Annotated in this window: 49 protein-coding genes and 1 pseudogene (1 of these 50 running past the window's edge); 30 read left to right on the plus strand and 20 right to left on the minus strand. The window is 59.7% G+C overall.

Translation table 11 applies throughout. From position 1 onward, the window contains the following. The coding region (locus tag M2103_RS09490) for an autotransporter outer membrane beta-barrel domain-containing protein (protein ID WP_277510218.1) at positions 1-285 on the plus strand (285 nt) is incomplete at its 5' end. An 82-nt stretch (positions 286-367) separates the two neighbouring features. On the opposite strand, the gene M2103_RS09495 is transcribed toward M2103_RS09490, so the two are convergent. The 8 genes from M2103_RS09495 to M2103_RS09530 all read right to left on the minus strand — a co-directional run bounded on the left by M2103_RS09495 (position 368) and on the right by M2103_RS09530 (position 7930). Then, a complete protein-coding gene (locus tag M2103_RS09495) occupies positions 368-1720 on the minus strand; it encodes a Gfo/Idh/MocA family oxidoreductase (protein ID WP_277510220.1) in 1353 nt (450 codons plus the stop codon). A gap of 42 nt (positions 1721-1762) precedes the next feature. Continuing rightward, positions 1763-3844: a DUF1080 domain-containing protein gene (locus M2103_RS09500; protein ID WP_277510221.1), complete on the minus strand. Its 2082-nt coding sequence runs from the start codon at positions 3842-3844 to the stop codon at positions 1763-1765. A 345-nt stretch (positions 3845-4189) separates the two neighbouring features. After that, on the minus strand, positions 4190-5260 hold the full coding sequence (locus M2103_RS09505; RefSeq protein ID WP_277510222.1) for a uroporphyrinogen decarboxylase family protein: 1071 nt from the start codon (positions 5258-5260) through the stop codon (positions 4190-4192). A gap of 117 nt (positions 5261-5377) precedes the next feature. Beyond that, a complete protein-coding gene (locus tag M2103_RS09510) occupies positions 5378-6022 on the minus strand; it encodes a corrinoid protein (RefSeq protein WP_277510223.1) in 645 nt (214 codons plus the stop codon). Between the two features lie 158 nt (positions 6023-6180). Next, positions 6181-6645 carry a type II secretion system protein GspG gene (locus M2103_RS09515; RefSeq protein WP_277510224.1) on the minus strand — a complete coding sequence of 155 codons (465 nt, stop codon included), beginning with the start codon at positions 6643-6645 and terminating at the stop codon, positions 6181-6183. Next, positions 6645-6875 carry a hypothetical protein gene (locus M2103_RS09520; protein WP_277510225.1) on the minus strand — a complete coding sequence of 77 codons (231 nt, stop codon included), beginning with the start codon at positions 6873-6875 and terminating at the stop codon, positions 6645-6647. Before M2103_RS09520 ends, M2103_RS09515 begins: the two co-directional genes overlap by 1 nt. Positions 6876-6929: 54 nt before the next feature. After that, positions 6930-7358, minus strand: a complete 429-nt coding sequence (locus M2103_RS09525) for a hypothetical protein (protein ID WP_277510226.1) — start codon at positions 7356-7358, stop codon at positions 6930-6932. A 233-nt stretch (positions 7359-7591) separates the two neighbouring features. Beyond that, a complete protein-coding gene (locus M2103_RS09530) occupies positions 7592-7930 on the minus strand; it encodes a hypothetical protein (protein ID WP_277510227.1) in 339 nt (112 codons plus the stop codon). A gap of 598 nt (positions 7931-8528) precedes the next feature. On the opposite strand from M2103_RS09530, the gene sugE reads away from it, so the two are divergent. Next, positions 8529-8855: a quaternary ammonium compound efflux SMR transporter SugE gene (gene sugE, locus M2103_RS09535; RefSeq protein WP_277510229.1), complete on the plus strand. Its 327-nt coding sequence runs from the start codon at positions 8529-8531 to the stop codon at positions 8853-8855. 29 nt (positions 8856-8884) lie between these two features. Here sugE and M2103_RS09540 read toward each other — a convergent pair whose 3' ends face one another. Beyond that, the gene (locus M2103_RS09540; RefSeq protein WP_277510230.1) at positions 8885-9472 is read right to left on the minus strand and encodes a flavoprotein; all 588 of its coding nucleotides are present in this window, start codon (positions 9470-9472) and stop codon (positions 8885-8887) included. An 84-nt stretch (positions 9473-9556) separates the two neighbouring features. On the opposite strand from M2103_RS09540, the gene M2103_RS09545 reads away from it, so the two are divergent. The 8 genes from M2103_RS09545 to M2103_RS09580 all read left to right on the plus strand — a co-directional run bounded on the left by M2103_RS09545 (position 9557) and on the right by M2103_RS09580 (position 18545). Next, positions 9557-10438, plus strand: a complete 882-nt coding sequence (locus M2103_RS09545; protein WP_277510232.1) for an SDR family NAD(P)-dependent oxidoreductase — start codon at positions 9557-9559, stop codon at positions 10436-10438. Positions 10439-10584: 146 nt separating this feature from the next. Beyond that, entirely contained in the window at positions 10585-12303 is a 1719-nt protein-coding gene (locus M2103_RS09550) for an exosortase/archaeosortase family protein (protein WP_277510233.1), read from the plus strand. A gap of 32 nt (positions 12304-12335) precedes the next feature. After that, complete coding sequence (gene rny / locus M2103_RS09555) at positions 12336-13928, plus strand: ribonuclease Y (RefSeq protein ID WP_277510235.1); 1593 nt, start codon at positions 12336-12338, stop codon at positions 13926-13928. Positions 13929-13999: 71 nt separating this feature from the next. Beyond that, positions 14000-14554, plus strand: coding sequence for a hypothetical protein (locus tag M2103_RS09560; protein WP_277510236.1), 555 nt, complete (start codon positions 14000-14002; stop codon positions 14552-14554). A 178-nt stretch (positions 14555-14732) separates the two neighbouring features. Next, on the plus strand, positions 14733-14924 hold the full coding sequence (locus tag M2103_RS09565) for a hypothetical protein (RefSeq protein WP_277510237.1): 192 nt from the start codon (positions 14733-14735) through the stop codon (positions 14922-14924). A gap of 44 nt (positions 14925-14968) precedes the next feature. Then, positions 14969-15487, plus strand: coding sequence for a thioredoxin family protein (locus tag M2103_RS09570; RefSeq protein WP_277510238.1), 519 nt, complete (start codon positions 14969-14971; stop codon positions 15485-15487). A gap of 166 nt (positions 15488-15653) precedes the next feature. Further along, positions 15654-17636 (plus strand): OPT/YSL family transporter, encoded by a 1983-nt coding sequence (locus M2103_RS09575; RefSeq protein WP_277510239.1) that lies wholly within the window; start codon positions 15654-15656, stop codon positions 17634-17636. A gap of 204 nt (positions 17637-17840) precedes the next feature. Continuing rightward, positions 17841-18545 carry a DUF4412 domain-containing protein gene (locus M2103_RS09580; protein WP_277510240.1) on the plus strand — a complete coding sequence of 235 codons (705 nt, stop codon included), beginning with the start codon at positions 17841-17843 and terminating at the stop codon, positions 18543-18545. A gap of 91 nt (positions 18546-18636) precedes the next feature. On the opposite strand, the gene argJ is transcribed toward M2103_RS09580, so the two are convergent. Together argJ and prfB are read right to left on the minus strand one after the other, a co-directional pair. Continuing rightward, positions 18637-19959 carry a bifunctional glutamate N-acetyltransferase/amino-acid acetyltransferase ArgJ gene (argJ, locus tag M2103_RS09585; protein WP_277510241.1) on the minus strand — a complete coding sequence of 441 codons (1323 nt, stop codon included), beginning with the start codon at positions 19957-19959 and terminating at the stop codon, positions 18637-18639. Positions 19960-20046: 87 nt separating this feature from the next. Beyond that, positions 20047-21193, minus strand: a protein-coding gene (prfB, locus tag M2103_RS09590; RefSeq protein ID WP_192881149.1) for a peptide chain release factor 2 whose coding sequence is annotated in 2 segments (ribosomal slippage) — positions 20047-21120 and positions 21122-21193 — 1146 coding nt in all. Because the reading frame shifts where the segments join, the coding sequence is not laid out codon by codon here. Here prfB and M2103_RS09595 point away from each other — a divergent pair. Further along, positions 21137-21376, plus strand: coding sequence for a hypothetical protein (locus M2103_RS09595; RefSeq protein WP_277510341.1), 240 nt, complete (start codon positions 21137-21139; stop codon positions 21374-21376). The two genes, prfB and M2103_RS09595, sit on opposite strands and share 57 nt — an antisense overlap. A gap of 95 nt (positions 21377-21471) precedes the next feature. Next, a complete protein-coding gene (locus M2103_RS09600; protein WP_108824452.1) occupies positions 21472-22902 on the plus strand; it encodes a lysine 2,3-aminomutase in 1431 nt (476 codons plus the stop codon). 55 nt (positions 22903-22957) lie between these two features. On the opposite strand, the gene pheA is transcribed toward M2103_RS09600, so the two are convergent. The 3 genes from pheA to hisA form a co-directional block, all read right to left on the minus strand. Beyond that, a complete protein-coding gene (pheA, locus tag M2103_RS09605; RefSeq protein ID WP_277510244.1) occupies positions 22958-24031 on the minus strand; it encodes a prephenate dehydratase in 1074 nt (357 codons plus the stop codon). Between the two features lie 23 nt (positions 24032-24054). Further along, complete coding sequence (gene scpB, locus M2103_RS09610; protein ID WP_277510246.1) at positions 24055-25143, minus strand: SMC-Scp complex subunit ScpB; 1089 nt, start codon at positions 25141-25143, stop codon at positions 24055-24057. Between the two features lie 105 nt (positions 25144-25248). Next, positions 25249-25977, minus strand: coding sequence for a 1-(5-phosphoribosyl)-5-[(5-phosphoribosylamino)methylideneamino]imidazole-4-carboxamide isomerase (gene hisA / locus M2103_RS09615; protein ID WP_277510247.1), 729 nt, complete (start codon positions 25975-25977; stop codon positions 25249-25251). 161 nt (positions 25978-26138) lie between these two features. Here hisA and M2103_RS09620 point away from each other — a divergent pair, with 161 nt between their 5' ends. Together M2103_RS09620 and M2103_RS09625 are read left to right on the plus strand one after the other, a co-directional pair. Beyond that, positions 26139-26972, plus strand: a complete 834-nt coding sequence (locus tag M2103_RS09620) for a helix-turn-helix domain-containing protein (protein WP_277510250.1) — start codon at positions 26139-26141, stop codon at positions 26970-26972. A 156-nt stretch (positions 26973-27128) separates the two neighbouring features. Beyond that, a complete protein-coding gene (locus M2103_RS09625) occupies positions 27129-27833 on the plus strand; it encodes a glycosyltransferase family 2 protein (protein ID WP_277510252.1) in 705 nt (234 codons plus the stop codon). 40 nt (positions 27834-27873) lie between these two features. Here M2103_RS09625 and M2103_RS09630 read toward each other — a convergent pair whose 3' ends face one another. Then, complete coding sequence (locus M2103_RS09630; protein WP_277510254.1) at positions 27874-28341, minus strand: GNAT family N-acetyltransferase; 468 nt, start codon at positions 28339-28341, stop codon at positions 27874-27876. A gap of 1 nt (position 28342) precedes the next feature. Next, positions 28343-29017 (minus strand): 3'-5' exonuclease, encoded by a 675-nt coding sequence (locus M2103_RS09635; RefSeq protein WP_277510256.1) that lies wholly within the window; start codon positions 29015-29017, stop codon positions 28343-28345. A gap of 145 nt (positions 29018-29162) precedes the next feature. On the opposite strand from M2103_RS09635, the gene ychF reads away from it, so the two are divergent. From ychF to M2103_RS09650, 3 genes are all read left to right on the plus strand, one after another. Next, positions 29163-30269 carry a redox-regulated ATPase YchF gene (gene ychF, locus M2103_RS09640; protein WP_345783551.1) on the plus strand — a complete coding sequence of 369 codons (1107 nt, stop codon included), beginning with the start codon at positions 29163-29165 and terminating at the stop codon, positions 30267-30269. Positions 30270-30415: 146 nt separating this feature from the next. Continuing rightward, positions 30416-31165 carry a DUF1638 domain-containing protein gene (locus tag M2103_RS09645; RefSeq protein ID WP_277510257.1) on the plus strand — a complete coding sequence of 250 codons (750 nt, stop codon included), beginning with the start codon at positions 30416-30418 and terminating at the stop codon, positions 31163-31165. After that, entirely contained in the window at positions 31162-32811 is a 1650-nt protein-coding gene (locus M2103_RS09650) for an ASKHA domain-containing protein (RefSeq protein WP_277510259.1), read from the plus strand. Before M2103_RS09645 ends, M2103_RS09650 begins: the two co-directional genes overlap by 4 nt. Positions 32812-32834: 23 nt before the next feature. Here M2103_RS09650 and prfA read toward each other — a convergent pair whose 3' ends face one another. Beyond that, positions 32835-33965, minus strand: a complete 1131-nt coding sequence (gene prfA / locus M2103_RS09655; protein ID WP_277510260.1) for a peptide chain release factor 1 — start codon at positions 33963-33965, stop codon at positions 32835-32837. Positions 33966-34218: 253 nt separating this feature from the next. On the opposite strand from prfA, the gene M2103_RS09660 reads away from it, so the two are divergent. The 5 genes and pseudogenes from M2103_RS09660 to M2103_RS09685 all read left to right on the plus strand — a co-directional run bounded on the left by M2103_RS09660 (position 34219) and on the right by M2103_RS09685 (position 42422). After that, on the plus strand, positions 34219-35451 hold the full coding sequence (locus M2103_RS09660; RefSeq protein ID WP_277510261.1) for an anaerobic sulfatase maturase: 1233 nt from the start codon (positions 34219-34221) through the stop codon (positions 35449-35451). Between the two features lie 306 nt (positions 35452-35757). Next, positions 35758-39572 (plus strand): annotated as a pseudogene (gene metH / locus M2103_RS09670) (methionine synthase). Between the two features lie 107 nt (positions 39573-39679). Then, complete coding sequence (locus M2103_RS09675) at positions 39680-40012, plus strand: hypothetical protein (protein WP_277510265.1); 333 nt, start codon at positions 39680-39682, stop codon at positions 40010-40012. A 71-nt stretch (positions 40013-40083) separates the two neighbouring features. After that, positions 40084-41748 (plus strand): AarF/UbiB family protein, encoded by a 1665-nt coding sequence (locus tag M2103_RS09680; RefSeq protein WP_108824464.1) that lies wholly within the window; start codon positions 40084-40086, stop codon positions 41746-41748. A gap of 92 nt (positions 41749-41840) precedes the next feature. Next, positions 41841-42422, plus strand: coding sequence for a flavin reductase family protein (locus M2103_RS09685; RefSeq protein ID WP_277510266.1), 582 nt, complete (start codon positions 41841-41843; stop codon positions 42420-42422). A gap of 159 nt (positions 42423-42581) precedes the next feature. Here M2103_RS09685 and M2103_RS09690 read toward each other — a convergent pair whose 3' ends face one another. After that, positions 42582-43757, minus strand: coding sequence for an L-rhamnose/proton symporter RhaT (locus tag M2103_RS09690; protein ID WP_277510268.1), 1176 nt, complete (start codon positions 43755-43757; stop codon positions 42582-42584). A 324-nt stretch (positions 43758-44081) separates the two neighbouring features. Between M2103_RS09690 and M2103_RS09695 the strand changes: the two genes are divergently transcribed. The 5 genes from M2103_RS09695 to M2103_RS09715 all read left to right on the plus strand — a co-directional run bounded on the left by M2103_RS09695 (position 44082) and on the right by M2103_RS09715 (position 50628). After that, positions 44082-45599 (plus strand): putative Na+/H+ antiporter, encoded by a 1518-nt coding sequence (locus tag M2103_RS09695; protein ID WP_277510269.1) that lies wholly within the window; start codon positions 44082-44084, stop codon positions 45597-45599. Positions 45600-45718: 119 nt separating this feature from the next. Then, a complete protein-coding gene (locus M2103_RS09700) occupies positions 45719-46411 on the plus strand; it encodes a hypothetical protein (RefSeq protein ID WP_277510270.1) in 693 nt (230 codons plus the stop codon). Between the two features lie 129 nt (positions 46412-46540). Further along, positions 46541-46915 (plus strand): septum formation initiator family protein, encoded by a 375-nt coding sequence (locus M2103_RS09705; RefSeq protein WP_277510271.1) that lies wholly within the window; start codon positions 46541-46543, stop codon positions 46913-46915. Between the two features lie 176 nt (positions 46916-47091). Beyond that, complete coding sequence (locus M2103_RS09710; protein WP_277510272.1) at positions 47092-48528, plus strand: UDPGP type 1 family protein; 1437 nt, start codon at positions 47092-47094, stop codon at positions 48526-48528. 120 nt (positions 48529-48648) lie between these two features. Continuing rightward, positions 48649-50628 (plus strand): phospho-sugar mutase, encoded by a 1980-nt coding sequence (locus tag M2103_RS09715; RefSeq protein WP_277510274.1) that lies wholly within the window; start codon positions 48649-48651, stop codon positions 50626-50628. Between the two features lie 116 nt (positions 50629-50744). On the opposite strand, the gene M2103_RS09720 is transcribed toward M2103_RS09715, so the two are convergent. Together M2103_RS09720 and M2103_RS09725 are read right to left on the minus strand one after the other, a co-directional pair. Further along, a complete protein-coding gene (locus M2103_RS09720) occupies positions 50745-53390 on the minus strand; it encodes an immunoglobulin domain-containing protein (RefSeq protein ID WP_277510275.1) in 2646 nt (881 codons plus the stop codon). Between the two features lie 159 nt (positions 53391-53549). Then, positions 53550-54554, minus strand: coding sequence for a tetratricopeptide repeat protein (locus M2103_RS09725; protein ID WP_277510276.1), 1005 nt, complete (start codon positions 54552-54554; stop codon positions 53550-53552). Positions 54555-54960: 406 nt separating this feature from the next. On the opposite strand from M2103_RS09725, the gene M2103_RS09730 reads away from it, so the two are divergent. The 3 genes from M2103_RS09730 to M2103_RS09740 all read left to right on the plus strand — a co-directional run. Beyond that, positions 54961-55977: an ABC transporter ATP-binding protein gene (locus tag M2103_RS09730; RefSeq protein ID WP_277510278.1), complete on the plus strand. Its 1017-nt coding sequence runs from the start codon at positions 54961-54963 to the stop codon at positions 55975-55977. A 62-nt stretch (positions 55978-56039) separates the two neighbouring features. Continuing rightward, a complete protein-coding gene (locus M2103_RS09735; RefSeq protein WP_108824475.1) occupies positions 56040-56798 on the plus strand; it encodes an ABC transporter permease subunit in 759 nt (252 codons plus the stop codon). Between the two features lie 3 nt (positions 56799-56801). Beyond that, positions 56802-57671 carry the 5' portion of a GldG family protein gene (locus M2103_RS09740; protein WP_277510280.1) on the plus strand. It continues 630 nt past the right edge of the window, so only the first 870 of its 1500 coding nucleotides appear in the window; the start codon lies at positions 56802-56804; the stop codon falls past the right edge of the window.

The raw sequence follows: 57671 nt of genomic DNA on the forward strand, positions 1-57671 counted from the left end.
ACGCAATACCGCGCGCTGTTGCGCTTTGGCCGCCAGATCAAGGACAGCCGCTGGCACCCCTACGGCAAGCTCGCCGGGGTGACGGTGGACTCGGATCGCGGCGCGATCAAGGCGCACGGCAAAACCTTCCGCACCGACTACGACGGCAAACGCATCGAAATGGGCTTTGGCACGAGCTACCGTCTCGACGCCGCCTCGCAGCTCCACATCGACTACGAGTATGCCAAGGCCCGGGCCTACGACCGCCCCTGGTCCATCAACCTCGGCTACCGCAGACTCTGGTAACCCCCCCCCTTCATAAAACCCGCCCGCCCAAAAAAAGGCCGCCCCATAACGAGGCGGCCTTTTTATCTGCCCGCACTTTGGCTCAGAAGGAGCGGTAGGTTTTGTTTATGTATTGGTTTAATTCGGGCTGGCCGACGGCGGTGGCGCTGGCGGTGTCCCAACGGACGGGACGATCCGAAAGCAGGGCGAGGTTGCCGAGGAGGGTGGTTTCGGTGAGATCCACGGAATAGTCGACGAAGTTCGAGCACGGCGCGGGGCCCGCGCTGGTGATGGCGTTGATCCAGTCCATGTAGATGCTGCCTTTGACGATGCGGGGAATGGTTTTGGGCGGGCGGGCGGAGGCGAATTTTTTCGCAAGCTCGACAGGGAAGACGCGCGGAACGCCGCCGTAGGTGTTGGTGTCGTAGAGGGCGCCCTTGTCGCCAAGGTAAATCGTGCCGTTGCCGGCGAGCTGGGTGTCGGCCTCGAAGGAATCGGGTTTCTCGGGCTTTTTGCCGCCGTCATACCAGACGAGCTTCACGGGAGGACGGCTACCGCGGGCGGGGAATTGGTAGGTGATGACGGACCATTTGGGCCAGATTCCGTCGGCGATGCCGGAGTGCTTGGCGGAAACGGTGACGTCGCCGCTCAGTCCGAGGGCGAAGACGGGGGCGTTGAAGAGGTGGCAGCCCATGTCGCCGAGGGCGCCGCAACCGTAATCGAGGAATCCGCGCCAGTTGAAGGGGGCGATTCGCGGGGCGTAGGCGCGGGCGGGGGCGACGCCTTGCCAAAGGTCCCATTCGAGGGTGGGCGGCAGCGGCGAGGCGGCGTCGGGACGGGGCGCGGGCATGCCCTGGGGCCAGATGGGGCGGTTGGTCCAGCAGTGGACTTCGCGGACAGTGCCAATGACGCCGGCATCGAGCCATTCCTTGGTGACGCGGCAGCCTTCGCGGGCGGCGCCTTGGTTGCCCATTTGTGTGACGACGCCGTGTTTCGCAGCGGCGGCTTTCAGGATGCGCGCCTCGCCGATGGTGTGCGAAAGGGGTTTTTCGACGTAAACGTGCTTGCCCCGCTCAATGGCGGCGAGGGCGATGGGGAAGTGCATGTGGTCGGTTGTGGAGATGGCGACGGCGTCGATGCGGTCGTGCATCTCCTCGAGCATCTGGCGGTAGTCGCGGTAGCGCGGGGCGAGGGGGAAGCGGGCGAAGTTCTGGCGCGCGCGGGCGAAATCCACGTCGCAGAGCGCGACGACATCGGCGAGCGGTGCGAGGCCGTCGATGTTGCTGTTGCCGCGTCCGCCGATGCCCACGAAGGCGAGGCGGACTTTGCGGCCGGAGACGAGGTTCCTAAACCCGGGGGCGGCGCGGAGGCGTCCGAGCGGGAGCGCGGTCGCGAGCGCGGCGAGCGCGGATGTTTGCAAAAAATGGCGTCGGGTGAAGAGGGTGTTTTTTTTCATGGAAATTTCTAATGTAACCGCTGAGGCGCGGAGTTCGGAGTGTTATTTGGAGGAGGCCGGCAGGGAGAGTTCGCGCAGCCAGATGTTGCGGAAGGAGGGACGGTCGGTGGCGTGGTTTTGAAGGACGAGCGGGAGCTTGGCGGGGTGCGCGGCATAGGGGACGCGGCCCCGGTGGACGGTCGGGCCGGTGAGGATGGCGCCGTGCTGGACGAGGATGCCGTTATGGAAGGCGGTGATGCGCGCGGGGGAGACGAGCTCGCCGGCGGCGTTGAAGCGCGGGGCAATGAAAACCACGTCGTAGGACTGCCATTCGCCGGGGGCGCGGGAGGCGTTTGCGAGGGGCGGGTGTTGTTTGTAAACGGAGGCGGCCTGTCCGTTGGCGTAGGTGGGGTTTTCGTGGGAATCGAGCACCTGGAACTCGTAGAGGCCCATGAAGATGAGACCGCTGTTGCCGCGTTGCTGGCCGCTTTTCACGGGGTTGGTTTGCGTGCGGAATTCGAGGTGCACTTGCACGTCGCCGTAGGAGGCCTTGGTGCGGAGGCTGCCGGTTTTTTCAACAGGGGTGAGGATGCCGCCGGCGACTTTCCACCGGGGGGAGGTTTCCTTGGCGCTGGTGGATTCCCATGCGTCAAGGCCGGAGCCGTCGAAAAGGACGGTGGCATCGGACGGAACGGCGGAGCCGGCGGGAGCCTTCACGACAGGGACTTTGGTCGTCCAGTCCTCGGTCTCGGCGGCGGGGGTGGTGGAAGGGAGATAAGTGATGCCGGCGAAGGGCGCGGCGGAGCCGGAGCGAGCGGCGGCGGGAGGGAGCTTGTCGAGCGCGGCGGGATTGGTTGGGGTGTAGGTGGCGGAGCCGCGGCGACGAAGGACGCGGTTTGCTTGGTCGGCGGTGAAGACGAGCGTGTTTTTTTCGGGGGTTGTGAGGGCGATGGTGGCGGGACCGGTGACGCGCCAGGTGCCTTTCTTGTTCTTGCCCATCCAGTTCTCGGTGTAGGTGTTGTCAGGGTGGAGGGTGAAGGTGGAGGTGTTTTTGCCGAGCTTGCCGGTCCAGGGAGTGGCGGTGAGGAAGGACAGGAGCGCGCCGTCATCGACACGGACAGGGGTGGACGGGGTTTTCTGGAGCGCTGCGGGATTGGTCGGGGTGTAGGTGGCGGAGCCGCGGCGACGGAGGACGCCTGCGCCGGGATCGGCGGTGAAGACGAGCGTGCTTTTTTCGGGGGTTGTGAGGGCGATGGTGGCGGGGCCGGTGACGCGCCAGGTGCCTTTCTTATTCTTGCCCATCCAGTTCTCGGTGTAGGTGTTGTCGGGGTGGAGGGTGAAGGTGGAGGTGTTCTGGCCCTTGCCTATCTTGGCGGTCCAGGGGGTGGCGGTGAGGAAGGACAGGAGCACGGAGGCGTCGGCGTCGCTGACAGGGGCGGCGACGGGAGGCGGCGGGAGGGCTTCGATAAAGAGGTTTCGGTATTCGATTTTACCCTCGGCGGCGTGGAGGCCGATGACTCCGGAGCGGGCGAAGTCGCGAAGCGCTTTTTTGAATTTGTTGCCGGTGCCACCGGGGTTTTTTCCAGCGGCGGTCCATTGCTCAAGATCGGCGCGGACAAGGCGTTCGTCATCGAGCCAGACGGTGATTTTTTCGTTATCGGCGCGGATGAGGAGTTTGTGCCAGGCGCCCGGCTCAATTTCGACTTGGCGCGAGGGGGCGACGAGGTCGTAGAGGGCGCCGACGAGGGCGCGTTCATTGTTGCCCGCGGGGTCGCCCTGAAGGATTTGGACCTCGATGGAGTTTTGCACGTAGTCCTTGGTGTCGGAGCAGCGGAGGAAGATGCCGCCGTCGGCCTTGGCTTGGGCGCGGAATTCGAGGGAGAGGTAGAAGTTGTCGCCGGCAGCCTTGGTCCATGCGACGCCTTTGCCGGTGAAGACGCCGTCCTTGCACGACCACGCGCCGGGGGCGGTGGAGACGTTGGAGAGGTTGGGTGCGAAAAGCGGGGTTGCGGCAGGCCACTGTTTGGAGCCGGGGGGAGCCTTGCTGGTGGCGAGGTCGCCGGGGTTGGCGATGGTGGCGGCCTGGAGGACGGCGCCAGCACAGAGGGCGATGGCGAGGACGGGGATGAGGGATTTTGTTTTCATGGAAATGCGGTGGTTATCCGGAAGGGTTCGGTGTCGATCGCGAGATCTTTTTCAATCCGCGGATGAACGCGACGCCAGAACAAAGGTTTCCGGACGGGATGGAAAGCATGAATAAAAATTTACCGCGCCGCGAGGCGGTTTAACCGGAGTCGCGGACGCGGCGGGCATGGCCGAGAACAAATGCTCCTTATGCCAACGACCCAAAGCTTTTATATTTTCGTCGTAGGGGCGTCGCTTGCGACGCCCGGTTTGAGAATCATTCGTAGGGCAAGGGCGTCGCAAGCGACGCCCCTACGGGAGTGGTGCAATGGCTTCGGGGTAATCGGAGGGTTGCGACGGACGCCGTCACGCCCGCATAAAAGCGTCCACCTTGCTCATGATTTCGGCCTCGCTGCCGGGGACGCTGAGGACGTCGCACTCGGTGCCGAGGATGAAGGGGTGGCCCGTGGCGCGCATTTTTTCCAGAAGCTCGCGCGCCATCGCGGCGACGGTTTCGGCGGTGAGTTGCGGCGCGTAGAAATTTTTGCTGGGCAGGTTGCCGTAGATGACGGTGGTTTTCGGAATCAGCGCGGCGTCCTCCCAGAGTTTGCGCGAGCCGCCAAGGCTGATGATTGCCGGGTTGAGCGCGCCGAGGCGGCGCACCATTTCGCCCGTGAGTTCGCCGCAGTCGTGGAAGATCAGGTCGACATCGTGCTCCGCGAGCAGCGCGGCGAAACGACGCATGGGCTCCATCACGTATTTTTCGAAAACGGCGTAGTTGGTTTCCTCCTGCTGCTTCGGGGAAAAATAAACCAGGTTTGCCGCGGGTTCGCAGACGAAGATCGCCTTGGCGCCGGCGGCGATTTGCGCGCGCAAATATTCATGGATGACGTGCTCGCCGAGCGCGAGAAGACGCTCAACCATGGCGATGTCGGGTTCGTCCCCGGCGGTGATTCCGGTGCCGGCAAGAAAGACGGGCATGATCGGGTCGGTGACGAGCTTGGTCATCAGCGAAAAGGGGCCGATGCACATGCCGATGGGGAGGAGGTCCGTGTGCGTTTGCGCGATGCGTGTGATCGCGTCGCATGTGGCGCGCATGCGCGGCGTGAGCGGGATGCCGGGGAGTTCCGTTGCGAGCGGGGGGAGCTTGGGCGGGTTTTCCATCGAGGTCGACGGCGGCGCAAAATGATAACTTTCGATTTCGTCCTCGGGAACGCCGCAGGCGCGCAACAGCGCGTCTTTTTCGAGCGTGAGGTCCATGAGCGGAATCGCGAGCGGGCAGTTGAAACGGCGCGCGGTTTCGGCAATCACGTCGCCAAGGCGTTTGCCGTCGAGGAGAATGGCGTCGTGGTCGGCATGCGCATGCAGAATGAGGTGCGCGCCGACGGGCGCGCGAAGTCCCTTGATGGCAAGGTCGGTGTAATAGTTGTTGTTCATGAAAGCGGATGAGGGACAGTGGTTTGTTGTGTGTTGAAAAATTAGGGCACGCAGTGGCGATGGGCGCGGACAGGAATGTCCGCGCAACATGTCAGAATAAGACGCGCGGTTTGGGCGTCAGGCGGTTGCGCCTATGAGCTCGCAGGCTTTGTCAACGGCGGAGCCGGCGTCGGAGCTGTAACCGTCCGCGCCGATTTCGTCGGCGAATTGCTGCGTGATCGGCGCGCCGCCGATCATGACCTTGGTCTTCGGGAGATTGGCCTCCTTGATGAGGGCGACGGTCGATTTCATCGCGGGCATCGTGGTGGTGAGAAGCGCGGAAAGCCCGACGAGGTCGGCGTTGTGCTCCTTGGCGGCGGCGAGGAATTTTTCAGGCGTCACGTTCACGCCGAGATCGACGACGCGGAAGTTCGCGCCCTTCCACATCATGGCGACGAGATTTTTGCCGATGTCGTGAAGGTCGCCCTGCACGGTCCCGATGACGGCGGTGTATTTCGGAACGATGCCGGCCTTGGCGAGAAGCGGCTCGAGCATGCCCATCGACTCCTTCATGGCGCGAGCGGCAATGAGCATCTCGGGGACGAAAATTTCGTTGCGCTTGAATTTTTCGCCAACGATGCCCATCGCGCTGACGAGGGCGTTGTCCACGATTTCCTGGAGGGGAATGTTTGCGTCCAGCGCCTGCTGCGTGGCGGCCTTTGCGTCTTTGCTTTTGCCGCCAATGACCGCGGCGGAAAGTTGTTCGAGGATTGGGTTGCTCATAATATCAGGGTTTTATTTGCGGTTGAGGGCGCAAACAATACCAGAACCGCCTCCGGTTTGCTTGCACTTAAGTGCGCAAACTTTGGATTTTCGTGCGAAGAGACGCACAAACACACGCAGTCAAGAACGCCAGCAGCGCGAAGCCTGCGGGAACACCGTCAAGTGCCATTCAGGCCTGACCCCATCTCAGGCCTCCTCACTTGACGTTCTGCCGTGATATCATCGTTTGTGCCCAATGTTCCATCCGGGCCTTTGGACGTCACAACAACCCACAATTCGTTGTTGGCGCGTGTTTCGTAACGAAAAATAATTTTATTGCCCCATGAATCAAATGATAATCGTTTCTTGTTTTCGATATATATTTTTTCATCGTAATTCTTGGCAACGTTCGGATCTTTTACAGCCTCATTGCTCACAGTGTCCAAAACTGTATTCAAATCAGGCGCCGGTAACTTTTTAATACCATGGTATAATTTAATATATTGCGCCCATTGGTTAACCACCCCTCTCGTAAATTCTGTTTTAGCAGGCTCATGTCGTTGAAGGAGGAAAAAAATCATAATAATTGATATTATAATGAAAACAAAAAATAATGTAATTATTGTTAGTTTTATTAATTTCATTATTTTTTAGGGAAAACGGAACCATTGACAACATCCTTCAATGCTTTCGAAACACTTTGTTGAGGGTTGGTATAGCCTTTGAACCACATCCCCCGTGCGCCATCTGGGTCAAACACTCCTGCCCATGAGAACCCGCCAGTATCGCGGTTGGCTGTGCCGCATCCGATCATAATACACATATCAAGATGATTTCCATAGGGATAGTTTATTCCATTTTCGGTAACCAACAAAAAATCGCTTACAGCGACAATTTGTCTAACCCGTTTTCGCCTCCCCAAAAGCTTTTAAGGATAATCTTCAAAGAAAAGAACTTCTATGATGCCTGTAGGGAGTGAAGAAATCCTGTATGGCAAATGTTGCCTAAATCTTCCGGTAAAAGTTACATATTTTGCATGAACATCTGTTAAAGGTTTTTTTCCGATTTTATCTTTATATTGCTCGGGGATTTGAAAATTTTTCGGAATGGGGTGAACCCCTATGCTATTTTTTAACAATCCTCCTTTATGATCCTCGATATTATCATATAAAAAGTTGTAGGATGACGAACTGTGAAAAAAATATCCACGAACTCTTATAAGTTTGTTTTCATAACGCTCGGGGTTAGAGATAAGCGAGATCATTGACACATATTCAGGATGCGCATCTTGGGAGAGGGATATGCTCGCAGATGAGACACTTATAGTAATAAGGAAAAATTTGAATAAAGTTTTCATTGGTCTATTTATAGAAGGGGCAAAAGGCGACGGAAGGACAAAAGGCGACAGACCTCAATTCGACATGAAACTTATTTTCAACATTTCCGCCTATTATTTTTGAAATAAAACAATACCAATAAAAATAGTATTTCATGATACTCATAAAATGAAGCGTTTGCCCTCGATAGTCATTCATTGCATATCAAAATATTCCTTAATACTTGATATCGTCAGATTTAGCCTTTCAAATTTTATATTTCTTTCTCCATATAAAGAAATTCAATAACGCCGGTAGGCATTGAACTGGTTTTATATATAATTTCCCTTTTGAACCTTCCAACAATCGTCACGTAACTTCCAGTTGTTTTTGATAATGACGACCCTTTGCCTACCTTCTCCACATATTTCTTAGGAATTTGCACATCGTCAGGAAGTCCATAAATCCACACACTATTTTTCATTACTCCTCCCTTGTGATCTTCTATGCTATTGTATAAAAATTGTTGAGATGGAGAAAACATAAAATAATATCCGCGAACTTTTATGAATTTCCCATCATAGCGCTCAGGAGATGAAATAAGGGAAAACATGGATACGTATTCGAGCCGTTCCTCTTGGGAGGATGCTGCGCATAATGGCCCAATGCTAATCAGGAGAATTCTCAATAGAGTTTTCATCATTTTGTAATAATTTTGAAGAAACCAGATCGATGCTTGTTGATTTTCATTAGCAGAGAAAGGGGCCAAGTAGCATGAGAATCAGAGCCGAGTAGCGCGGGTAAGCACAGCGGCGCCTGGTTGCCATGAACGATGCCGGAATTGATTATCACAAGCGACATCGTGTGACGTGCGCGCTGGATGCGCAAGGCCGCAAACCTTTGTGCGGCGCGAAGCGAGGCCAACTCGCCCGAGGCCTTTGGGCGTTACTTCAAGGAGCTTGGCGGGCAAACACCGTTTTGGATAGGGCGCGACGGTTTCCTGGCCGCCGCTCCATCGCACGCGCCTTTTGCCTTCACCAACTTCACCTTACCCCAGACGCCGGTCTTCCATTTGCTTGCCAAGGGATGTTTGTTTTGCATGTGTTCCCCACAGCCATGCGAGATGCCGATGGCGGGTTTTTGAGCGCAAATCGCGCCCGGCCCGTAGGTGTCATAACTCATCAGTTGAAATTGTTTGGAAAGGAAAAGTTATGGCTTGGGTTTATCTGGTTATCGCGGGGGTTTTTGAAGTTGTCTGGGCGATTGGCATGAAGCAGTCGGACGGGTTTTCTCGGTTTTGGCCGGGTGTCGTCACAATTGTGTTCATGCTCGCCAGTTTCGCCCTGCTCGCGATGGCAATGAAGCAGCTGCCGGTTGGAACGGCTTACGCGATCTGGACCGGCATCGGCGCGGCAGGCGCGGCGATTGTCGGGATGATGTTTCTCGGAGAATCGCGCGACGTGCCGCGCATCCTCTGCGTGTGCCTGATCGTCGGCGGAGTGGTCGGCCTGAAACTGCTGGCAAAACCCGCGGCCTAAAAAACCCGGGCTCGCCCGGGTGCCCTTCCCTATTCCGGTTTGCCACCCGACGCGCCAAGCATCGTTTCGACCCGCCCGACAATGTCCCCGACCGGCCAGAGGCGGCCGATGCCTTCGTAGCCGCAGGCGAGCGCGCCCTCCTCGGGGCCGATGAATTCGACGCCGCGCGTCTTGAGCGTGGCAACATTGGCGGCGGTCGCCGGGTGCGTCCACATTTTGCAGTTCATGGCGGGCGCGATCAGCACCGGCGCGCGACAAACCAGATACATTGAACTCAAATAATCAGGCGCGAGTCCGTGGGCAAATTGCGCGATCACGTCGGCGGTGGCGGGCGCGACAAGCATGAGGTCGGCCTTGTCGGCGAGCTCGATGTGGCCAGGCTGCCAGCCGTTGCCCTCGTCCCAAAGATCGGCGGCGACGGGATTGCGCGCGAGCGTTTGCAATGTCAGCGGAGTGATGAACTTTTGCGCGGCGGCGGTCATGACGGGAAAAATCTCCGCGCCGCGCTTGCGCAACTGGCTGGTGATCTCGGCCGCCTTGTAAGCGGCGATCGAGCCTGTGACTCCGAGAATGATTTTTTTGCCTTCGAGCGAGGGAATGGGCGCGGATGTCGTCATGCGAAAAAACAAACACCACTTTGCACGAGTCGCAAGTGTCGAAGCAGGCTTGGCAGCGCGCCCGGTAAATGACATTATGCAGCCATGCCAAAAAACAAAACTGTCATCGTCACGGGCGCGTCTTCGGGAATCGGCGGGGCCGTGGCACGGCGGATGGCGCGAGCGGGCGCGAACGTCGTCGTGTTTGCGAGGCGCGCGGAACGACTTGAGGCGCTTTGCGCGGAGATTGATCCGGCGGGGACGCGCACGCTCGCCGTCGCGGGCGATGTGAATGTGGCAATAGATCGCGAGCGGTTGGTGCGCGTGGCGGTGGAGCGATTCGGACGCATCGACGCGCTTGTGAACAACGCCGGCTACGGGCAGCGCGGCCCGATCGAGCGAATTCCACTTGAGGCGTTGCGCGCAAATTTCGAGACCAATGTGTTTTCGCTCGTCGCGCTCACGCAACTCGTCGCGCCGGTCATGCGCACGCAGGCACGACTCGGCAAGGACGGCACGGGAAAAGACGGCGGGCGCATCATCAACATCGGCTCGGTGGCGGGACGCATCACGCGCCCGATGTCGGCGGCGTATGATTCGACGAAGTTTGCGCTCGAGGGAATAACCGACGGGCTGCGCGGCGAACTAAAGCCGTTTGGAATCGACGTGGTGCTGGTGCGTCCGGGTTTCATCCGCACGGAGTTCGGGCAAGTCGCGGATGCGGTGTCGAATCGCGTGCTTTCCGGTGACGGCGCGGGACCGTATGCGCCCTATGTGGGGGATTTTCAAACAAAGCGCGTGAAGCTGCGGCGCGTGGCGGGCGTGCCGGACGACATCGCGCGACTCGTGGAAAAGGCGCTCACGGCACGAAGACCGCGCGCGCATTACAACGGACCGGCTCACGCAAAATTGTTTCTGTTTTTGAAATGGCTGCTGCCCGTGCGCGCAATGGACTGGGCGTTGCGAATGAAACGTCATGCGAAATAAATCCGTGAACCGACGGCGCACGCCCGCTCAGTGCGGACGAGTAAAACGGTGCCGCAATGCCGTTTTGCCCCGCCGCAATAACAATGGTTTGAAAAACATCCGGCAGTTGCAAAGCGCGGCGGCCTTTGCGAGAATGGGCGGCGTCAATGAAACAATCGTTGCGCATCAATTGCGTTCCGCCGTGGCTGCCCGTGCTTGTTTGCGCGCTGGCGGGCGCGGTTGTATTTCAGTTTTTCGGCAATGCGACGCGCGGCTACATCCACACACAATCGCTCTTCTGGTGGTGGGGCTGGCAATGGTTTGATCCGGCCTCGGAAACACAACACGGCCCGCTCGTCGTCGTCGTGGCCGCGTGGCTGTTCCGGCGAAACACACGAAATGCGGAAAGCGCGCAAATTGGCGGCGCAAGGGGCGCCCCCGCGATCGCCATGCTTGGCGCGCTCGCGCTGCATATCGCCGGTTATGCAATGCAGCAGACGCGCGTGTCGATTGTTGCGTTCCTGGTGTTCACGTGGGGAGTGCTCGCGCTTGCCGATTGTTGCAAAAAACAAGACGGGCGCGGCGCGGTTTTGTCGTGGTCGCGCGCGGCGGTTTTTCCGCTCGGGTTTCTGATGCTTGCGATTCCGTTTGGATTTCTCGACACGCTTGGTTTTTACCTGCGGCTCGGCGTGGTGGGCACGGTCAGCGCGCTTGCGCACGGCGCCGGCATCGACGTGGTGCGCAATGGCACGCAGCTGTTTTCTCCGGATGGAAATTTTCAATACGATGTCGCCGCGGCGTGCTCCGGAGTGCGGTCGTTTGTGGCACTGCTCGCGATGGCGTTGCTCGTCGGTTATCTCGGATTTCGCTCGTGGTGGCGGCGCGCGGCGCTGGCGGTGTTGTGCGTGCCGTTTGTGTTTGTCGGCAACGTGGCGCGCATCGGCGTGATCGTGCTGGCCGGCGAATGGTTCGGACACGCGGCGGGCGGGCGCGTGCACGACTGGTCGGGCTGGGTGGTGTTTTTGATTGTGTTCGCGCTGCTGCTCGGCGCGGCGCGGTTGATGCGCGAATCTAAAAAACGCGATTCCGATAAATCATATCATAATGATAATGAACAAGAAAAGGAACACCGCAACCCAATGGACCGCACCGCATTAAAAGCGGCGGGCTCGCGCGGGATGTCTGTTGCGGCGGCTTGGGTGGTGGCGGTGTGTGTGTGTGTGTCGGCGGCGGGCGCGGCGTTTGCGACGGCGCGACTGGACACGGTCGCGGTGCGCGGGTCGGCCGGCGTGCGGCTTGCGTCCGACGGGGTGAACCCGGCGCCGTTGCCGGTGTTTTTGGGAACCAAGTGGGGCGGACGCGATGTCGAGGTCAGCGCGGTCGAGCGCGAATTACTCCCGCCGGACACGGGTTTTGCGCGCAAAAATTACGCGCGCCTTTCCAATCCGCAACGCGAGCAGGTTTTTTTCTCGATTGTTCTCAGCGGACGCGACCGCACGTCAATTCACCGTCCCGAAGTCTGCCTTGTCGGCCAGGGATGGCGAATCAAGGGACGCGGCAGGGAGCGATTCGCGCTGCCCGATGGCGGAACGCTCGACGCCACGCTGCTGCGCATCGAGCGCGGGGTGGTTTTGGCGGATTCAAAAACCACCGCGACCATACCGGCCGTGTTTGTCTATTGGTTTGCCGGAAGCGATGGCACCGAGGCGTCTCACGCCGGAATGCTTTTGCGCGGCGCGACCGACCGGCTGCTGCATTTGCGCGCGGACCGCTGGGCGTATGTGGTCGCGCAATCGCTCGCCCTGGACGGCGAGGAGGCGGCGCGCGCGCGCATTGCCGAAGTGATCGCGCTGAGCTGGCCCGAAACCCGCGCAAGAAATGATTGAACTTTCCCGCCGCCGTTTTACCTTCCGCCACCTTGAAACTACAAAGCGCGATATTTGCCGACGTCGCAACAGCCACGACATTCTGGGACGAATACGGCCCCGTTTGGGTATTTGTCGTGGCTGGCGTCGCGGGCATTTTACTCGGGCTGGTGGGGTCCTGGATGGTCACGCGCTACTCGCGCCGCATGGCCGCGCACCAGGCAAACCAGCTTGTCGAGGTGGCGCGCCGCGAGGCGGCGGTCGAGGCCCATGAACTGCGGCAAAAAGTCGAGGAGGAGATGCAGGAAAAACGCTCCGAAATGACGCGCGAGTTTGACCGGCGCGAAATCGAGGCCGATCTCAAATTGCGCGAAATCCGCGCGCACGAGGAATCGCTCGCGTTGCTCGACCATCAACTGGAGCAAAAACAGGAGCGCCTTTCGCGCGAAAACGCCGCCGCCAAGCAGGCGCGCGACGTGCTTCGGGAAACGTCGAAAAACCTGCGCAAACGCCTCGAGGGCATGTCGCAAATGGACGCCGAGGAGATAAAGAAAATTTTGCGCGAGGAGGTCGAAATGGAATGCCAGGACGAGTTGCGCCTTCTCCGCCGCGAAACACTCGACCGCTCCGAGCACGACCTCGAAATGCAGGCGCGCCGCATTCTCATCGCCACGATGCAGCGCATGGCGTCAAAACCCAACGCCGACATCACCGCGACGATTGTCCAGCTGCCCAACGATGAAATGAAAGGCCGCATCATCGGCCGCGAAGGGCGCAACATCAAGGCCTTCGAAGCCGTCACGGGCGTCACGCTGCTCATCGATGAAACACCGCAAATGGTGCTCATCTCGTCGTTCGATCCCGTGCGCCGCGAAATCGCGCGCATCGCGCTCGACAGCCTCGTGAAGGACGGCCGCATCCATCCGGCAAGCATCGAGGAAAGCGTCAACCGCGCCGCCGAGGAGGTGAACATCAACGTGCAGCAAGCCGGTGAATCCGCCGTCGAATATCTCGGCGTGACGGGGCTGCATCCCGAGATTATAAAACTGCTCGGCAAACTAAAATACCGTTTTTCCTACACGCAAAACGTGCTCGACCACTCGATCGAAGTGGGCTTCCTCGCCTCAATGATCGCCAGCGAAGTCGGCCTCGACCCGAACATCGCAAAACGCGCCGGCCTGCTTCACGACATCGGCAAGGCGGTTGATGGCGAATACGAGGGCAGCCACGCGACAATCGGCGCCGAGTTTGTGAAGCGCCACGACGAGACGCCCATCGTGGTCAACGCCATCGCCGCGCACCACGAGGAGGTAAAACCCGAGACCGTTTATGCGGGCCTGGTGATTCTGGCCGACACGATCTCCGCGATCCGCCCGGGTGCGCGCGCCGAGGCGATGACCAATTACATCCAGCGCCTTGGCCGCCTTGAAAAACTCGCGCTCGGCATCGACGGCGTGCAGCAGGCCTACGCGATCCAGGCGGGCCGCGAAATCCGCGTGCTCGTCTCGCCGCAACACGTCTCGGACGACCAGGCCCGCGAACTCGCCCGCGAACTCCGCCGCAAAATCGAAAGCGAGCTCCAATACCCGAGCACAATCAAGGTGACCGTAATCCGCGAATCGCGGTTCACCGAAACGGCAACGTGAGGTTGCGCGCGCAAGCCGCCCAAACTTCATGAACAAAAGATAATTCCATGAGGCATGCGCTGGCAGTTTTGGTGTTATTCATTGGAATACTCCTTGTTTGCGCCGGTTGCAGAAAGAACCCCTACGACCAAAAAATCTCGGCGGCGGACCAAGAGGAGTTGAACCGCTGGCTTTCGTTCAACACACACCGCCTCAGCGTCCGGGAAATCGAGGAGATAAACAACAGCATGAGGGAGATAAGAATCTCATTCATGCTGCGAGACGCCAAAAAATCGAAAACCAACGAAACCCTGAACCGGCTGCTTTGCGAAAAAATCAACGGCCTGCCCCTGAAAGAAATGGTGGTGATGGGCTACGAATTGCAAATCGGGCGCTATGAAGTCGAGCGATTGCGGCTGGTGGGGGATCTCCATCATAAAAACAAATTGAAAACACGCCCCGGCGACCTGGACTCGGAATGCTTTTTGCGGGAGCAAAAGGAAATGGTGGGCGAGCAAATAGGCGAATTCGACTCGCGCATTGAGCGGTGCAAGACGCGCATCAAAGAACTTTGCGAAAAATTCGCCATGCCCGATCCGGCAACCGACTCCACCCCGCCGGAGCGAATCAGCACCGGGGACTCTTGATTTTTTGGGGCGGGGATTGCCGCACCGCGAGGGCGCGAGCCCCATAGGCGCCAACCTGTTTGTTATTTACGCGCGCCAAAGGCGTGCCATTCGGCAGCCCAGGGTCGAGCTTGCGAGACCCTGGGGAAACGATGGAAGACAACGCGCCCTGTAAGGGCGCTACAAATAACGTTTCAAAATGAACGCCGTGCGTTTCTCGCAAACCATGTCATCGTTTACGATGAATGTTACGCGTGGGATTGAGGCGCATGTGGCACCGCTTGAGCACGGCATTGTGCGCAAGCGGCTGGTTGCAAACGTATTCACGTCATCCGCGTTTGGGCTTGATAAGCAACATGTGGAAAAGAAGATGCCCGAATGTCCCAAATAACCCTGACACCGCGCCAACTCGCCATTGGCGGAGGCTGTTTTGCCGTGGCGCTTCTGGCCGGCATTTTTCTGGTTGTCTCCGGCAATCAAGACCGGGACATACCGCTGGAGCCTGTCCAGGCTTTCACGCCTCCGGCGGCAAGTGTTGCGGCTCCCGAAGCGACGGTGCAAAAACAAGAGACGCCCGCGCCGGCAAAACGTCCGACAGGCAAGGTTTACCCCAAGGAAATCGCCCATGGCGAGGAGGTGGATATCAAGGATTATGCGGTTCCGGATAAGATGATGATATTCGATTTCACCAGCCAGTATTGTCCGCCGTGCCGCCGGGTCGCGCCGCGCCTCGAAAAGTTGCATTTCGATCGCGAGGATGTCGTGGTGGTCAAGGTGAACATAAACCGACCGGGCGTGCGGGGCATTGATTTTCGCTCGCCGGTGGCACTCAAATACCGGCTGCCCTACGTGCCCTACTTTGTGGTTCTGCCCGCTGATCGCAGCCGTGTCATCGAGGGAAAGGACGCCGCGAACATGGTGTATGAAATGTTGCAAAAGAACGAACGCGGATGACCCGGCGGGGCGGTGTTGATTCGCGCCCGCGCTGAACGCGGACGGACACCGGGTTTTTGGCCCGGAAGCGAATTTGAAAAGCGTGCTCGCCCTCGGGCGGCAATTCCGGCAAACGCAAACCTTTTCATATTTAGACCAAACGCACTCCGCTATCCCTCACCAAGCCATGGCAATCCATCAACTGAACGAAGAACAAATCCGCACCTGGACTCGCGAGCAAAAGGACCACTGGTGGTTCACAAACATCTTTCGCGGCAACATGCCGCAGCTCACGCTTCGCTCCGGCATCACGGGTTTTGTTCTCGGCGGCATCCTCGCCTCGACCAATCTCTACGTCGGCGCCAAGACAGGCTCGACGCTCGGCGTGGGGCTCACATCGGTGATTTTGGCGTTTGCGCTGTTCCGCGTCATGTCGCGCATGGGGCTGGCAAAGGATTTCACGATTCTGGAAAACAACGCCATGCAGTCCATCGCCACGGCGGCGGGTTACATGACCTCACCGTTCATCTCGTCGCTCGCGGCCTACATGCTCGTCACGGGAAACATCGTTCCCTGGTGGCAAATGCTGTTGTGGAACGTGGTTATTTCGATCACCGGCGTGCTGGTGGCGTTTCCGATGAAGCGGCGCTTTATCAACGAGGACCAGCTTCCGTTTCCCGAGGGGCGCGCGTGCGGCGTCGTGCTCGACACACTTTACACGGGCGAGGGCGCGAGCGGCTTGTTCAAGGCAAAGGTGCTCGCCGTCGCCGCGGTGCTGGCCGCGGGCATGCAAATGGTCATGGGCGAGGGCTGGATGAAGTTAATCCAGTTCAAGTTGCTCCGCCTTTCCGGCAATCCGAAGGAAGGCGCGCTCTGGCACTTCAACGAAATGGTCGACCAGTATTATTACAACATCGCCACCTGGGTCCCGAAAATCATGGGAACCGACATCCGCGAGCTCGGCCTGCGCGTGAGTTTCGACTTGAGCATGATCGGCGTCGGCGGGCTCATGGGCATCCGCATCGCGACAAGCATGCTGATCGGCATGATAATCAATTATGTGTGGCTCGCGCCGTGGATGATCCAGCTCGGCGACATCACGCGCAAGGTCGGCCCCGACGGCACGCTGCTTCCGCTCAATCGCGGCGAAATCGTGAACCAATGGTCGCTCTGGTGGGCGATCGCAATGATGGTGGTCGGCTCAATGGTGGGCCTGTTTGGCAAACCGAAAATGATCATCAACGCGTTCACCAACCTGTTTAAAAAGAAGGAAAAAACGAAAAAGGGTCACGACGTGCTCAAGCACATCGAAGTGCCGCTGTGGATATCGTTCGTCGGCGTGCCGCTGTTCGCGTTGCTCGGCGCGAGCATGGCGCATTGGTTTTTCGGAGCGAGCTGGGTGCTTTCGCTCGTGGCGGTGCCGCTCATCTGCGTGCTCTCGATCATCGCGACCAACTCGATGGCGCTCACCTCGTGGACGCCCGTCGGCGCGCTTTCCAAGATCACGCAATTCACCATGGGCGCGCTCCAGCCGCACAACGCGGCGACAAACCTCACAACCGCCGGCATGACCGCCGAGGTCGCGGGCAACGCGGCCAACCTGCTCTCCGACATCAAACCCGGCTACATGCTCGGCGCAAAACCGCGCCAGCAGGCGATCGGCCACGTGATCGGCATCACCGCCGGCGCGCTCGCCTCGACGCCGCTGTTCTTCGCGCTTTTTCTGCCAAAAAATTCAGAGGGCGTGCGCAGCATCTCAACGCTGGTGTCGGACACCTTCGGAATGCCCGCCGCGCTTCAATGGAAAGGCGTGGCCGACCTGATTGCGAAGGGGCTTTCCAGCCTCCCGACAACGGCGGTCATCGCCATGGTGATCGCCGCGGTGGCGGCGTTGCTCTTCGAGGTCATCCGCATAGTGACCAAAAACAAATTCCCCCTCTCGGCCGTTTCGATCGGCCTCGGCGTGGTGCTGCCGCCAAACGCGACCATCTGCATGTGGTGCGGCGCGCTGTTTTTCGAGATCATGCGCCGCAAATACAAAACGCCAAACACCAAGGGAAACACAATCTGGGTCGAGTGCCTGGAGCCGATTTGCGCGGGCCTGATCACCGGCGCGGCACTGATCGGCATCGGCGACGCATTGATACAAAACGTGCTTCCGATTTGGTGATCGGCGACGGCTCATCCAAAGCCGTCGCGCCCGCAAAGGGTGCCGCATTATATTATATAAAGTGATGCGCCGGCATCATGGCGCCTGTTTACACTCTATTCACATTATTCATGGAAAAATAATGTGAATAGGGGGCGCGCCGGATGACTGGGTTTGAACACGCGCGCATCCGGGCGCAGTTTGAACATGAAATTATCCAATATCATGAAAACAAAAGGGCGTTTTTTCACACTCACACTTGCCGGCCTCTCATTTCTCGCATGCGGTCTTTTCGCATTTGAGGGCAAAATAACCATGCGCGCCATTGATTTGGCCGGCGACGCGGAGCCGCGCAATGTCACGCTCCACGCCAAGGGCGAGCTTTTGCGCCTTGAGCCGGCGGCGCAAAACCCGAAGGACAAGCGCGCGGTCACGATCATTGACCACAGCCAGCGCAAAAAGACCGTGCTCATGCCCGGCAGGAAGGCTTACACAATAAAATGGTTTCACGGCCAGGTTGCGGAGCAGATGGCGGTTGATTTCAGCCAGACACAGTTCAAGGCAGCGGGCGTAACGGAAGAAATCGCCGGAATTGACGCTGAAAAATACACGGGCACGGCGCAGGATGAAAAATACACGGAGCTTTGGGTGACAAAATCGCTGGGAAAATTCCTGCTCGATTATCCCGGCATGGGCGAGGTTGACGCCGTTGGCAGCAATATCGAACAGGCCGCGTGGTCGAAATTCGCCTACTCGCAGGATTTTTTTGTGCTTCGCGCGGTCGAATACGATCGGAAGGGAGGCGCGGAAAAATCCCGTTTTGAGGTGACTGAAATCACCCGGGCCAAACAACAGGATTCGCTTTTCAAAATCCCGGAGGGTTATAAGGAAATCGACGCGCCCGAGGGGAGGAACAAACAACCCCGGTAATGCCGCGCGCGCCAAAAACACACAAGGCGAAAGGGCTGCCTCCGGCGCAACCGTCCCGCTTGCGCACGCCAATGTTGATACAATTATTATATCAACTCCGGTAATCCGCGTTTTCGCTCACGTATTCATGCGTAAGGTCGCCGCCCAGAACCGCGCAGTCGCCGTCGCCGCTCGCGAGGTCGATTTCGATTTCAACGCCGCGCTCGTGCGGCGGATAATGAACCGGCGGCGCAAACACGCCGTCCGCTGTCGGCGCGCTTGCGTAAAGCTCGGCCTCGCGCAAATGCGCCACAAGCGCGTTTTCCTTTTCCGGGTCGAGCCTGAACACGCCGTTCGCAAAGATCTCGACCCCGCCCATGCGCGCGCTCATGCGCGACACATCGAGTTCCGGCATGTGCGCGCCGACGTGTTTGCCGATTGCCTGCACAAGGCGCCCGACATTCGGATCGTTGCCCGCGACGGCGCATTTGAAAAGCGGCGCGTTGACAATCGCCTTTCCAAGCGCGCGCGCCGTGTCGCGATCGGGCGCGCCTTTCACCGCGACACGGATCACATGGCGCACGCCCTCGCCGTTGCGCACGACATCCTCCGCAAGGTCGCGGCACACTTGCGCGAGCGCCGTCTCGAACGCGGCATATTCGCTCGCGGCGCAGGGCACTTTTCCGGACGACACAAGCGCGACGGTGTCCGATGTGCTCGTGTCGCTGTCGATGCTGATGGTGTTGAAACTCAAATCGACGGCGCGCGCGAGCATGGCGCGCAGCGCGTCGCGCGGCACGGCCAGGTCGGTCAAAATATAAACGAGCATCGTGGCCATGTTCGGCTCGATCATGCCCGCGCCTTTTGCGATTCCGACGATGCTGCCCGCCCCGACGGAGGCGCGGCGGATTTTCGGATAAAGATCGGTCGTCACAATGCCCTCGGCGGCGGGCAATATCGAATCGCCCGAGAGGGCTGCGACCGCATCGGGCAGCGCGGCCATCATCGCATCGGCGGGAAGCGCCCAGCCGATGACGCCGGTCGAACTGGGTAGCACTTGCTCCGGCGAAATGCCGAGGAGCCGCGCGGTTTCGGCGCAAATGCGCTCCGCGGTTTCCACGCCGCCGGGCGCGCAGACGTTGGAGATTTTGTTGTTGATGATAATCGCGCCGAGCGCGGGTTCGGCGAGCCGTTTGCGTCCGATGATGACGGGCGCGCCGGGAAAGGCGTTGCGCGTAAACATCGCGGCAAAATCCGGCGTCGGCTTGTCGAGCGCGATAAGCGTGAGCGTCATGCGCGCGGGTTTCGGCGCCTCGACGGGGGTGAACTCAAAACGGACGGTGCCGGCGCGAAATCCGGCGGGCAGCGCGGCTTGCGAGGCGAGCCATGCGCGATGGGCGTCTTGGTTGGCAAAAATAAGATTGGTCGATGGCACGGCGAAGAAAACGCGAAGGGTGAGGCGGGAAGAGTGAAACGTCAAAAAAAGAAAGCGACCCCGGAGGATCGCTTCCCTTTTTATGAATCACTCGTCGTCCACCTTGATGTCCTTGTTGCGGTGGCGCGGGCTGCCGGCGCGGAGCCAGCCGTTGATGAAGCGGTCGATGTCACCGTCGAGCACGCCTTGCGTGTCGCTGGTTTCGACGCCGGTGCGCAAGTCCTTCACCATTTGGTAGGGTTGCAAAACGTAGCTGCGGATCTGGCTGCCCCAGCCGATTTCACCTTTCTCGCCGTAGAATCTTTCCATCTCGCTGCGCTGCTCGTCGAGCCGGCGCTCGTAGAGGCGCGCTTTCAGCACGCTCATCGCGCTGGCGCGGTTCTTGATTTGCGAGCGTTCGTTTTGGCAGACCACGACCATGCCCGTCGGGATGTGCGTGATGCGCACGGCGGAGTCGGTCGTGTTGACGCCCTGACCGCCCTTGCCGGAGGAGCGATAAACGTCCACGCGGATTTCGGTTTCGGGAATATCGATTTTGATGTCGTCGTCGATTTCGGCGACGACATCCACCGCGCAAAAGGAGGTGTGACGGCGCTTGTTTGAATCGAACGGGCTGATGCGCACGAGGCGGTGCACGCCGCGCTCGGCGTTCACGTAACCGTAGGCGTTTTCGCCCTTGATGAGGAGCGTGGCGCGGCTGATGCCGGCTTGGTCGCCGGGCTGCACGTCCTGCACCTCGACCTCGAAGCCGCGACGCTCGGCCCAGCGCGAATACATGCGGAAAAGCATGTCGGCCCAATCGTTCGACTCGGTGCCGCCCGCGCCGGCCTGGATGGAGAGGATGGCGTTGTTTTTGTCGAACTGGCCGGTGAGGTAGGAGGCGATTTCGAGCTTGTCGAGCTCCCCGACCATCGCGGCGGCGGTGGTTTCGAGCTCCTTTTCAAACTCGGCCTGCTCGGCTCCCTCGGAGGCTTCGGCGAGCTCGACCATCACGTCGAGATCGTCCGCCCTTTTCTTAAAGGCGACGACGGGCACGACCGCGCTCTTGAGCCGGTTGAGATTGGCGATGTGTTTTTGTGCGCGCTCGTTGTTGTCCCAAAAATCGGGCGCGCCCATTTGCGCTTCGAGCGCCTCTATTTCGCGGGTCTTTTGGTCGACGTCAAAGAAACCTCCATAAATGACCGGCTCGCTTTTTTATGTATTCGATGTGGGAAAATGTTTCTGGTGTGATCATGATGTTGTTTGTGAGCCGCACATGGCGGCACGCGGGCGCGCAAGGCGCAAGGGGAAATTTGACTCGGAAAAAATCTTCGCAAAAACGAAATGCGGGCTTGGCAACCGGTTCTCGCGCGCCGCAAAATGTGTGTTACTCGAAGGCAAAGCCGCTTTTCGCCCACGGCGAAAGACAGTCGTTTGAAATTACACGCAGCGACGTTTGTTTTGCCACTAGAGTCCTTACGCGGGACGCAGCGCGTGTCGCCCAACAGCAATTATCAAAAGAAAGGACATTGTATGACGCCGCCCAACATCACGACAAAAAGGCCCTCCGGCCGGGGCATTCAACCGCGCAAATATCGGGCTATTCAACGCCGGGACCTCGACTCCCTGCCGCAACTCAGCGGCCTCTCGACGGAGGAGCTTCTCGGCATGAAGGCCGTCGCCGCGGTGCTTCCGTTTCGTGTCAACGAATACGTGATCGAGGAACTCATCGATTGGGACGCGATTCCGCAGGACCCGATGTTCCAGCTCAGTTTTCCACAGCCCGACATGCTCGCGACCGACGACCTCGCCGCCATGCGCCAGCTCATCGCCGATGACGCGCCCGCCGCGGAACAATCCGCGCTCGCGCACGCCATCCAGCTCAAGATGAACCCCCACCCCGCCGGCCAGATGGAGGTCAACGTGCCTCGCCTTGAGGACGGCACGCCGCTCCCCGGCATGCAGCACAAGTATCGCGAAACCGTGCTCTTTTTCCCGAGCCAGGGGCAGACCTGCCACACCTATTGCTCGTATTGTTTTCGCTGGGCGCAGTTCGTCGGAATGGACGACCTGAAATTCGCCAGCCGCGAAGCCGACAGCCTCCGCCGCTACGTCACGCAGCACTCCGAGGTAAACAGCATCCTTTTCACCGGCGGCGATCCAATGGTGATGAACGCCTCGCTGCTCTCGCGCTATATCGAACCGCTTCTCGAGCTCGACCATGTGTTGAGCGTGCGCATCGGCACCAAGTCGCTCGCATGGTGGCCGTATCGCTTCGTGACCGACAACGACGCGGACGACGTGCTGAAGCTTTTCGAGCGCGTCGTAAAAAGCGGGCGCCACCTCGCGCTCATGGCGCACTTCTCGCACCCGCGCGAACTCGAAACACGCGTCGTGCAAACCGCCATCCGCCGCATTCGCGACACCGGCGCGATCATCCGCTGCCAGGCTCCGCTCGTGCGCAACATCAACGACGATCCACTGGTTTGGACGAATCTCTGGAAACGCCAAATCGTGCTCGGCATGGTGCCGTATTACATGTTTGTCGAGCGCGACACCGGCCCGAAAAACTACTTCGAGGTGCCGCTCGCCCGCGCGTATGAAATTTTCAACAAGGCCTATCGCCGCATGTCCGGTCTTGGCCGCACCGTGCGCGGTCCGTCAATGTCCGCGCTTCCCGGCAAGGTGCTCATCGACGGCATCGCCGAGGTTCGCGGCGAAAAGGTTTTTGTGCTGAAATTCATCCAGGGCCGCGAACCCTCGTGGGCCGGTCGCGTCTTCTTCGCGCAGTTCGATGAAAAGGCCACCTGGCTCGACCACCTCAAGCCGGCGTTCGGCGAAAAGGAGTTTTTCTTCGAGCCCGCGATGCGCGACATCAAAACGCACCACCGCGCGCCCGCATGGGGCGACCGCTCAAAGTTCGTGAAACGCCTTTCCGAATTCGGCCACGTCGAGTGGATGTGATTTGGAGACGCGCGGGGCGTTGCGCGGCAACGCTCCCGCGGGCGGCAACGGAACTTTACCGCGGATAGCTGCCAAGCCATTTAACCATCGTGCAATACTGGCGCATCTCGGCGATGGCTTCGCGCATCTCGGGGTCGTCAATATGGCCGCCCGTGTCGATGTAGAAATAATAATCCCATGCCTTGCGGCGGCTCGGACGCGATTCGATTTTTGAAAGGTTGATTCCGCGCTTCGACAGGGGCTCGACCATTTTCAAGAGCGTCCCCGAGTGCAGGGCGGCGTTTTCGTCGAGCAAAACCAGCAGGCTTGTCATGTCGCGACCTCCGCCAACCGCGCCCGACGGCTCGCGGCCGATCACGAAGAAGCGCGTCATGTTGTTCGCCTTGTCCTCAATGTTGCGCGCCAGGATCGGAACGCCATAGCGCACGGACGCGAGCTCGTTGGCGACGGCCGCCGCGCCGGGTTGCTCGGACGCGATTTGAACAGCGCGCGCGGTGCTCGACGCATCGCACAACTCGACATTCGGCAGGTGGCGTTGCAACCAGAGCCGGCATTGCGCAAGCGCCTGGTCTTTTGAGTAAACTTTTTTGATTTGGTCGAGCGGCTCGTTCGTGATCAGGCAGTAGGAAATTTCCATGTAGAGCTGCGCGACGATTTTCAGCTCCGAGGAGACAAATTGGTCGATCGCGTCGCGCACGGAACCGTCGGTTGAGTTTTCAATCGGGATGATGCCGTAATCGACCTCCTTTTTTTCCACCGCAGTGAAAATGTCCGCAAACGAAGTCATGGCGTGGTAATCCACGCTCGATCCGAATTTCCTGATGGCGGCCTGGTGGCTGTTTGTCGATTCGGGGCCGAGGTAGGCGATTTGCAGCGGCTTTTCGAGCGCGATGGCCGCCGACATAATTTCGCAGTAGATGGCCTTCAGCGCGTCGTTTTTGATCGGACCCTTGCTGAGCGATGTGACTTTGCGCAGCACTTCCGCCTCGCGCTCGGCCACGTAGATTTTGCCGCCGACGCTGCGCTTGGCCTTGCCGATTTCGGAGGCCAGGGCGAGGCGTTGGTTGATCAACTCAACAAGCTGGCGGTCGATGACGTCGATTTTTTCGCGAAACGGGGTGAGGTCCATGGATGCGGGTTGTTGCGGAAAAACTATTCGGATTTTTCAGGCTCTTCGGAATCGGGATTATCCGGCTGATCGGTCGGATCGGGCAGGGGCGCGACTTCCTCGGCGGAAGCCGCCACCGCCGCGAACGGCGGGGTCGAGTGGTCCCCGACACTCACTTCCGCGAGATTCGGCGACTCGCCCTCGCCCTCTTCGAGCGGCAGGCCCATGTCGGCGTCGGAGGGCGGCGTGACTTTCGCCGAATTTTGCAGCCACGCGTCGATCTGGCGCGGCGAGAGCACGTCGGACGCAGGCAGCTCGACGAGCGACTTCACGCCGACGAATTCGAGAAACTTGTCCGTCGTGCCGTATTGCAACGGACGTCCGGGCAAATCAGCGCGACCCGTGATATAAACGAGTTCGCGCTCAATCAGCTTGTTCAGGCCGGCGTCGGCGGACACACCGCGAATGGATTCGATCTCACTGCGCGTCACGGGCTGGCGGTAGGCGACGATCGCGAGTGTTTCAAGGGCCGACTGGGAGAGCCTCACTGGCGGCGGTTCGTCGCGCATAATGCGAATCCAGCGCGCAAAGCGCGGATGTGTCATGAGCCGGTAGCCGGCGGGGCCCTCAACAAGAATATAAATGTCGTTTGCCTCCTGCAGCTCGACGGCGATGGCGTCCATCGCCTCTCGAATTTGCGCCGCGGTGATGAGCGAGGGCACGCCCTTGTAAAGCTCCTCGTCCGAGTCCTCGGGGAATTGCACAACAACCTCCGCGGCATCATCGGCGGGCGGTTGCGGTTCGCCGTCCTGCGGCTTCTCTTCGGTTGATGGTTCAGACCGCAGCTCGGCGGGTTTCAACGAAGGCGCCTCGGGATCGGGGTCCGGCTCCGGTTCACGCTCGACAGGCGTGTCGTCGGACGCATCGGCATTTTCCACAATATCATCGGCGGACGCATCCGTTGCGACGGCATCCGACGGCACGGTAAGCGGCGGAGCCTCCTCGTCATTTTCGACAGCGACGGGAGCTTGTTCGTGAAAACGCGCAAAAATGTCCTGCACGTCCTTGATGGAAAGTGCCTGGCTGGAGGAAAACAGGAGTGCGCGAAGCACCTTTTGCAGATTGAAAGCCATTGATAAAAATGAGCCAAAAATGAATGAGCCGCCCCGCCCCGAAGCAATAACGAAAAAACAGGCCGCCCGCCGCCGGCCTCGTTTCAAAACTAAATGAACTTCGGACTACGCTCGCGCGTCCGCAATTGCCTGCGCGAGATCAACGCGTTTTTCGTAAATCGCCTTGCCTATGATCACGCCGTCGAGGTTGGCGTGGCGCTTCGCGAGCGCGCCGAGCGCACCGACATCGCCTTGTTGCGACACGCCGCCGGAGGCGATCACGCCGCATTTCACGGTTTTCAACATCGCCTCCTGCGCGGCGAGATTCGGACCGGTCAGCATGCCGTCGGTGCCGATGTCCGTGTAGATGAGCGTGGACACGCCGAGCGCGTCCATGCGTTGCGCAAGCGCCAGCGCGCTCGTGCCGGTCGTGGAAACCCAGCCCTTGACCGCGACCATGCCGTCTTTCGCGTCGATGCCGACGGCGACTTTCGGGCCAAACGCGCCAACCAGCTCGCGCACAAACTCCTCGCTTTCCGCCGCGCGCGTGCCGACCACGACACGCGACACGCCGAGTGCCAGCGCGCGCTCCACCGCCTCGCGCGAGCGCATGCCGCCGCCCAGTTGCACCCTCATTCCCGCGGCGACGATTTCGCGCACCACGGCCAGGTTTTGCGACTCTCCGGAAAACGCGCCGTCGAGATCGACCACATGCACCCAGCCCGAACCGGCTGCCTTGAATTGCGCCGCGATCTCGGCGGGGTTCTCCGAGTAGATTGTTTGCTGGTCCGCGCGGCCCTGTGTGAGGCGCACGCAGCGCCCGCCCTTGATGTCGATGGCTGGATAAATTGTCATGGTCGAAAGCGCGTAAAACGCCCCCAAACCCTCCCTGTTGCAAAGATAAACTGCGGGGAAGGTCAAAAAAATGCGCTGTGCGCTCCAGACTCTTGCGAATACGCGCATTATGTTGCACTTCGCACTTCCCTTGGAGTCCGCTTTTCCTTAACTCTCCCAACATGCAAACAATCGGCGAACGACTTGAAGAGGCCCGCAAGCGCAAGGGCGTTTCCATCCGCGAAGCCGCGGAAGCCACGAAGATTCGCGGCGAGTATCTGCACAAATTTGAATCCAACCAATACGACATCCGCCTGCCGGAGATTTATGTGCGCGGATTTCTCCGTTCGTATGCCAATTTCCTGAAGCTGCCCGCCGATCAAATCATCGCCGATTACAACGCCCTGCACCACGGAGAGGCCAAGTCCAGCCGCTCGATGAGCCGGGAAGTTTACGGGCGCATGGACATCTCGACCAGCAAGGACAAGGAAACCAAGGACCCGCTCACCGGGGGAACCACCCCGCCCATGCCCGGCGTCTCCGGCGAACCCGCCGCGACCACGCGCAACCCCGCCACGTTTGTGCCGCCGCACTCGCCGGGCTCCTCGCTCGACAAAAAACTCCTTATCAAGCTCGGCGCGATCATTGGCGTGATCGCGGCCATAATCATCCTGATCGTTGTTCTTCTCAGCAACGGCGGCTCGTCGGCATCCGCGCCCAAGGAAACATGGGTGCAGGCGCAGGCGGGCGAGGCCACGATCACAATCACCGCGAAGGATCTCCCGGTTGAGGTGAAAGTCACCTCAAAGGACACCCAGCCGGACGGAAGCGCCATCACCTATTACCAGGGCACGATTCCCGTCGGAGAGGCGCGCGCCATTCCGCGCCGCACGGACATCATTATCGAGTGCGCGCATCCGGAAAACCTGCTTCTGACCGTTGGCAACTGGACAGGACAGCTCACCGACCCCGCAACAGGCCGGCTAATGACGCGCGGACAAATCAACAAACAATAGTCCGCCTCCACCCATTCCCGGAAAAGAATCCCCGTTAAAAAACGCACCGGTCAACCCGGTGCGTTTTTTGATGACAAGGCATGCCGCGGGCAACTGGGCATTATTAGTCATGACAAACACGTTCGCATATATTTCATTTGCGTGAGATTTAAAAAAATGACGCGGACACTTTCTTTTATTATTCCGTGTTACAACGAGCGCGCGACCATTCGCACGCTTGTCGACGCCGTGCTCAACTGCGGTGTGAACCCAATCGAAATCGTCGTTGTTGACGACGGCTCGACCGACGGCACCCGCGACGTGCTCGAAAGCGAAATTGCCCCGCTCGTTTCCAAGATTGTTTACCATGAGAAAAACCAGGGCAAAGGCGCCGCGCTGCGCACGGGCTTTCAACACGCCACAGGCGATTACGTGATCGTGCAGGACGCCGATCTTGAATACGACCCGCGCGAGCTTCCGCTCCTCATGCAGCCGCTCATCGACGGCAAGGCTGACGTTGTTTTCGGCTCGCGCTTCATGGGCGGCGCGCCCCACCGCGTGCTTTATTACTGGCACAGCCTCGGCAACAAGTTTCTCACGACGCTCTCAAACATGTTCACCAACCTCAACCTCACGGACATGGAATGCTGCTACAAAATGTTCCGCCGCGAGGTTATTCAGGAAATCGCGCTCAAGGAAAACCGTTTCGGCTTCGAGCCCGAAGTCACCGCCAAGATCGCGCGCCGCCAGTTGCGCATTTACGAGGTCGGCGTCTCGTATTCGGGCCGCACTTACGCGGAGGGAAAAAAGATCGGCTGGCGCGACGGATTTCGCGCCATCTACGCCATCTTGAAATACAACATCTGGCACCGTCGCGGCTAAGCGGCGTATCCAGTTTCTAGATACAAGCTCCGCCGTTTGATCATAGCATGAGGGTGAGGATGTCGCGCTTGTCGTCCTTGAAGCCGGCCTTCAAGTAAATCCCCATGGCTCTCTTGTTGTGATGATTCACCTCGAGCCGGACGGCAACCGCGCCCTCCCGACGCGCCCAGTCGCCCACCATGTCCAGCGTTTGCGGAGCCAAACCCCTGCCGCGCGCGGCGGGCGCCAGGTAAAGCTCGTCGAGAAGCGCCACGCGCCCGCCAAATTCAAGGCTGTGCCAGAACACAACCACCGCATAACCGCCGGGCGCGCTCCCGGGCGCGGATGTGTTTTTCAGCAAAAACACACGTCCAAGCTGCGGCTCGCGCAACAACGCGCGCAACGCCGTCCGCACCGGCCCGGGGCGAAACTCGATTTGATCCTCCTTGTAAAACTCCCCTATCATCGCAAACAACGCGCCTTCGTCGGCGGAGCCGGCCCCGGTCCATTTCCAGTCAATCGTATTCATTTTAAAACAATTCCTCCTGCCGCATGGCGTCGCGTTTTTCGGGATTCGCCGTGCTTGTTTGCAGAAGCCACGGCACCGTCATGTTGGAAAACTCCGGCCGCCGTCCGAGCGAAACCAGCAACAACGCCGCCGCGAGCGCGTCGTAGAGCGCGGCATGGTAGCGCCGCCGTCCCTCGGGACAATGCTCCGCCGCCATCAGGTCGAGCTCCGCCTGCAAGCCAAACGCCGCCACGAGTGTTTCCAACCGGCAGGATTTGAGCTGCGGGAAAACCTCCGCATACAAACGCCCCGTGTCAATCCACGGCCCCCACTCGGCGGTTGCATGCGAGCCGCCGCGCGCAAAATCGGGCGACTGCCGCGAATAGGGCCACGCGGATTTGATGAGCGAGTTTTCCGCGTGCGCAAAATGCGCCCCGAGCGGCCCCGTCTCGCGCAATCCCGCAAAATAGGCGAACTCCCCGTCCGTCGCAAACGACTCGGAATGCGCGACCAATCCCGCCGTGAGGCCGTGGATCGCCGCGTCCTCATTGCGCACGCGACCGGTCGCCCGGCAAAACCGCGTGCGCGTTCTTTCAACACGACCACCCCGCAGGGTAACCACGCCGTATTCAAGAATTCCGGACGCAATACTCCCCTCGAAATCAATGAAGTGAATGGGAATCTCGGTCCAACGCATGGTGATCACAGACAAAAATGAAAATCCCGGGATAATTCAACAACAGCAATCGAAGCCGCAAATGCGCGCCTTGCTTTTAAAATCATTCATTTGCTTGACCCTTCCCGTCCGTGCGCGAGACGCTTTGCGTTTTTCCTAAAACATCATGCTCAAAGCAGGCATCGTCGGCCTTCCCAACGTAGGCAAATCCACACTCTTCAACGCCCTCACACGCTCCCGCAAGGCGGAGGCCGCGAACTACCCGTTTTGCACCATCGACCCGAATGTCGGCGTCGTCACCGTGCCCGACGAGCGCGCCTACGTGCTGCAAAGAATCGCCAAGACGCAGGTCGTGATTCCCGCGGCGGTTGAGTTTGTCGACATCGCCGGACTCGTTGCGGGCGCAAGCAAGGGCGAGGGCCTCGGCAACCAGTTTCTCGCCAACATCCGCGAGGTGGACGCCATCGTGGAAGTCGTGCGTTGCTTCGAGGATTCCGACGTCGTGCACACAATGGGCGCGGTCGACCCCGTGCGCGACATCGAGGTGATCAACACCGAGCTTGTGCTCGCCGATCTTGAATCCGTGACGAAGCGCATCGAGAAAACGCAGAAAAAAGCGAAGTCCGGCGACAAGGAGGCCATCGCGGAAATGGCGCTTCTCGAAAGACTCGTGCCGCATCTCAACGAGGGCAAAACCGCCAACGTGCTTCCCGGCGCAACCGAGGACGACCGGGCGATGATGAAACTCTTCCAGCTGCTCACCGCCAAGCCCGTGCTCTTCGCATGCAACGTCGCCGAGGGCGATCTTGCCACGGCAAATGAAAACCCGTTCGTGCAAAAAGTCGCCGAGTATGTGCGCACGCACCACGACGCGGCCTATGTGCCGATCTCCGCGAAGATTGAAGCCGAGCTCATTGAGTTGCCGCCCGAGGAGGCGAAGGCGTTTTTGAAGGATCTCGGCGTGGACGACTCCGGTGTCTCAATGCTGATTCGCGAGTCCTATTCGCTTCTCGGCCTGCAAACCTACTTCACCGCCGGTGAAAAGGAAGTGCGCGCGTGGACGATCAAAAAAGGCTGGAAGGCGCCGCAAGCCGCCGGCGTCATTCACACCGATTTCGAAAAAGGTTTCATCAAGGCCGAGGTTGTCAGCTTCGAGGATCTCTCGCGACTGGGCAGCGTGCTCGCCGCGCGCGAGGCCGGCAAATACCGCCTCGAAGGCAAGGATTACGTCTTTCAGGACGGCGATGTCGCGCTGTTCCGGTTTAATAATTGAGCGGCGCGCTTTTTCGAGAAAAGCAGAAATCCCCGCGCATTGCCAACGGCCATGACCGCGCCGCGATCATTTGCGGCGGCGGGGTTTTGTTTGCATGAAACCCTTGCGATGAGGCCGCCGGTCATGGCATGGTCGGGCTTCTTACCATGCCGCAAAACTCTCCTCGCATTGCCGTGATCGCCTGCTCCGTCCTTGAGGACGAAGTGGGTCATTTTGCGCGAGGGCTGCCGCATGTGAAGGTGATCGAGTATTTGCCGCAGTTGTTGCACAACGAGCCGGTGCGTTTGCGCGCTGAATTGCAAGCCGCGGTGGCGCGTTGCGAGGCGAACCCGGCGGTGGACGCAATCGTGCTGGCCTACGGTTTGTGCAGTCGCGGCGTGGAAGGGTTGCGGCATGCGCGGTGTCCGCTCGTGATCGCGCGCGCACACGATTGCGTAACGCTTTATCTGGGCTCGAAGGAGCGCTACTCGGAATATCTTAAAAAACACCCGGGCACCTATTGGTATAGCCCCGGCTGGATCAAGGCGCACGCTCCGCCCGGCCCGGATCGCGACGCGTATTTGCGGGAGGAATACGCGAAACAGTTCGAGCCGGAGGACGTGGAATATTTGGTCGAGCAGGAACGGCTCTGGACCGCGCATTATGATCGCGCCGCCTACATCGGGCTCGGCGCGGGCGAAAAACCGGAGCAGGTGGAATACACGAAGCAATGCGCCGCGTGCCTTGGCTGGGTGTTCGACCATGTGCGGGGCGACGAGTCGTTGATGCGCGATTTGTTTGCCGGGCCGGACAAGTGGGACGCGAAGCGTTTTCTGATCGTGCCGCCGAATCACGGCATTCAATTGACCGCCGATGACTCCGTGATCAAAGCCGTGCCGCTGGAGGAGTCGAAATGAGCGCGGCCGATTCATTGCGTGTGCGCGCGGTCGATGAGACGCGCGAACTGCCGCTTGCTCCGGCTGATCTTGCCGCCGCGAACACAAGCATGTTGACGGATTTTCTGGCAAAACGCGGACTGGCGTTGAACACGCGTTGCGGCGGGCGCGGATTGTGCAGCGGATGCCTGGTTGAAATCGAGCGCGCCGGAGGGAAACACGAACAGGCGCGCGCGTGCCGGATGCCGCTTGCGGAAGCGGTGGGCGCGGCGGCGAAAAACGCCGTCATCTCGATTCCGTCGAGATCGTTGTTAAAACAGCAGCCGTCGGTCGTGGATGATTTTCGCGTCAACATTCCGATGGCGCGAGATCCGCTGGTCGCGGGTGCGCGTTACGGCGCGGCGGTGGATGTGGGAACGACGACGGTGGCGGTGATCGTGTGCGATTTTGAAAACGGAAAAGTGCTTACGCGCGCATCGGCATTTAATGCGCAAATCAGGTTCGGCGAGGACGTGCTCACGCGGATTCAATATTGCTGCACGAACGGCGCGCCGGCGGTGCGCGAACTGCAGCATGCGTTGATGACGGAAACCATTCAGCCGTTGATCGAAAAAGCCTGCGCCAGGGCGGGCATCGCAAAAGGGGATGTGGGCGCGATCGCGATCGCGGGCAACACGACGATGCAACATCTCGCGGCGGGCGTCGATCCGGCGCCGTTAGGCGCGCATCCGTTCACACCGGCGTTTCTGGAGCATCGCGTGTATTCGGCGGAGGCGCTGGGTTTGGCGTGGCGCGGGCTGCCCGTGCATTTATTGCCCGGTCTTTCCTCCTACGTTGGCGCGGATTTGACGGCGGGGCTAATCGCGACGGGATTGGTTTACGAGGACGGTCCGTCGCTGCTCGTCGACGTGGGGACGAATGGTGAAATCATCGCAAAAACGGGTAACCGCATCGTGGGCTGCGCGACGGCGGCGGGGCCGGCGTTCGAGGGTGCGGGATTGTCGTGCGGCATGCGCGCGGCGCGCGGCGCGATCGAACGCGTGCGCATGAACGTGAATGCCGGTGGCGCTTTTGAGATGCGACTCGACGTGATTGGCTCTGGTGAAAACGGCGCGCCACTGAAGCCAATCGGCATGTGCGGCTCGGCTTACATCGATTTTTTATGGGAAGCGCGACGCGCGGGATTGCTCATGCCAAACGGACGTTTTGCGCCACGGGAAAAGCTGCCCGAGGGCGTGTGCGTGGAGGTCGATGAACACGGGAAAAAGTTCCGCATCCACGAACACGGCGCGTCGGAACCGCTGTGGATTTCCGAAATGGATGTCGTGAAATTGCTGCAGGCGAAAGCGGCAATTGGCGCGGGCATTTGCACGTTGCTTGACGTGCTCGGCATCAAGGCGCGCGACATAAAACGGCTTTATCTTGCGGGCGGTTTCGGCATGCACCTGTCACTCGAGCACGCGATCGGCTGCGGCTTGCTGCCCGGCTTCGCGCCGGAGCAGATCGAGGTGGTCGGCAACACATCACTCGGCGGCGCGTATCTGGCGATGAACGACAGCTCGCTGCTTGATGAAATGGAAACCGCGCGAAAACGCTTCGAGGCCGTCGAGCTAAACCTGCACCCGAATTTCGAGGATGCGTATATTGACAACCTGATGCTGGAGTAACCTTGCTCCCGCAAAAAGCCCGTTCAGTCCTCGTCGTCCGCGCCGCCGCGGGTGGCGCTGGGGCCGGTGTATTCCTTGCCGGTGAGGCGGGCAAACTTCTCCTCGAAATCAACCCGCTGGAGCGCGGTAATGATTTCGTCGATGTCTCCTTCCATGACTTGCGGGAGGCTGTAAAGCGTGAGGCCGATGCGGTGGTCGGTGAGGCGGTTTTGCGGAAAATTGTAGGTGCGGATGCGTTCGCTGCGCCCGCCGGTGCCGATCTGGCTGCGGCGGTGCTCGGCATATTTTTCACGCTCCTCGTCCTCCTTGAGCTTGAGGAGGCGCGAACGGAGGACGGTCATGGCGCGCGCCTTGTTTTTGAGCTGCGAGCGTTCGTCGGCGCATTGCACAATGAGTCCGGTGGGCTTGTGCAGGATTTGCACGGCGGAGTCGGTCGTGTTGACGCCCTGCCCGCCGGGACCGCTGGCGCGGCTGACGGTGATTTCGAGCTCCTGCGGGTCGATGTGGATGTCAACTTCCTCGGCCTCGGGGAGGACTGCGACGGTGACGGTGGAGGTGTGGATGCGGCCGTTGGCCTCGGTGACGGGGATGCGTTGCACGCGATGCACACCGCTTTCAAACTTGAGCTGCCGGTAAACATCCTGGCCGGTGATGAGGAAGATGACTTCCTTGTAGCCGCCGCGCTCGGTGCCGCTGCTGCTCATGGGCTGGACTTTCCAGCCGCGGTTTTCGGCGTAGCGGGAATACATGCGAAAGAGGTCGCCGGCGAAGAGGCTGGCTTCGTCGCCGCCGGTGCCGGCGCGGATTTCCATGACGGTGTTGCGCGAGTCGCTTGGGTCGGGCGGGATCATGGACTCAAGGACGGTTTCGCGAAGCTGTGTGCGTTTGCGCTCAAGCTCGGGGAGTTCGGCGGCGGCGAGCTCCTTGAGGTCGGGATCGGCGGCGGGGTCCTTGACGAGGGTTTGGGCCTCGGTGATTTCAAGCCCTGTTTTTTCGAAGGCGATGTGGTCGTCGATGAGGGCCTTCAGCTTTTGCTGTTCGCGGGAAACATCGGCGGCCTTGCGCGGGTTTTGATAAAAATCGGGCGCGGACATCTGCGCATCGAGTTCATCGAGGCGGAGTTTGAAGGGAGCGATGTCGGGAAGCTGTTCCATGCCGAAAATACCGCACGAAACAGAAACTCCCGCGCAGTGCCAAGTCTGCAATGATCGCGGCCGGCGGGATTTGGCCGGCATCAGTTGTCGCGTCTTAATTTCGCGATTAGTTCTTCACTCCATCTCAATTTGCAGGCACGTTTTTGGCTCGTCACCATAATTGCAAAACAGCCCGGCGTCTCACACAACCCGCTTGCCGATGTCCGCACCGCTCACAAATCCTCTCAAGTCCGCGCGTTTCCCGTTTCACCTCATGACCAAGCCCGTCGGCTCGGTCTGCAATCTCGATTGCACGTATTGTTTCTATCTCGAAAAGGCGCGCCTCTACGAAGGCCAGGGCGGGCATCGCATGAAACGCGAGGTTCTCGCCACCTACATCCGCAGCTACATCGCCGCGCAACCGGGTCGCGAGGTTAGCTTCGCCTGGCAGGGCGGCGAGCCCACGCTTTGCGGTGTCGATTTTTTTCGCGAGGCAATGGAGCTGCAGCAACGCTACGGCGCCGGCCGCAACATCACCAACGCCTTCCAGACCAACGGCACGCTGCTCGACGACGAATGGGGCGAGTTCCTCGCCAAGCACAATTTCCTCGTCGGCATCAGCATCGACGGTCCGCGTCGCGTGCACGACGGCTACCGCGTGGACAAGGGCCAGAATCCCACGTTCGACCGCGTGATGAACGGCATCGACGTCCTCAAGCGTCACAAGGTCGAGTTTAACACCCTCACCACCGTCCATCGCAAAAACTCGCATCTTCCTCTCGATGTTTACCGTTTCCTGCGCGAAATCGGCTCCGGCTACATCCAGTTCATCCCCATCGTTGAGCGCGCCGCCGAGGCCACCGCCGCCGCCGCGTCCGGTCTTTGGCTCGCCCCGCCGCCCAACCACCCCGACGCCGACGAGCTCGACTCGGTCGTCACCCAATGGAGCGTGCGCCCCTCCGATTACGGCAATTTCCTCTGCGCTGTTTTTGATGAATGGATCAAAACCGATGTCGGCCGCATCTTCGTGCAACAATTCGACTGCGCCCTTGCCAACTGGGCCGGCGAACCCGCCGGCGTCTGCGTGTTTTCGGAAAAATGCGGACGCGCCCTCGCCATCGAGCACAACGGCGACGTTTACACCTGCGACCATTACGTTTATCCGCACTACAAGCTCGGCAATGTGATGACCGACGCGCTCGCCGACATGGTCGACTCGCCCATGCAAACCGCCTTCGGAGATTCAAAGGCCGACTCGCTCCCGCGCTACTGCCGGAAGTGCCCCGTGCATTTCGCCTGCCACGGTGAATGCCCCAAGCACCGCTTTCTCACCACGCCCGACGGCGAGGACGGCCTCGCGTATTTGTGCGGTGGATACAAAAAATTCTACGCGCATATCGACTCGCCCATGCGAACCATGACCGCGCTTTTGCGACAAGGGCGCGCGCCCGCCGAAATCATGCAAATCCCCCGCGCCCAATGGATGCGCGGGCCAAAACTGCGGTAAAAGTCCCTGCGGGCGAAAATTCAGAATTCGACATAAATCACTACGTCAGACTGAGTTAATTTACACAGCATCAGTGTGAATCGAATTAAGCTGAAGTGTGCTGATGCAATAAAATCAACATATTTTGATTCAATGATATGTTCATTGCAATTATCCCAACTTTGTCTTTTTGTAAGAGATTTCACATTCCTCGCAACAGACAACATTCTCATGCCAGCCACCGTAGCCAATCCCATCAAAGAATCGCGCTCGTTCGCCGGGCTGCGCGAGCTGTTTGCCGCGCGCATCGCAGTGCTCGACGGCGCGATGGGCTCGATGCTGCAAACACACTCACTCACCGAGACTGATTTCCGCGGCGGCGAGGGAGGCCGGCTCGCAAACCATCCGCACGACTTGCGCGGAAACAACGACCTGCTCAGCCTCACGCGCCCCGACCTCATCGAAAAAATCCACGCCGACTACTTCGCGGCGGGCGCGGATTTGGTCGAGACAAACACCTTTAACGCCACCTCGATCTCGCAGGCCGACTACCACACCGAAAGCCTCGTCGCCGAAATCAACACCGCCGCCGCCGCAATCGCCCGACGCGCCGCGCGCGCCGCCGAGGCCGGGTCGCGCGAAAAAGGCGGGCCGCGCCGCCGCTTCGTCGTCGGCGCCATCGGCCCGCTTAACCGCACGCTCTCGATGTCGCCCGACGTGAACCGCCCCGAATACCGCGCCGTCACCTGGGCGCAAGTCGTCGCCGCCTACGCCGAACAAATCCGCGCGCTCACCGCCCCCGCGCCCGACACCGACGGCGAGCCCGGCGTGGACGCGCTTCTCATCGAAACCATCTTCGACACGCTCAACGCCAAGGCCGCGCTCTTCGCCGCCGAAAACGTTTTCGCGGAAACCGGCGTGCGCGTGCCCGTCATGGTCAGCGTCACGATCACCGACGCCTCCGGCCGCACGCTTTCCGGCCAGACGGTCGAAGCCTTTTACAACAGCATCCGCCACGCGCGTCCCTTCAGCGTCGGCATCAACTGCGCGCTCGGCGGCGCCGCGATGCGCCCCCATGTCGAGGAACTCGCGCGGATCGCCGAGTGCCCCGTGACGTGCCACCCAAACGCCGGCCTGCCAAACGCCTTCGGCGGCTACGACGAAACCCCCGCCGACATGGCGCGCATACTCGGCGGGTTCGCCCGCGCCGGACTCGTCAACATGGTGGGCGGCTGCTGCGGCTCCACGCCCGCGCACATCCGCGCCATCGCCGGCGCCGTGAGCGAACTCAAGCCGCGCGCCACCCCAACCCGCCACCACGACCTTCGCCTCAGCGGACTGGAGCCGCTCAACATACAATGACAAATGCCGCATCCACCCTCCTCGTCGTCGGCGAACGCACCAACATCACCGGCTCGCCGAAATTCGCCAAGGCGATCCGCAACGCCGACTGGCGCGCCGCTATCGAAATCGCCCGCCAGCAAGTCGAGAACGGCGCCAACATCATCGACATCAACGTGGACGAAGCCCTCATCGACGGCGAGGCCACCATGGTGCATTTCCTCAACCTCATCGCCGCCGAACCCGACATCGCGCGCGTGCCCGTCATGCTCGACTCCTCCAAATGGAGCGTGCTCGAAGCCGGCCTCCAATGCCTCCAAGGCAAAGGCATCGTCAACTCCATCTCGCTCAAGGACGGCGAGGCCGAGTTCCTGCGCCGCGCCGCGCTCCTGCGCCGCTACGGAGCCGCCGCCGTCGTCATGGCCTTCGACGAACAAGGCCAGGCCGCCTCGCGCGACGACAAAGTGCGCATCTGCACCCGCGCCTACCGCCTCCTCACCGAGCGCGCCGCGTTTCCGCCGGAGGACATTATCTTCGACCCCAACGTCCTCACCGTCGCCACCGGCATCGACGAGCACAACAACTACGCCGTCGATTTCTTCGAGGCCGCTCGCATCATCAAGCAAACGCTCCCCGGCGCGAAAGTCTCCGGCGGCATCTCGAACGTCTCCTTCGCCTTCCGCGGCAACAACCCCGTGCGCGAGGCGATCCACACCGTCTTCCTCTACCACGCCATCCGCGCCGGCCTCGACATGGCAATCGTCAACGCCGGCATGCTCGGCAACTACGACGAAATCGACCCCGCTCTCCGCGCCCGCGTCGAGGACGTGATCCTAAACCGCCACTCCGAAGCGACGGACAACCTCATCGCCCTCGCCGAAAAAATCAAAAGCCAAAACACCGCCGTAGGGGCGTCGCTTGCGGCGCCCGTTCCCGTCCCCGAGTCCAACCTGACCGTCGAGGAGCGACTCTCCCGCGCCATCGTCGCCGGACTCGACGCCAACATCGAAACCGACACCGAACTCGCGCGCCAAAAATTCGCGCGCCCGCTCGACATCATCGAAGGTCCGCTCATGGACGGCATGCGCATCGTCGGCGAACGCTTCGGCGCCGGAAAAATGTTTCTCCCCCAAGTCGTGAAAAGCGCGCGCGTCATGAAACGCGCCGTCGCCCACCTCACCCCCTTCATGGAAGAGGAGAAGCGGCGCCTTGCGGCGCAGGAGTCAGGAGTCAGGAGTCAGGAGTCAGGAGAAAAACAAGCGGGCCACGCACCCCGCGTCGTCCTTGCCACCGTCAAAGGCGACGTCCACGACATTGGCAAAAACATCGTCGGCGTCGTCCTCGCGTGCAACAACTACGAAGTCCACGACCTCGGCGTGATGGTGCCATGCGAAAAAATCATCGCCGAAGCCAAACGCCTCAACGCCGACCTCGTCGGCCTCTCCGGACTCATCACACCCTCGCTCGACGAAATGACCCACGTCGCCGCCGAAATGTCCCGCGCCGGCCTCGACATCCCGTTGCTCATCGGCGGCGCGACCACCAGCGCCGCGCACACCGCCGTCAAAATCGCCCCCGCCTACCCGCCCGGCGTCGTGCACGTCCTCGACGCCTCGCGTGTCGTCAACGTCGCCAGCGCCCTGCTCTCCCCTACGCAAAAACCCGCCTTCCTCGCCGACATCTTTTCGCGCCAGCAAAAACTCCGCGACGACTTCGCCGCCCGCCGCACGCAAAAACAACTCCTTCCCATCGCCACCGCCCGCGCCAACCGCCAGCCCGTCGACTGGAGCGCCACCGACATTCCCTGCCCCGAATTCCTCGGCACGCGCACCCACGCCGACATCCCCGTCGAGGACATTATCCCCTACATCGACTGGTCGCCCTTTTTCAGCGCGTGGGAGCTCACCGGACGCTATCCGCAAATTTTCGACGACCCGAAAATCGGCGACGAAGCCAAAAAACTCCACACCGACGCGCAACAACTCCTCGCCAAAATCGCGCGTGAAAAACTTTTCACCCCCCGCGCCGTCGTCGGTTTCTGGCCATGCAATTCCACCGGCGACGACATCGAGGTTTATGATCATGAAGGTAGTGCGAACCCTCCGGGTGAGCCGAACACACTTTCGAGCAACACAACGGGCACGGCTCAGCCGGAGGCTTCGCCCCACCCCGGCAAAACGCCCCGCGCCCGCCTGCACCATCTGCGCCAGCAAATGGAAAAACCCGCCGGCCAGCACAACCACTGCCTTGCCGACTACATCGCGCCGCGCGAAAGCGACCGCACCGACTACATCGGCGGCTTCGTCGTGACGGCCGGTGACGGCGTCGAAAAACTCGCCGCCGAATACAAGCGCGCCGGCGACGATTACCGCGCCATCATGACGCAGGCGCTCGGCGACCGCATCGCCGAGGCGCTCGCGGAAAAAATGCACAAGCACGCCCGCGACCTCTGCGGTTTCGGCAAAACCGAAAACCTCACACCCGAGGATTTGATTCGCGAAAAATACCGCGGCATCCGTCCCGCACCCGGTTATCCCGCGTGCCCCGACCACACCGAAAAACAAACCCTCTTCCGCCTCCTCAACGCAACCGAGGCCACCGGTGTTTCCCTCACGGAATCCTGCGCCATGGCACCCGGCTCGTCCGTCAGCGGTTGGTATTTCAACCATCCCGACTCAAAATATTTCGGCGTTGGAAAACTGGGCGGCGACCAAGTCGAGGACTACGCCCGCCGCAAAACCATGCCCCTGGCCGAAGCCGAAAAATGGCTCGGCCCCTGGCTGGATTACGAGGTGGGATGATTCCATTGGCACCCGGGCCGATTTACATCGATTTTAAACCGGCCTGCGCCGCCAAATTCAAAAACCTGGTTGCACACTTCACGTAATCGGGCGATAGTGCGGGCACTATGATCGACGTAATCAAACGCACCATGCTCGCCGGTGTCGGCGCAGCCGTCATCACCAAGGAAAAAGCCGAGGCCGCCTTCGCCGAGTGGGTAAAGAAAGGCAAGATCTCCGCCGACGAAGCCAAGGCCATGGCCTCCAAGCTCGCCGACGACGGCAAAGCCGAATACGAACGCAGCTCCGCCGAAGTCAAACAAACCGTGCGCGAACTGCTGGACAAGGCCGGTGTCGGCCAGAAGGACCGCATCGACGCACTCGAGAAGCGCCTTCTCGCGCTCGAGATCGAAGTCGCCAACCTCGCCACGCACAAGGACGCGCCGCCTCCACAAGACTAACTTGCCCAAACATCGCGAATCATCAGGCCGATCGGTCCGCTCCGGCTGATCAGTCTGATCTTTTCACCTCCATGAAACCCTTCGGCTGGCTTACCAACGCCGCTCGGATGCGCGAAATCATTGCCGTTCTCTGGCGCAATGGTTTCGACGGCTTTCTGCAAAAAATCCGGCCGCCTTCGGGGCTGCTCCGCCGCCTCACGCCGAAACCTCGCTCGCGTCACAGCCTTTGGGAGCGCATCCGCATCACGCTTGAGGAGCTCGGCCCGACTTTTGTTAAATTCGGCCAAATCCTCAGCATGCGACCCGATGCGTTTCCCGAGCCGCTGATTGTCGAGCTGCAAAAACTCCAGGCCAGCGTAACACCGCAGCCCTTTTCGGAAATGGAACCCGTGCTTCGCACCGGACTCAACGGCGAGGAGCTTGAGGCTGTTTTTTCCGACTTTGACCGCACTCCCGTCGCCGCGGCCTCCGTCGCGCAAGTTTACCACGCCACGCTCCGCCAAAACGGTCAGCGCGTCGCCGTCAAAATCCAGCGTCCCGGAGTTCAGAAAAAAATCGGCGCCGACTTTGAAATCCTGCGCTGGTTCGCGCACCAGGCGCACCAGCGCATTGAGGCGCTGCAAGCTTACAACCTGCCCGAGATTGTTGACGAACTGGGACGCGGCCTTGAGGAGGAGCTCGATTTCCGTGTCGAGGCGCACAACGTCTCCTATTTTCTAGAACGCAACAAAGACAGCGAGCACGTCACCGCTCCGCGCGCTTATATTGCGTATTCAAGCGCCACGGTTCTCGTCATGGATTTTGCCGAAGGCACCAAAATCCGCGACATCGAGCCCGGTTCGCCCCTCGCAAAGGCCGCCGCCAGCAACGGCGCGTCATCCCTTTTCCATCAAATTCTCGTCGACGGTTTTTTCCATGCCGACCCGCACGCGGGCAATGTTCTTGTGCAGCCGGGCGGTCGCATCTGTTTTCTCGACTGGGGGCTCGTCGGGCAGCTCACGCGCCAGATGCGCTACACGCTCGTCGATCTCTTCGAGGCGTTCCTGAGCGGCGACTCCGCGCAAGTCGTGCGCGTGGCGATGGATCTTGAGCGAAGCAGTTCCATTTATCCCAACACCCGCCGCATGGAGCGCGAAATCCTCTATGCCCTCCGCGAGACATTTGATCCCGCGACCGGCAAGGGCGAAATCGGACGCGCCATGCTGCGCCTCCTCCACATCTTTGGTGAAAACGGAATCGAGATCGCGCAGGATTACGCGCTCGTGGCGAAGGCCGTTTACACAATCGAGGAAACCGGCACGCGGCTCGACCCGGAGTTTTCGCTCAGCGCGAGCTTCATGCCCGCGGTGAAAAAACTCATCGCCCAGCGACGCAATCCCAAGGCATTGCTGCAAAACTTCCGGCGCACCTTTGCCAGCGGATTCAGCCGCATTCAGGAACTGCCCGCCGAAATGCACCGCGTGCTGCGCCTTCTCGAATCGGGTCGCACCACGATTAATTTTCAGCATCGCGGCCTCGAGGACATGGACGACGTGCTCAATTCCGCGAGCAACAAACTCACCATCGGCTTGATCATCGCCGCAATGATCATCGGCTCATCAATCATCATCGCGACAAAAATACCGCCGCTGGTCGGTGAAAACATGTCGTTGCTCGGCCTCGTCGGCTACCTGCTCTCAGCCATGCTCGGACTCTGGATCGTTTATAATATTTTGCGGCACGGGCCGCATAAATAGCGGGGTGATCGGCGTCGCGCGCGGATCAAACGCGCGCAACAAAACCGCGACGGTGTTGACATGCCGTTTTGCCGCGGAAAACTGCGCGAATCATGTCTTCCTCGATTGAATCCGTTCCGCTTCCCGAATCAATTCGCCTCATCAATCACGGCCCGACTGTGATGGTCACCGCCGCCCACGGCGGGCGCGGCAATGTGATGACCGCCGCATGGACGCTGCCGCTCGATTTTGACCCGCCGAAAGTCCTGGCGATCATCGGCGCGAACAGTTTCACGCGGGAATTGATTAACGCCTCGGGTGAGTTTGCGCTCAACGTCCCGCCGCAAGCGCTCGTGAAAGCGGCGCTTGGTGTCGGCTCCGAAAGTGGACGCGACGTGCCCGACAAATTTGCGCGCCACGGGCTCAAGACATTTGCCGCGCAAAAAATAGCCGCGCCGCTAGTCGAGGGCTGCGTGGCCTGGCTCGAATGCCGCGTGATCCGCGACGCAAACACCGCGCAAAACGAGAAAGACTACGATCTTCTCTTCGCGGAAGTGGTGGGCGCGCAAGCCGACACGCGTGTTTTCTCGCAAGGTCACTGGCACTTCGAAACCGCGCCCGACGAATTGCGCACGATTCACCATGCCGGCAGCAGCCAGTTCTACGCGATCGGCGAGGCAGTGAACGCGGAGTAGCCACCACGCCCTGTTAGAGGTTTTTTAGTTTCACTTTGATGCGCATTGGTAGGGCGAACCCTCCGGGTGAGCCGTTCTCAATCCCGGCTCACCCGGAGGGTTCGCCCTACCCCAAATGAGACAAAGCGAATCGGGAATTTGGCGCGAGCCTCGCTGTTATCAGATATCAAGCCAGGTGCCGAGACCGATGACGACTGTGGAAATAATCAGCGTCGCGATGCCGGCCGTGATCAAGCGGCGGGCCTTGGCGCTCACGCCGCTCCACTCCTTGAAATACACGCCCCAGAGCGTGCTGAAAATGATGATGCTCGCCATGTGGAGCGTCCAGCTCGCGAAACCATATTCGCCCATCTGCGACTCACCCATGTTGTAGAAGAAGAACTGGAAATACCAAGTGGCGCCGGCGAGGGCGGAGAAAAAGAAGTTGCTCGCGCGCGGGATGCGAAGCGCGTCAGCGGAGGGCGCGCGGGCGGCGGCGGGTTGCGCGAGGTTTTGAGGGGCGAGGTTGGCGTGCCCGCTGCGCAGGTGGCTGGCGAGGTATTGGTAACCGGTCTTGTTTTTGATGTTGAGATACACGCACCAGATAAAGTTGGTCGTGAACCCGCCGAGGAGAATAACGACGAGGCGCGGAATGCCGGCCCAGAGCTTGTCCGTCCCGCCGGCCTCGATTGCTTGCGCGATGGGATTTCCCGCCGTGATGGCAAAGGCCATGCCCGCGCTCATGACACCGGAGAAGGTCGCGACGAGAATGCCCTTCTTGAAATCAAATTCCGCGATCGCCTTTTTCTTTTCCGCCTCGGGCATCTCGCGCTCCTTGGTGAGCCCGGCTTTCGCCGCAATAAAAATGCCAAGCACGGTCACCGCGATTCCGACCATGGTGACGATGCCGCCTCGGGTCTGGACGATGTCAACAAGGCTCTTGGGAACCGCGGGGCCGAGATCGACAAAAATCTTGAGCAACGGCGGCAGCAGCGTGCCGAAAACCGTGCAATATCCAAGCGCCACACCCATGCCGAGCGACATACCCAGGTAACGCATCGTCAGCCCGAACGTGAGCCCGCCGCAGCCCCACATCATGCCAAAAACATATGGCCACACGAATGGCGCGATGCCCTCGTTTTGCCAGATCTCGCGGAGAATGCCGAAGGCGTTGTGATCCTTCGTGATCAGCCACGCAAAAAACGCGGGACAGACAATCCACGAGAAAACGCCGCCAACCAGCCAGTAAACCTCCCACGCCCACTTTTTAACCCCCTTGTAAGGGACATAAAAGCTGCCTGATGCCAGGCCGCCTAGCCAATGGAAAACAACGCCAAGAATAGGATTGGAGTGCATGGGTTTTTATGAGTTGAAAATGACCGGATGAAACACCCTGAACGCGACGATCCCCTGTGCCGCGCGGCAACCTTCGCAAGCCGGTGGGATTTGTCGGGATGGCATAAATGGGGAAATGAATGGTTAAAAAAGCGAAGCACACATTGCGAGTCTTCACGCCGTGTGCAGGCCGCATCTGAAGCAAAATAAACCCGCCTGTAAACAGCTTTGTGCGGCGATCGTTAATCTGGAAGTGCGCCGGGCCACAGTCCGGTGTTTTCGGTTTTTTTGAATAAAAATACGCCTTCGCTTGCCAGCGAGTGCCCGTGCTTTTTTAATGCGAGCATGCAGCTTCCCGCAGTATTGGCCTCGCTGGCTTCCAACGCCCCGGTCGTGGATTTTCCACGGTCGCTTTCCTCGTATGCGGATTCCGGCGCCGCGGAAAACATCGGGTTGATTGAGGCGCTCGCGTCACGAATACAGGCCGAGCCGTTCAACCTCGCGGCCACCATCATCTTTTTGCTCGCAATCATCCACACGTTCCTGACGCCGCGATTCCGCCACTGGGCGCACGAGGTCGAGGAGGCGCACCGCAAAAAACTCGAAGCATGCAAACAACGCCGGGAACACCCCGATACCTTCGACGGATCGCCCCACAAGGAAACCGATTGCGACCCCGACGAGGTCAGTTTCAAGGGGCAGGTGCTGCACTTCTTCGGCGAGGTCGAGGCCGTGTTCGGCATCTGGGCCGCCGTGCTCGTCGCCACGATGACCGTTTCGAAGGGATGGGGCACGGTGGTGCATTACCTCGGGCACCACGTCAATTTCACCGAGCCTGTTTTTGTCGTCGCAATCATGGCGCTGGCGGCCACCCGGCCAATCCTGCAACTCGCGGAGCGATTCCTGCGCATGATCGCCGCGCTCGGGAAAAACACCGTGGCGGCGTGGTGGATCACCATCCTCGTCATGGCGCCGTTGCTCGGGTCGCTCATCACGGAACCCGCCGCCATGACAATCGCCGCGCTTCTGCTCGCGCGGCAGTTCTACGCGTTAAAACCGCGGATCGTCTTTGCCTATGCGACGATTGGCCTGCTCTTCGTCAATGTCTCCGTCGGCGGCACGCTCACGAACTTTGCGGCGCCGCCGGTCCTCATGGTCGCCGGGCCGTGGGACTGGAGCATCGCGCACATGTTCACGAATTTTGGCTGGCGCGCGGTCATCGGCATCGTTGTCGCCACCGGCTTCTATTATATTGTCTTCCGAAAACAGTTCGCCGCGCTCCAGCGCGCGCGCGACAACACGAGCCGGGCCGCGTCCGCGCCCAGGGAGGAGCGCGTGCCACTCTGGATCACGCTCGTGCAAATCGGCTTCATGGCGTGGATGGTCGCCGTCTCGCATTATCCGCCGATGATTATTGGCGGCTTCCTGTTCTTCCTGGCATTCGCCCAAGCGACCGCGCATCACCAGGGAAAGTTCGACCTGAAATCGCCCATGCTCGTCGGCTTTTTTATCGCCGGCCTCGTTATTCACGGCGGCTTGCAAGGCTGGTGGATCGAACCGGTGCTCGCGCGCCTCGACGCCGTGCCGCTTTTCTTCAGTGCGATCACACTCGGCGCCTTCAACGACAACGCCGCCATCACCTACCTCGCCACGCTCGTGCCCGACCTTCAGGACAATTTAAAATACGCCATTGTCGCGGGCGCGGTGACGGGCGGCGGCCTCACCGTGATCGCCAACGCGCCCAATCCCGCGGGCCAGTCCATCCTCGCGCGCTTTTTCCCCGACGGCGTTTCGCCGCTCGGCCTGTGCCTCGGGGCGCTCATCCCCACGGCCGTGCTCTCGGCCGCGTTTTTGCTGCTGTGAGCCCGCGCCGCCGTTTGGCGCGCGGGAAAATCCGCCGGAAATTCCACCGCCCCCGCGGTTGACCGCGTTCCACGCGGCGGCATGCTGGCCGGCTTAAATAAATTCAAAAACTCCGCACCATGATTACAAAAAAACTCGCCATCGTTTTGCTCGCCATCCTCACACTGGGAACAGGCCACCTGTTCGCACAAAAGAAAAACGGCCCCGTCGTTGAAAAGATGACCAGCAGCAACGGCAATTTTATCCGCACCGCCAATTACACAAACAACGTGCTGAACGGCCCCTACTCGGAAGTTTTTGAAAAAGGCGGCAAAACCAAAAGCTCCGGCCAATACACACTCGGCAAAAAAACGGGCCGCTGGGATTACGGCAAAAGCGACGGCGCCAAAACGCTGACCGAGGTTTACAACGCAACCGGCGGCCTCACCCAAAAGATCACCTATTACAGCAACGGTAAACCGAACGCCGAAACCGAATACAAAAACGGCAAACTCCACGGCGTGACCAAAAAATACGACCAGGACGGCTCGTTAAAAAGCGAGACAACCTACGCCAACGGCAAGGAGCACGGAAAACAAACGCAACACATCACAAGCACCTCGGGAAACTACGTTTGTGTTTCCCACTACCAAAACGGCCAGAAGCACGGCGATTATTCGGAGCAATACCAAAAAACCGGCAACCTCAAGGCCAAGGGCCAATACAAGCAGGGCCAAAAGGACGGCGTCTGGGTTTACGGCGAAGCCGGCGGAAAAAAGACCCGGGAAGAAACCTACGCCGACGGCAAGCTGGCCGGCTCCAAAAAACTCTAGTCACTCGCGTGGCGCGCAAAGGCGGCGCCGACGGGTTCGCGTCGGGCCGCATTTGTGTGAATAAGTCTTTCCGCAAACAGCTTTACACAAAAACGCGGCGGGTGTTTCCTTCACATTCATTCATCGATTGTGAAGATTCCACGCATCAACGCCTTTTTTCTCGCGATCATAGCGACCGTAATGCTTGTCGCGGCGGGCTACTTTGGCTGGCGGTATGTCGAGCTGCGCCGCCAGAACGCGGAGCTCCAACGCAACAAGGACCGGCTTTCCACGCTCTTTGACGAGCAAAAAGAAAAGCTGCGCGAAAGCCAGCGCATCCTCGATCGCCTGAGCAAGGACCCCGAGTTCGTCGAGATGATCATCCGCCGCCGCCTCGGCTACGCCAAGCCCGGCGAGGTGATTTATAACTTCGAGGAACCCGCGCCCGGAGATCCCCTGCCCGCGCCCGCGCCGGTCGAAAACATTCCCGCCCCGCCGCCACCGCAACAGCAACCGCAGCGTTGAGGACTGGCGCGATTTTTAATGCGCGCGTGTTTGCCGGCTGATTTGCGCGCGTGAATTTTTGAGGGGAACCATTGGTGGCCGGTTCGGGCTTCGCGTGCGTCATATAAGCATTGCACCCGCGCATGTGTTTTTTTGAATACACCCTCACGCTAAACATCGGACAACAACGACCGCCAATGGCCACACCAGAAATCATCGAAGCCTTTCAACGCGCCGGGCAAGGACACGTCTTTGCCTTCTACAACGAACTCGCCCCCGCCGAACGCGAACGCCTCCTCGCTGACGCCGCCGAGATCGACCTCGCCGAAATCGCGCGCCTCCACAAGACGCTCGTCGCCGACGGAGCCTCCGCCGCGCTGAACCTCGAAGGCCTCGCCCCCGCGCCCTACGAACCGCTTCCCGAAAACGGCGGCGACACCGCCGCCTGGGCCGCCGCCAAAACCGCCGGCGAGGAGGCGCTCCGCGCCGGACGCGTCGCCGCCTTCGTCGTTGCCGGCGGCCAGGGCACGCGCCTCGGCTACAACGGCCCGAAGGGCTCCTTCCCCGTCACCCCGCTCAAAAACAAAACCCTCTTCCAAGTCTTCGCTGAAAAAATCCGCGCCGCAGGCCTTCGCTACGGAAAACCCATCCACTGGTTCATCATGACCAGCCACGCGAACCACGCCGCCACCGAGGCCTTCTTCAAACAGCACGACTACTTCGGCCTCGCGTCCGCCCGCGTGCATCTTTTCCGCCAGGGCCGCATGCCCGCGATTTCGCCCGACGGCAAAATCCTCCTCGAAACCAAGTCCGCCATCGCCATGTCCCCCGACGGACACGGCGGCTCGCTCCGCGCCCTCCAGCGCAGCGGCGCGCTCGACATCATGCAGCGCGAAGGCATCGACATCCTCAGCTATTTCCAAGTCGACAATCCGCTCATCCGCATCATCGACCCCGCCTTCATCGGCTGGCACCTCGCCCGCCGCTCCGAAATGTCCTCGAAAATGATTCCCAAGGCCTACGCCGAGGAAAAAGTCGGACACTTCTGCACGCAAAACGACCGCACCGTCGTCATCGAATACTCCGACCTCCCGATGGAAATGCAGCGCGAAACCGATCCCGCCACCGGCAAGCTCCGCTACATCGCCGGCAGCATCGCCATCCATGTTTTGGACACGCAATTCATCCGCCGCATGGCGGGGGGAGCCGCCGGCGGCCACGAAGTCGCGCTTCCCTTCCACCGCGCCGACAAAAAAATCCCCACGATCGACGCCGACGGCAACCCGGTGAAACCCGACAAGCCCAACGGCATAAAATTCGAAATGTTCGTCTTCGACGCCGTCCCGCACGCCAAGAACGCCGTCATCATTGAAACCCGACGCGCCGACGATTTCAGCCCGGTGAAAAACGCCGAGGGCCTGGACTCGCCCAAAACCTGCCGCGACGACCAGCTCCGCCAATTCGCCCGCTGGTTAAAGCAAGTCGGCGCGCCCGTCGAAACCGACGCCACCGGCCTGCCCAACATCACCGTGGAAGTGTCACCACTTTTTGGATACGACGAGGAAACCTTCGCCCAATCCTGGGACCGCCTCCCCACCAAGCCCCCCATCACCGACGGATTATATCTCGAATAATTTTTTAATTAACCACGGAGAGCACGGAGAAACACAGAGGAAAAACTCTGACTCCGTGCCCCTCCGTGCTCTCCGTGGTTAAAACAATTCCGCATTCCGAAATCCGCATTCCGCATTCCCATGAGCACTCTCAAAAAAATCCAAGCCGCCGCCAAGTCCGGCGCGCTCCTCCCCTCCACCGCCGCCAATCTCGCCGACTGGCTCGCCGCGTCGCTCCCCGAATGGGCCGTCGCCAGCATCGGTGAGCTCGTTGAAAAACAAGCCTGGCCCGAACTCAACGACCGCTTTTACCGCTACCTCGAATTCGGCACCGGCGGCATGCGCGGACGCACCATCGGCGCCGTTCCCGCCGCCGCCGAAACCGGCAAGCTCTCGCCGCTCGGCACACCCGAGCACGCCGCCATCGGCAGCAACGTCCTCAACGACTTCACGCTCATCCGCGCCGTCATCGGCCTCTACCGCTACACGGCGAAGTTTCTCGCCACGCAAAACCGCGCCGATTCGCCCAAACTCGTCATCGCGCACGACGTGCGCCACTTCTCGCGCCACTTCTGCGAACTCGCCGCCTCCACCTGGACGCGCCTCGGCGGCACCGCCTGCATCTTCGACGGCCCGCGCTCCACGCCGCAACTCTCGTTCAGCGTCCGCTATCTCAAGGCCCACGCCGGCGTCGTCATCACCGCCAGCCACAACCCCCCGCACGACAACGGCTTCAAGGCCTACTTCGAGGACGGCGCGCAAGTCATCGCCCCGCACGACAAAGGCATTGTCGCCGAAGTCAACGCCGTCCCCCTCTCCGAACTCGGCGCCTACCTCGACAAAGACCTGGCGCGCGTCATCACGCTCACGCCCGCCGCCGATGCCGCCTACCACGCCGTCGCCGCCGAATCCATCATCGACAAAACCGTTTTCAAAAAAGCGAAACTCAAAGTCGCCTTCACCAACATCCACGGCACCGGCGCCATCGCCTCGGTTCCCCTCCTCAAAGCCGCCGGCGCGCTCGTCACCCACGTCCCGCAACAAGCCGCGCAAGACCCGCGCTTCCCCACCGTCAAATCGCCCAACCCCGAAAACGCCGAGGCGCTCTCCATCGCCGTCGCCCTTGCCGAGAAAAACAAACTCGACGTCGTCCTTGCCACCGACCCCGATTGCGACCGCATGGGCGTCGCCGTGCGCAACAAAGCCGGCAAAATGGAACTCCTCACCGGCAACCAAGTCGGCGCGCTCTTTGCCGACTACCGCATCACGAAACTCAAGCAGCTCGGCCGCATCCCGAAAAAAGGCGGGAAAAACATCGCCCTCATCAAAACCTTCGTGACGACCCCGCTCCAGGACGCCATTGGCGCGGCCCACGGCGTAAAAGTCATCAACACCCTCACCGGCTTCAAATGGATCGCCGCAAAAATCCGCCGCTACGAGGAACAACTCAAGGCGAGCCTCCTCGCCAAGGAAGGCATCGCGCTCGACTACGACCGCACTCCGCACGCCACCCGCGCCAAACTCCTCCAAAAACACAGCACCTATTTCATATTCGGAAACGAGGAAAGCTACGGCTACCTCGACGGCGACGACGTGCGCGACAAGGACGGCAACACCGCCTGCCTCATGTTCGCCGAACTCTGCGCCTACGTGAAATCGCGCAAACTCACCGTGCCCGAATACCTTGATGAAATCTACCGCAAGCACGGTTACTTCATGGAAGGCGTGATCAACATCTACTATGAAGGCGCGACCGGCGCGGCGAAAATCAAGCGCATCCTGGAAACCTACCGCGCGCGCCCCCCGAAAAAATTCGGCGACATCGCGGTGAAGAAATTCCAGGACTTCGGACGCGCGAAAATCCTCGACGCCGACGGCGAGCGCATCCCCGCGCAAGACCTCTATTTTGTGACCCTCGCCAACGGCTACACCTTCGCCGCCCGCGGCAGCGGCACAGAGCCAAAAATCAAGTTCTACATCTTCGCCAACGCAAAGAATCAGAAGCCGGTAAAAGGCAAAAAGAAACCCACCCTCGCCGAAACGAAAGCCGCCGTAAAAGCCGAGCTGGAACGCGTAAAAACCCTAATCGAAGCCGACGCAAGAAACCGCGCGGAATCATAATGTTTTTGTAGGGGCGCACCTCGCGTGCGCCCTCGTCCACGCAGACGTTGCGACCACGCACGCAAAGAGTTTTCGCATACAAGGGCGCGCTGCAAGGCGCGCCCCTTCATGCGCCTTCAAAATAACGCCTGAAATTTCCTGACGCGACGCAGCGCGATCATCACGCCAACAGCGCCGAGCCAGAGCAGGCTGGGAGCGCCGCCGCCACCACCACCGCTGGAACTCCCGTCGTTGTTGTTATTTCCGCCATTGCCTCCGGAGCCGTCGCCGACGGTGAGCGTGGCGGCAAAGCTGGTGGCACTGCCTTTTGGATTGGTGGCGACACAGCGATATTGCATACCGCTTAGTTTGGCGGTGGCCGCGGTGATGACGAGCGTGTCGGTGGTGGCGCCACTGTAGAGAGCGGAGTCCGAAATATCCGCCCAAGACCTGCCGTTGGTCGAGGATTGCCAGCGCAATGACGGCGCAGGATCGCCCGAGGCGGCAACGGTGAATGTGACGTTCCATCCGGGCGAAACGGTTTGCGTGGCGGGCGGCGTTTTGATTGCAGGGCCGTCCCCGACAATATGAAAAGGGATGTTTGAATCCGCGCTCACGCCATCCCCCAACTGCCCGTAGAAATTGTATCCCGTTACCCAAAGCGTGCCGTCGTTTTTCACAAACAGGCTGTGATTGTATCCAGCGGCGATGTCTTTGATATCGGTGGCGACTTGCACGGGGCGGGATCGGGAGTGAACCACACGCGTTCCATCACCCAACTGCCCGTAAAAATTATTTCCCATAGCCCAAAGCGTGCCGTCGATTTTTACAAACAGGCTGTGATACTTTCCGGCAGCCATGGCACTGACGTTGGCGGCTATTTGAGTGGCGGGCTCGTCGTTCTCAGTGTAATTAATCCAAGCACGACCATTGCCCAATTGGCCGTATTCATTGTGCCCAACAGTCCAAAGTGTGCCGCTGCTTTCTAAAAACATACTATGTAGTGATCCAGCAACCACAGTAGAAAAGGAGACATCAGGGGGACCCACTTGCCCCGAAGTATTTGGAACAATGTTCCATCTGCCCAACTGGTTATAAAAATTATATCCCATGGCCCAAATCGTGCCATCGGTTTTTCTAAACAAGCTGTGAAATTCTCCAGCGGCCACAGTGGAAACATTGCTGCCCACTTGCACGGGTGTGATTCTATCCTCTTGTGTGCCATCCCCCAACTCGCCGTGGCGATTGTTCCCCATGGCCCAAAGCGAACCGTCGTTTTTCACAAACAGGCTGTGATATCCTCCGCCCGCGATGGCGATAACGCCTGTGGCCACTCGCACCGGTGTTTTTCGATCTGTAGTCGTGCCATCTCCTAACTGGCCGTAAATGTTAAGACCCGCAACCCAAAGCGACCCGTCATTTTTCACATACAAACTATGGTATTTCCCCGTGGCTGCGGCAACAACCCCAGTGGCTATTCGCACGGGCGTTTTTCGATCCGTGGTCGTGCCATCTCCCAACTGACCATAAACATTGAGCCCCATAGCCCAAAGCGACCCGTTATCCTTCAGAAACAGACTGTGATGATCCCCGGCAGTTGCTGCAATGACGTTGGTGGCCACTTGTGCGGGAATGCTCCGGCCTGTGTTGGCACCATCGCCTAATTGGCCCGCGTCGTTATATCCCATACCCCAAAGTGAACCGTCACTCCTCACAAACAGGCTATGTTGACTGCCGGCTGCCACGGCAGTGACTCCGGTTGTCACTTGCACGGGCGTGCCGCGAATTTCGCCGAGGCCCTCTGTATTCCCCAGACGACCCGAGGTGTTGTCTCCCATGGCCCAGAGAGAGCCGTCGTTTTTCACAAACAGGCTGTGGTTGTATCCGGCGGCCACGGCAACGACACCAGTGGCTATCTGCATATCGGCAATGGAAACATCATCCATCGGTCTGCTGTATAACGAATTGTCTTTGTAATAGCCCATACCCCAAAGCGAACCGTCGTTTTTTATATACAGGCCGTGATATTTTCCCACAGCCACGGCAGCGACATCGGAGGCCACTTGTTTGGGGGCAAAAGCAGTGGGTGCCTCGGAATCATCTGATATCGAAGTGCCGTCAAGCAGGTAAAACCAGTGCCCGTAGACAACGCTGTATCCCATGGTCCAAAGCGTGCCATCGGTTTTCACAAACAAGGTGTGATATTCCCCGGTGGCCACGGCCACAACGTCCGTGGCCACTTGCACCGGCAGCCTATAATCCGAAGTTGGAGCATCCCCTAATGGCCCCAAGTTGTTATATCCCATGCCCCAAAGCGAGCCGTCGTTTTTCAGAAACAGACTGTGGTTGTTTCCGGCTGTCACAGAAGAGACATTCGTAGCCACCTGCACGGGTGTTCTTTGTATCGTGGTCGTGCCATTGCCCAATTGGGCGTCATAGTTGCCGCCCATGGCCCAAAGCGTGCCGTCACTCTTCACAAACAGACTATGGTAATAGCCGGCAGCCACATCAATAACACCGGTGGCTATTTGCACTGGCGTGCTTCGATTTACAAGATATCCGGAAGAGCCATCGCCCAGCTGCCCCTCGCTATTATCGCCCATTGCCCAAAGCACGCCGTCATCGGTTATATACAGCGTGTGCTTATAACCTGTGGCGACCTTGGCGATTTTGGCGGCGTTCACCTGTGGCGCGGTGGCGGCCAAGGCCAGAAGGCAGAAGCCGGAAGCCAGAACGTGAAGAATGGAGCGCGGGGACATTTTTGTGAATGCGAGGAGTTTCATGCGCGGGCGAGGTATGGGTTTTGCTTTCAACAGCTGGTTCGGCGCCGAACCAGCACTAAATGATTCATGCGCGGAGAGTGTTTTTGCAATCAGGAAATCCTGACGGTTGCCGGTAGCCCGTCCGCGATTGCGCGCGGCGGCATTACCGAATGCGCCCCGTCAGCGCGGGTTGTTCTTGAAGAACTCGGCGACGGGCGTGCCTTCGGGAGCCCATTTTTGGGCGTTTTTGAACCATGCGGCGGCTTTTTTTGGTTTGCCGCTTTGGTTGTATGCTTGCGCGAGATTGAAGGCGACTTCGCTCTTTTGAGCCAGGTCGGTTTCCGGACACAGTTTCAGGCAGCGGTGATATTGCTCGATGGCCTTGTCGTAGCGTTTTGATTGAAGGAGCAGGTAGGCGTATTCGCGGTTCACAAAAAAATCGTCGGGCAAATCCTTGACCGCGCGAACAAGCACGCGCTCGGCGGCGTCCGCGCGCCGCAGTGCGTTGTAGGAGTAGCTCAATTCGAAAAGCAGTTTACCATTCGTGGGCTCAAGCAAATACGCGGGCTCCAGAAAAGTAAGCGCCTTTTCGTATGCGCCAATGTGGTTGTATGCCCAGCCCCATCGCACTTTGTGATAAATGCTGTCCGAGTCGGTTTTGTAGTATTGCAGCCAGTCGGGAGTGTTCGGTTTGCCAAGCGCCTTGATGTCCTCGGGCGATAAACGCGCCACGAGATAATCACGCTGGATGCGACTTTTCAACATGGGCTGGGACATCGCGCTGTCGTCATGCGGTTGGATCGCTCCGTTTTTCGTCACGCTGAAACTCCCGCCCATGTGGAAGGTGAAACCCGCCTCCGAATCAATGTAGATGAAGCCATACATGAAGGTGTTTTCACCCGGTTTGGTTGGCGGCAACGCCACCCAGCGATCCTCATTTTCGGTGACACTGGTTGTGAATTGAAGCCGTTGCTTGAGCGTATCGAGAACGACAGGGAGTTTGCCATCGCCGTCGAAGTTGATGCTGCTCGCGGCCAGATCGACGACGATGCGCTTGAAGCCAAACTGCCGCAGGTGCACTTCGAGTTCATCGACCAAGGGTTTGTAGGACGTTTCACCGCTTGTGTGCGCGCGTTTGTCCAATGTCACTCGCACAAAATCGCGCTCGAATGGGAACGCGCGCATGAAATTAAAAAACACATCCTTTGAAACCTTCGGCGGCAGACGCACAGTGCCTGAGTGTTGCGGGATAGACGCGCTCCAATCGTCCCAGCTCCGAAAGTTGAAATGCACGCTTTCTTTTGTATCCGCCGTTTTCGAATCGGCAAACGCAACACCGGACAAAAACAAAAAACTCAAAAGCAGGGCGGCGGGGTGTTTCATTTCACAGAATAGCAAGCACAACCCCTTGTTTTTCTCCATCCAATATTTCTGCCGAGTGCCGTCCCTGCGGTTTGGATTTCGCGCGTGGTTTTTCACCGTGTTGCGCGGCATATTCAACTCACCTTGTGCATTTTCATGTTTTCCAAGCTTTGCAAGTGGCACGGAAAGCGTGCATTGATGTCTGTCCATCGCATTTGCCATATAACACATGTCCGCCGACGCCACGCAGCCAGATTCCCTTTCACCTGCCATTGAGGTGCAAAACCTCGTCAAATCTTACGCGGGGTTTCTTGCCGTCAATAATGTCAGCTTCACGGTGCGGCGCGGCGAAATCCTCGGGTTTCTCGGGCCCAATGGCGCGGGCAAATCCACCACCATGCGCATCCTCACCGGCTATCTGCCGGCGACTTCCGGCGTGGCGCGGGTTTGCGGCGTTCCGGTCGCCACGCGTCCGGAGGAGGTCAAGCGGCTCATTGGTTACATGCCCGAAAACAATCCGCTGCCCGAGGATATGCGCGTTTCCGAATATCTTTATTACCGCGGGCGACTCAAGGAGCTCGGCCGGCGCAAACTCTCGTCCCGCATCAACGAGGTCATGGAACTTTGCGACCTCGGGCGCGAACGGCACCGCATTATCGGCAAGCTTTCCAAGGGGTTTCGCCAGCGCGTGGGCATTGCCGAGGCGATTCTTGCGGAACCGCCCGTGATCATCATGGACGAGCCGACGATCGGACTCGATCCGCATCAAATCCAGCTCGTCCGCGATCTCATCGACAGTTTGCGCGGAAACATGTCGGTCATCATTTCGTCGCACATTCTTCCCGAGATCGAAGTCACCTGCGACCGCGTGCTCATCATCAACCAGGGACGCATCGTCACGATGGGCACGCCCGCCGAGTTGCGACGCGACATCATCGGCCATTCCGTTTACAAACTCGAAATCGCCTGCGACGTCGAACAACTCGGCCCCGCGCTCGCGGTTTTCGAACCCAGCATAAAAATCAGCGAGACCTCCGCGCCCGACGCGGACGGCTTTCGCATAATCTACATCACCACCGATCGCGACGAACCCATTGGCGAATCGCTTTTGCAACTGCTCAGGGCCGACGACCGTTTTCGGTTGCGCGGCCTCTCCCGCGAGAACCCGACGCTCGAGGATGTTTTCCTTGTCGCCACCCGGCGCAGCCGCGACATCATTGACGCGCCGAAAAAACCAAGAAGGTAAGTCCGTTTCCTTTTCACATTTTTCCATTCCGCATTCCGAACTCCACATTCCGCATTTCACACATGCGCCACTTCTTCACCATTCTCAGCCACGAAATTCGCATGCTGCTGGTCAATCCCGGCACCTACATTGCGGCGGTGTTTTTTCTGGGAGTCATGGGTTCCATCTTCATCGACCTGCTCAACCTTTACAGCGCCGTTCCGCAGGAGACATCGCCGGCGACGGTGTTTTTCCGGCTTTTCTGGGTGCCCGTTCTTTTCATGGTGCCGCTCCTCACAATGAAAAGCATCTCCGAGGAACGGCGGCACGGCACGCTTGAGACGCTGCTCACCTCGCCCGTCTCCACCACCGAGGTCGTGCTCGGCAAATATGGCGCGGCGTATTTTCTCTACATTCTCCTTTGGGGATCGACGGCGGTCTTTTTCTACATCCTGCAAAAATTTGCCGGCGACTCGCGCTTTCTGGACGCGGGCCCGCTCATTGGCGGATACCTTTTCATCGCGGTTTCCGGACTTTTCTTTGTCGCCATCGGCATCCTTGCCAGCTCGCTTTCGCGCAACCAGGCCGTTTCCGGATTTCTCTGCTTCACGCTCCTCGCGCTCATCCTCGGGCTGAACTTTGTTTCCAACGCCGATATTTTCAGCAATGAAACACTTTCGCCCTTCAAGTCGATCGTGCAGCGCGCGCAGATATTCCAGCACCTCGATGATTTCAGTCGCGGCATCATCGACACACGCCAGCTTCTTTTCTACGTCAGCGGCGCCACGCTCACCCTCATCCTCAGCATCCTCGGCCTTGAGGCTAAAATATTGCATAGCTAACCGATGAAATTCTTTGAAAGCTTTCGCGCCACGCGCTGGTTGCGCAGCACAAACCTGGTTCTTCAGGCGTTGCTGTTCGTGGCGTTTTTCGGCGGGCTGAACTACCTTGCGCTCCAATACTCGTGGCGCTTCGACATCACGCAGCTTCGCAAGCACACGCTTTCCGCCGAGACGCGCGCCTACCTTACGCAACTCGACCAGCCGATTCGCGTTGTTGTCACCCTGCCGAAAAGCGCCTCGCCCGACGACCACGAGGCGCCCGCCGACCTCGACCAGATCAACAACGACGTCGCCGGCCTTCTGCGCGAATACACTTACGCCCTCGAAACCAACGCCAAGGTGGATTTCCGCGTCGATTACATCGACGTTTACCAGCGCCCGCGCGAGGCCGAGCAACTCGGGCTCGAACCAAACGCCATTTACTTTTTCTCCGGCCAGCGGCCCAGAAAGGTCGGCGTCGACGCGCTCTATCGTTACAAAAACAACCAGCGCGTCGCCTTTCTCGGCGAGCAGGCGTTCACCGCCGCCATCCTCGGCGTTTCCAATCCCGAGCAGAAAAAAATCTATTTCCTTACCGGCCATGGCGAAATGGACCCCCACAGCGTGGATAACCAGCGCGGACTTTCAGAGATCCGCAACGCGCTCACCGCGCGCAACTACGCGCTCGACGCGCTCGACCTTTCACGCGCGCGCGCCATCCCCGACGATGCCGCGCTCATTATTTCCGTCGGCGCGCAATATTCATACGAAGCCCGCGAGCAGGAAATGCTCCGCCAATACATGGGCACCCGCGCCGGCCGCCTTATGCTTTTTACCGCGCCCGGCACCGATCCGACCGGCCTTGAGGACTTGCTCCGCGAGTGGGGCATCGTC

The organism is Ereboglobus sp. PH5-5 (assembly GCF_029504805.1).
In the GTDB taxonomy this organism is placed as follows: Bacteria; Verrucomicrobiota; Verrucomicrobiia; order Opitutales; family Opitutaceae; genus Ereboglobus.

Excerpts from the sequence above, each read along its gene's own strand:
- M2103_RS09495 (WP_277510220.1), bottom strand. The coding sequence starts at position 1,720 with ATGAAAAAAAACACCCTCTTCACCCGACGCCATTTTTTGCAAACATCC.
- M2103_RS09500 (WP_277510221.1), bottom strand. The coding sequence starts at position 3,844 with ATGAAAACAAAATCCCTCATCCCCGTCCTCGCCATCGCCCTCTGTGCT.
- M2103_RS09505 (WP_277510222.1), bottom strand. The coding sequence starts at position 5,260 with ATGAACAACAACTATTACACCGACCTTGCCATCAAGGGACTTCGCGCG.
- M2103_RS09510 (WP_277510223.1), bottom strand. The coding sequence starts at position 6,022 with ATGAGCAACCCAATCCTCGAACAACTTTCCGCCGCGGTCATTGGCGGC.
- M2103_RS09515 (WP_277510224.1), bottom strand. The coding sequence starts at position 6,645 with ATGAAATTAATAAAACTAACAATAATTACATTATTTTTTGTTTTCATT.
- M2103_RS09525 (WP_277510226.1), bottom strand. The coding sequence starts at position 7,358 with ATGAAAACTTTATTCAAATTTTTCCTTATTACTATAAGTGTCTCATCT.
- M2103_RS09530 (WP_277510227.1), bottom strand. The coding sequence starts at position 7,930 with ATGTTTTCCCTTATTTCATCTCCTGAGCGCTATGATGGGAAATTCATA.
- sugE (WP_277510229.1), top strand. The coding sequence starts at position 8,529 with ATGGCTTGGGTTTATCTGGTTATCGCGGGGGTTTTTGAAGTTGTCTGG.
- M2103_RS09540 (WP_277510230.1), bottom strand. The coding sequence starts at position 9,472 with ATGACGACATCCGCGCCCATTCCCTCGCTCGAAGGCAAAAAAATCATT.
- M2103_RS09545 (WP_277510232.1), top strand. The coding sequence starts at position 9,557 with ATGCCAAAAAACAAAACTGTCATCGTCACGGGCGCGTCTTCGGGAATC.
- M2103_RS09550 (WP_277510233.1), top strand. The coding sequence starts at position 10,585 with ATGAAACAATCGTTGCGCATCAATTGCGTTCCGCCGTGGCTGCCCGTG.
- M2103_RS09565 (WP_277510237.1), top strand. The coding sequence starts at position 14,733 with ATGAACGCCGTGCGTTTCTCGCAAACCATGTCATCGTTTACGATGAAT.
- M2103_RS09575 (WP_277510239.1), top strand. The coding sequence starts at position 15,654 with ATGGCAATCCATCAACTGAACGAAGAACAAATCCGCACCTGGACTCGC.
- M2103_RS09580 (WP_277510240.1), top strand. The coding sequence starts at position 17,841 with ATGAAAACAAAAGGGCGTTTTTTCACACTCACACTTGCCGGCCTCTCA.
- M2103_RS09595 (WP_277510341.1), top strand. The coding sequence starts at position 21,137 with ATGACCGGCTCGCTTTTTTATGTATTCGATGTGGGAAAATGTTTCTGG.
- M2103_RS09600 (WP_108824452.1), top strand. The coding sequence starts at position 21,472 with ATGACGCCGCCCAACATCACGACAAAAAGGCCCTCCGGCCGGGGCATT.
- pheA (WP_277510244.1), bottom strand. The coding sequence starts at position 24,031 with ATGGACCTCACCCCGTTTCGCGAAAAAATCGACGTCATCGACCGCCAG.
- scpB (WP_277510246.1), bottom strand. The coding sequence starts at position 25,143 with ATGGCTTTCAATCTGCAAAAGGTGCTTCGCGCACTCCTGTTTTCCTCC.
- hisA (WP_277510247.1), bottom strand. The coding sequence starts at position 25,977 with ATGACAATTTATCCAGCCATCGACATCAAGGGCGGGCGCTGCGTGCGC.
- M2103_RS09620 (WP_277510250.1), top strand. The coding sequence starts at position 26,139 with ATGCAAACAATCGGCGAACGACTTGAAGAGGCCCGCAAGCGCAAGGGC.
- M2103_RS09625 (WP_277510252.1), top strand. The coding sequence starts at position 27,129 with ATGACGCGGACACTTTCTTTTATTATTCCGTGTTACAACGAGCGCGCG.
- M2103_RS09630 (WP_277510254.1), bottom strand. The coding sequence starts at position 28,341 with ATGAATACGATTGACTGGAAATGGACCGGGGCCGGCTCCGCCGACGAA.
- M2103_RS09635 (WP_277510256.1), bottom strand. The coding sequence starts at position 29,017 with ATGCGTTGGACCGAGATTCCCATTCACTTCATTGATTTCGAGGGGAGT.
- ychF (WP_345783551.1), top strand. The coding sequence starts at position 29,163 with ATGCTCAAAGCAGGCATCGTCGGCCTTCCCAACGTAGGCAAATCCACA.
- M2103_RS09645 (WP_277510257.1), top strand. The coding sequence starts at position 30,416 with ATGCCGCAAAACTCTCCTCGCATTGCCGTGATCGCCTGCTCCGTCCTT.
- M2103_RS09650 (WP_277510259.1), top strand. The coding sequence starts at position 31,162 with ATGAGCGCGGCCGATTCATTGCGTGTGCGCGCGGTCGATGAGACGCGC.
- prfA (WP_277510260.1), bottom strand. The coding sequence starts at position 33,965 with ATGGAACAGCTTCCCGACATCGCTCCCTTCAAACTCCGCCTCGATGAA.
- M2103_RS09660 (WP_277510261.1), top strand. The coding sequence starts at position 34,219 with ATGACCAAGCCCGTCGGCTCGGTCTGCAATCTCGATTGCACGTATTGT.
- M2103_RS09675 (WP_277510265.1), top strand. The coding sequence starts at position 39,680 with ATGATCGACGTAATCAAACGCACCATGCTCGCCGGTGTCGGCGCAGCC.
- M2103_RS09680 (WP_108824464.1), top strand. The coding sequence starts at position 40,084 with ATGAAACCCTTCGGCTGGCTTACCAACGCCGCTCGGATGCGCGAAATC.
- M2103_RS09685 (WP_277510266.1), top strand. The coding sequence starts at position 41,841 with ATGTCTTCCTCGATTGAATCCGTTCCGCTTCCCGAATCAATTCGCCTC.
- M2103_RS09690 (WP_277510268.1), bottom strand. The coding sequence starts at position 43,757 with ATGCACTCCAATCCTATTCTTGGCGTTGTTTTCCATTGGCTAGGCGGC.
- M2103_RS09695 (WP_277510269.1), top strand. The coding sequence starts at position 44,082 with ATGCAGCTTCCCGCAGTATTGGCCTCGCTGGCTTCCAACGCCCCGGTC.
- M2103_RS09700 (WP_277510270.1), top strand. The coding sequence starts at position 45,719 with ATGATTACAAAAAAACTCGCCATCGTTTTGCTCGCCATCCTCACACTG.
- M2103_RS09710 (WP_277510272.1), top strand. The coding sequence starts at position 47,092 with ATGGCCACACCAGAAATCATCGAAGCCTTTCAACGCGCCGGGCAAGGA.
- M2103_RS09715 (WP_277510274.1), top strand. The coding sequence starts at position 48,649 with ATGAGCACTCTCAAAAAAATCCAAGCCGCCGCCAAGTCCGGCGCGCTC.
- M2103_RS09720 (WP_277510275.1), bottom strand. The coding sequence starts at position 53,390 with ATGAAACTCCTCGCATTCACAAAAATGTCCCCGCGCTCCATTCTTCAC.
- M2103_RS09725 (WP_277510276.1), bottom strand. The coding sequence starts at position 54,554 with ATGCGCGCGTTCCCATTCGAGCGCGATTTTGTGCGAGTGACATTGGAC.
- M2103_RS09730 (WP_277510278.1), top strand. The coding sequence starts at position 54,961 with ATGTCCGCCGACGCCACGCAGCCAGATTCCCTTTCACCTGCCATTGAG.
- M2103_RS09735 (WP_108824475.1), top strand. The coding sequence starts at position 56,040 with ATGCGCCACTTCTTCACCATTCTCAGCCACGAAATTCGCATGCTGCTG.